The sequence below is a fragment of the Streptomyces sp. NPDC003300 genome (assembly GCF_040610915.1).
Lineage (GTDB): Bacteria > Actinomycetota > Actinomycetes > Streptomycetales > Streptomycetaceae > Actinacidiphila.
The window spans coordinates 56,548-112,047 of the sequence record NZ_JBEXNE010000012.1 but is presented as its reverse complement, the minus strand read 5'-3'; the positions used below and the strand labels follow the sequence as shown (position 1 = coordinate 112,047).

The 55,500-nt window shown below is 73.0% G+C and carries 53 protein-coding genes (2 of these 53 cut by a window edge); 22 read left to right on the top strand and 31 right to left on the bottom strand.

The window, feature by feature from the left end; translation table 11 throughout:
• Positions 1-546, top strand: the 3' portion of a protein-coding gene (locus ABZX65_RS19445; protein WP_355341010.1) for a cobalt-precorrin-6A reductase. Its footprint begins 282 nt before the window's first position; the window shows 546 of its 828 coding nt (coding positions 283-828); its start codon lies off the left edge, out of view; its stop codon occupies positions 544-546.
• Here ABZX65_RS19445 and ABZX65_RS19440 read toward each other — a convergent pair.
• Positions 455-874, bottom strand: a complete 420-nt coding sequence (locus ABZX65_RS19440) for a MerR family transcriptional regulator (RefSeq protein ID WP_355341007.1) — start codon at positions 872-874, stop codon at positions 455-457. The two genes, ABZX65_RS19445 and ABZX65_RS19440, sit on opposite strands and share 92 nt — an antisense overlap.
• A gap of 165 nt (positions 875-1,039) precedes the next feature.
• On the opposite strand from ABZX65_RS19440, the gene ABZX65_RS19435 reads away from it, so the two are divergent.
• Complete coding sequence (locus tag ABZX65_RS19435; RefSeq protein WP_355341004.1) at positions 1,040-2,113, top strand: alkene reductase; 1,074 nt, start codon at positions 1,040-1,042, stop codon at positions 2,111-2,113.
• Between the two features lie 12 nt (positions 2,114-2,125).
• On the opposite strand, the gene ABZX65_RS19430 is transcribed toward ABZX65_RS19435, so the two are convergent.
• A complete protein-coding gene (locus ABZX65_RS19430; protein ID WP_355341001.1) occupies positions 2,126-3,019 on the bottom strand; it encodes an NAD(P)H-binding protein in 894 nt (297 codons plus the stop codon).
• Between the two features lie 81 nt (positions 3,020-3,100).
• On the opposite strand from ABZX65_RS19430, the gene ABZX65_RS19425 reads away from it, so the two are divergent.
• Positions 3,101-3,754: a helix-turn-helix domain-containing protein gene (locus ABZX65_RS19425; protein ID WP_355340998.1), complete on the top strand. Its 654-nt coding sequence runs from the start codon at positions 3,101-3,103 to the stop codon at positions 3,752-3,754.
• 32 nt (positions 3,755-3,786) lie between these two features.
• On the opposite strand, the gene ABZX65_RS19420 is transcribed toward ABZX65_RS19425, so the two are convergent.
• Positions 3,787-4,197, bottom strand: a complete 411-nt coding sequence (locus tag ABZX65_RS19420) for a Fur family transcriptional regulator (protein WP_188281148.1) — start codon at positions 4,195-4,197, stop codon at positions 3,787-3,789.
• 391 nt (positions 4,198-4,588) lie between these two features.
• Between ABZX65_RS19420 and katG the strand changes: the two genes are divergently transcribed.
• A complete protein-coding gene (katG, locus tag ABZX65_RS19415; protein ID WP_355340995.1) occupies positions 4,589-6,817 on the top strand; it encodes a catalase/peroxidase HPI in 2,229 nt (742 codons plus the stop codon).
• 158 nt (positions 6,818-6,975) lie between these two features.
• Here the strand turns inward: katG and ABZX65_RS19410 are convergent, their stop codons facing one another.
• Positions 6,976-7,875, bottom strand: coding sequence for an aminoglycoside phosphotransferase family protein (locus ABZX65_RS19410; protein WP_355340992.1), 900 nt, complete (start codon positions 7,873-7,875; stop codon positions 6,976-6,978).
• A gap of 285 nt (positions 7,876-8,160) precedes the next feature.
• Between ABZX65_RS19410 and ABZX65_RS19405 the strand changes: the two genes are divergently transcribed.
• Both ABZX65_RS19405 and ABZX65_RS19400 read left to right on the top strand, forming a co-directional pair.
• Entirely contained in the window at positions 8,161-8,646 is a 486-nt protein-coding gene (locus ABZX65_RS19405; protein WP_188281150.1) for a cation:proton antiporter regulatory subunit, read from the top strand.
• 6 nt (positions 8,647-8,652) lie between these two features.
• Positions 8,653-9,900: a cation:proton antiporter gene (locus tag ABZX65_RS19400; RefSeq protein ID WP_355340988.1), complete on the top strand. Its 1,248-nt coding sequence runs from the start codon at positions 8,653-8,655 to the stop codon at positions 9,898-9,900.
• 27 nt (positions 9,901-9,927) lie between these two features.
• On the opposite strand, the gene ABZX65_RS19395 is transcribed toward ABZX65_RS19400, so the two are convergent.
• Positions 9,928-10,899: a winged helix-turn-helix domain-containing protein gene (locus tag ABZX65_RS19395; RefSeq protein ID WP_355340985.1), complete on the bottom strand. Its 972-nt coding sequence runs from the start codon at positions 10,897-10,899 to the stop codon at positions 9,928-9,930.
• A 61-nt stretch (positions 10,900-10,960) separates the two neighbouring features.
• Between ABZX65_RS19395 and ABZX65_RS19390 the strand changes: the two genes are divergently transcribed.
• The gene (locus tag ABZX65_RS19390; protein WP_355340982.1) at positions 10,961-12,172 is read left to right on the top strand and encodes an MFS transporter; all 1,212 of its coding nucleotides are present in this window, start codon (positions 10,961-10,963) and stop codon (positions 12,170-12,172) included.
• 82 nt (positions 12,173-12,254) lie between these two features.
• Positions 12,255-13,814, top strand: coding sequence for a mycofactocin system GMC family oxidoreductase MftG (gene mftG / locus ABZX65_RS19385; RefSeq protein ID WP_355340979.1), 1,560 nt, complete (start codon positions 12,255-12,257; stop codon positions 13,812-13,814).
• Positions 13,815-13,817: 3 nt separating this feature from the next.
• Here mftG and mftF read toward each other — a convergent pair whose 3' ends face one another.
• The 10 genes from mftF to mftA all read right to left on the bottom strand — a co-directional run bounded on the left by mftF (position 13,818) and on the right by mftA (position 23,112).
• Positions 13,818-15,347 (bottom strand): mycofactocin biosynthesis glycosyltransferase MftF, encoded by a 1,530-nt coding sequence (mftF, locus tag ABZX65_RS19380; RefSeq protein WP_355340976.1) that lies wholly within the window; start codon positions 15,345-15,347, stop codon positions 13,818-13,820.
• The gene (mftE, locus tag ABZX65_RS19375; RefSeq protein ID WP_355340973.1) at positions 15,344-16,135 is read right to left on the bottom strand and encodes a mycofactocin biosynthesis peptidyl-dipeptidase MftE; all 792 of its coding nucleotides are present in this window, start codon (positions 16,133-16,135) and stop codon (positions 15,344-15,346) included. The genes mftF and mftE overlap by 4 nt, the downstream gene beginning before the upstream one ends.
• A 1-nt stretch (position 16,136) precedes the next feature.
• Positions 16,137-17,381, bottom strand: coding sequence for a pre-mycofactocin synthase MftD (mftD, locus tag ABZX65_RS19370; RefSeq protein ID WP_355340970.1), 1,245 nt, complete (start codon positions 17,379-17,381; stop codon positions 16,137-16,139).
• A 138-nt stretch (positions 17,382-17,519) separates the two neighbouring features.
• The gene (locus tag ABZX65_RS19365) at positions 17,520-18,500 is read right to left on the bottom strand and encodes a VWA domain-containing protein (protein ID WP_355340967.1); all 981 of its coding nucleotides are present in this window, start codon (positions 18,498-18,500) and stop codon (positions 17,520-17,522) included.
• Positions 18,501-18,506: 6 nt separating this feature from the next.
• Positions 18,507-19,448, bottom strand: a complete 942-nt coding sequence (locus ABZX65_RS19360) for a MoxR family ATPase (protein WP_355340964.1) — start codon at positions 19,446-19,448, stop codon at positions 18,507-18,509.
• Positions 19,449-19,487: 39 nt separating this feature from the next.
• Positions 19,488-20,324, bottom strand: coding sequence for a mycofactocin-coupled SDR family oxidoreductase (locus ABZX65_RS19355; RefSeq protein WP_355340961.1), 837 nt, complete (start codon positions 20,322-20,324; stop codon positions 19,488-19,490).
• Between the two features lie 115 nt (positions 20,325-20,439).
• Positions 20,440-21,273 (bottom strand): mycofactocin-coupled SDR family oxidoreductase, encoded by an 834-nt coding sequence (locus ABZX65_RS19350; protein WP_355340958.1) that lies wholly within the window; start codon positions 21,271-21,273, stop codon positions 20,440-20,442.
• Positions 21,274-21,398: 125 nt separating this feature from the next.
• Positions 21,399-22,649, bottom strand: coding sequence for a mycofactocin radical SAM maturase (gene mftC, locus ABZX65_RS19345; protein WP_355340955.1), 1,251 nt, complete (start codon positions 22,647-22,649; stop codon positions 21,399-21,401).
• A 5-nt stretch (positions 22,650-22,654) separates the two neighbouring features.
• Positions 22,655-22,969 (bottom strand): mycofactocin biosynthesis chaperone MftB, encoded by a 315-nt coding sequence (gene mftB, locus ABZX65_RS19340; protein ID WP_355340952.1) that lies wholly within the window; start codon positions 22,967-22,969, stop codon positions 22,655-22,657.
• Positions 22,970-22,980: 11 nt separating this feature from the next.
• Entirely contained in the window at positions 22,981-23,112 is a 132-nt protein-coding gene (gene mftA / locus ABZX65_RS19335) for a mycofactocin precursor MftA (protein WP_188281158.1), read from the bottom strand.
• A gap of 160 nt (positions 23,113-23,272) precedes the next feature.
• On the opposite strand from mftA, the gene mftR reads away from it, so the two are divergent.
• Positions 23,273-23,851: a mycofactocin system transcriptional regulator gene (gene mftR / locus ABZX65_RS19330; protein ID WP_355340949.1), complete on the top strand. Its 579-nt coding sequence runs from the start codon at positions 23,273-23,275 to the stop codon at positions 23,849-23,851.
• Positions 23,852-24,033: 182 nt separating this feature from the next.
• On the opposite strand, the gene ABZX65_RS19325 is transcribed toward mftR, so the two are convergent.
• The 5 genes from ABZX65_RS19325 to ABZX65_RS19305 form a co-directional block, all read right to left on the bottom strand.
• Positions 24,034-26,547, bottom strand: coding sequence for an excinuclease ABC subunit UvrA (locus ABZX65_RS19325; protein WP_355340946.1), 2,514 nt, complete (start codon positions 26,545-26,547; stop codon positions 24,034-24,036).
• 74 nt (positions 26,548-26,621) lie between these two features.
• Complete coding sequence (locus ABZX65_RS19320) at positions 26,622-26,978, bottom strand: VOC family protein (RefSeq protein WP_355340944.1); 357 nt, start codon at positions 26,976-26,978, stop codon at positions 26,622-26,624.
• Positions 26,979-27,187: 209 nt separating this feature from the next.
• On the bottom strand, positions 27,188-27,979 hold the full coding sequence (locus ABZX65_RS19315) for a metalloregulator ArsR/SmtB family transcription factor (RefSeq protein ID WP_355341338.1): 792 nt from the start codon (positions 27,977-27,979) through the stop codon (positions 27,188-27,190).
• A 186-nt stretch (positions 27,980-28,165) separates the two neighbouring features.
• On the bottom strand, positions 28,166-28,930 hold the full coding sequence (locus ABZX65_RS19310) for an MgtC/SapB family protein (RefSeq protein ID WP_355340942.1): 765 nt from the start codon (positions 28,928-28,930) through the stop codon (positions 28,166-28,168).
• A 157-nt stretch (positions 28,931-29,087) separates the two neighbouring features.
• A complete protein-coding gene (locus tag ABZX65_RS19305) occupies positions 29,088-30,080 on the bottom strand; it encodes a zinc-binding dehydrogenase (protein ID WP_355340939.1) in 993 nt (330 codons plus the stop codon).
• A 132-nt stretch (positions 30,081-30,212) separates the two neighbouring features.
• Here ABZX65_RS19305 and ABZX65_RS19300 point away from each other — a divergent pair, with 132 nt between their 5' ends.
• A complete protein-coding gene (locus ABZX65_RS19300) occupies positions 30,213-30,884 on the top strand; it encodes a helix-turn-helix domain-containing protein (RefSeq protein WP_355340936.1) in 672 nt (223 codons plus the stop codon).
• 48 nt (positions 30,885-30,932) lie between these two features.
• On the opposite strand, the gene ABZX65_RS19295 is transcribed toward ABZX65_RS19300, so the two are convergent.
• From ABZX65_RS19295 to ABZX65_RS19285, 3 genes are all read right to left on the bottom strand, one after another.
• Positions 30,933-31,751 (bottom strand): ABC transporter ATP-binding protein, encoded by an 819-nt coding sequence (locus ABZX65_RS19295; protein ID WP_355341335.1) that lies wholly within the window; start codon positions 31,749-31,751, stop codon positions 30,933-30,935.
• Positions 31,752-31,911: 160 nt separating this feature from the next.
• A complete protein-coding gene (locus tag ABZX65_RS19290; RefSeq protein WP_355340933.1) occupies positions 31,912-32,949 on the bottom strand; it encodes an iron chelate uptake ABC transporter family permease subunit in 1,038 nt (345 codons plus the stop codon).
• A 146-nt stretch (positions 32,950-33,095) separates the two neighbouring features.
• Positions 33,096-34,208, bottom strand: coding sequence for an iron chelate uptake ABC transporter family permease subunit (locus tag ABZX65_RS19285; RefSeq protein ID WP_355340930.1), 1,113 nt, complete (start codon positions 34,206-34,208; stop codon positions 33,096-33,098).
• Between the two features lie 394 nt (positions 34,209-34,602).
• Between ABZX65_RS19285 and ABZX65_RS19280 the strand changes: the two genes are divergently transcribed.
• The gene (locus tag ABZX65_RS19280; protein ID WP_355340927.1) at positions 34,603-35,637 is read left to right on the top strand and encodes an ABC transporter substrate-binding protein; all 1,035 of its coding nucleotides are present in this window, start codon (positions 34,603-34,605) and stop codon (positions 35,635-35,637) included.
• Between the two features lie 22 nt (positions 35,638-35,659).
• On the opposite strand, the gene ABZX65_RS19275 is transcribed toward ABZX65_RS19280, so the two are convergent.
• On the bottom strand, positions 35,660-36,442 hold the full coding sequence (locus tag ABZX65_RS19275; protein WP_355340924.1) for a helix-turn-helix transcriptional regulator: 783 nt from the start codon (positions 36,440-36,442) through the stop codon (positions 35,660-35,662).
• Between the two features lie 150 nt (positions 36,443-36,592).
• Between ABZX65_RS19275 and ABZX65_RS19270 the strand changes: the two genes are divergently transcribed.
• The gene (locus ABZX65_RS19270; RefSeq protein ID WP_355340921.1) at positions 36,593-38,302 is read left to right on the top strand and encodes an ABC transporter ATP-binding protein; all 1,710 of its coding nucleotides are present in this window, start codon (positions 36,593-36,595) and stop codon (positions 38,300-38,302) included.
• A complete protein-coding gene (locus ABZX65_RS19265) occupies positions 38,299-40,212 on the top strand; it encodes an ABC transporter ATP-binding protein (RefSeq protein ID WP_355340918.1) in 1,914 nt (637 codons plus the stop codon). The genes ABZX65_RS19270 and ABZX65_RS19265 overlap by 4 nt, the downstream gene beginning before the upstream one ends.
• A gap of 79 nt (positions 40,213-40,291) precedes the next feature.
• Here the strand turns inward: ABZX65_RS19265 and ABZX65_RS19260 are convergent, their stop codons facing one another.
• Positions 40,292-40,960, bottom strand: a complete 669-nt coding sequence (locus ABZX65_RS19260) for a lytic transglycosylase domain-containing protein (protein ID WP_355340915.1) — start codon at positions 40,958-40,960, stop codon at positions 40,292-40,294.
• Between the two features lie 223 nt (positions 40,961-41,183).
• On the opposite strand from ABZX65_RS19260, the gene ABZX65_RS19255 reads away from it, so the two are divergent.
• Positions 41,184-41,759, top strand: coding sequence for a TerD family protein (locus ABZX65_RS19255; RefSeq protein WP_355340912.1), 576 nt, complete (start codon positions 41,184-41,186; stop codon positions 41,757-41,759).
• Positions 41,760-41,884: 125 nt separating this feature from the next.
• Entirely contained in the window at positions 41,885-42,127 is a 243-nt protein-coding gene (locus ABZX65_RS19250; protein WP_355340909.1) for a hypothetical protein, read from the top strand.
• Here ABZX65_RS19250 and mgtA read toward each other — a convergent pair.
• From mgtA to ABZX65_RS19235, 3 genes are all read right to left on the bottom strand, one after another.
• The gene (gene mgtA / locus ABZX65_RS19245) at positions 42,100-44,823 is read right to left on the bottom strand and encodes a magnesium-translocating P-type ATPase (RefSeq protein ID WP_355341332.1); all 2,724 of its coding nucleotides are present in this window, start codon (positions 44,821-44,823) and stop codon (positions 42,100-42,102) included. The genes ABZX65_RS19250 and mgtA overlap by 28 nt on opposite strands.
• A gap of 49 nt (positions 44,824-44,872) precedes the next feature.
• The gene (locus ABZX65_RS19240) at positions 44,873-45,235 is read right to left on the bottom strand and encodes a metalloregulator ArsR/SmtB family transcription factor (protein ID WP_355340906.1); all 363 of its coding nucleotides are present in this window, start codon (positions 45,233-45,235) and stop codon (positions 44,873-44,875) included.
• A gap of 174 nt (positions 45,236-45,409) precedes the next feature.
• The gene (locus tag ABZX65_RS19235) at positions 45,410-45,970 is read right to left on the bottom strand and encodes a cysteine hydrolase (RefSeq protein WP_355340903.1); all 561 of its coding nucleotides are present in this window, start codon (positions 45,968-45,970) and stop codon (positions 45,410-45,412) included.
• 75 nt (positions 45,971-46,045) lie between these two features.
• Between ABZX65_RS19235 and ABZX65_RS19230 the strand changes: the two genes are divergently transcribed.
• Together ABZX65_RS19230 and ABZX65_RS19225 are read left to right on the top strand one after the other, a co-directional pair.
• Entirely contained in the window at positions 46,046-46,492 is a 447-nt protein-coding gene (locus ABZX65_RS19230) for a MarR family transcriptional regulator (RefSeq protein ID WP_355340900.1), read from the top strand.
• Complete coding sequence (locus ABZX65_RS19225) at positions 46,492-48,189, top strand: MFS transporter (RefSeq protein ID WP_355340897.1); 1,698 nt, start codon at positions 46,492-46,494, stop codon at positions 48,187-48,189. Before ABZX65_RS19230 ends, ABZX65_RS19225 begins: the two co-directional genes overlap by 1 nt.
• A gap of 12 nt (positions 48,190-48,201) precedes the next feature.
• On the opposite strand, the gene ABZX65_RS19220 is transcribed toward ABZX65_RS19225, so the two are convergent.
• Positions 48,202-49,251 carry an FUSC family protein gene (locus tag ABZX65_RS19220; RefSeq protein ID WP_355340894.1) on the bottom strand — a complete coding sequence of 350 codons (1,050 nt, stop codon included), beginning with the start codon at positions 49,249-49,251 and terminating at the stop codon, positions 48,202-48,204.
• A gap of 428 nt (positions 49,252-49,679) precedes the next feature.
• Here ABZX65_RS19220 and ABZX65_RS19215 point away from each other — a divergent pair, with 428 nt between their 5' ends.
• Entirely contained in the window at positions 49,680-50,558 is an 879-nt protein-coding gene (locus ABZX65_RS19215) for a cyclase family protein (protein ID WP_355340891.1), read from the top strand.
• Between the two features lie 38 nt (positions 50,559-50,596).
• Here ABZX65_RS19215 and ABZX65_RS19210 read toward each other — a convergent pair whose 3' ends face one another.
• Positions 50,597-50,971, bottom strand: coding sequence for a hypothetical protein (locus tag ABZX65_RS19210; protein WP_355341329.1), 375 nt, complete (start codon positions 50,969-50,971; stop codon positions 50,597-50,599).
• 47 nt (positions 50,972-51,018) lie between these two features.
• A complete protein-coding gene (locus tag ABZX65_RS19205) occupies positions 51,019-51,750 on the bottom strand; it encodes a helix-turn-helix domain-containing protein (RefSeq protein WP_355340888.1) in 732 nt (243 codons plus the stop codon).
• Between the two features lie 52 nt (positions 51,751-51,802).
• Between ABZX65_RS19205 and ABZX65_RS19200 the strand changes: the two genes are divergently transcribed.
• From ABZX65_RS19200 to ABZX65_RS19185, 4 genes are all read left to right on the top strand, one after another.
• On the top strand, positions 51,803-52,489 hold the full coding sequence (locus ABZX65_RS19200; protein ID WP_355340885.1) for a DUF2249 domain-containing protein: 687 nt from the start codon (positions 51,803-51,805) through the stop codon (positions 52,487-52,489).
• Positions 52,490-52,762: 273 nt separating this feature from the next.
• The gene (locus tag ABZX65_RS19195) at positions 52,763-53,746 is read left to right on the top strand and encodes an ROK family protein (protein ID WP_355340882.1); all 984 of its coding nucleotides are present in this window, start codon (positions 52,763-52,765) and stop codon (positions 53,744-53,746) included.
• A gap of 236 nt (positions 53,747-53,982) precedes the next feature.
• Positions 53,983-55,023: a LacI family DNA-binding transcriptional regulator gene (locus ABZX65_RS19190; protein ID WP_355340879.1), complete on the top strand. Its 1,041-nt coding sequence runs from the start codon at positions 53,983-53,985 to the stop codon at positions 55,021-55,023.
• 351 nt (positions 55,024-55,374) lie between these two features.
• Positions 55,375-55,500 carry the start of a glycosyl hydrolase gene (locus ABZX65_RS19185; protein ID WP_355340876.1) on the top strand. It continues 2,229 nt past the right edge of the window, so 126 of the gene's 2,355 nt are visible here — the first part of the coding sequence; its start codon is at positions 55,375-55,377; the stop codon falls past the right edge of the window.

The window sequence follows — 55,500 nt, the reverse complement described above, 5'->3', positions numbered from 1 at the left end:
GCCCGCGCCGTACGCCTGCCGCTGCTCGTGCTGCGCCGGCCGGGCTGGGCGGCCGGTCCCGGCGACCGCTGGCACTGGGCCGACTCCGTCGCGGACGCGGCGGCCCTGCTGCCGGGCCTCGGGAGCCGTCCCTTCCTGACCACGGGGCGCGGCGACCTCGCGGCCTTCGCCGCGGCGTCCGCCACATTCCTGCTGGCACGCTCGGTCGACCCACCGGACCCGCCGCTTCCCCCGTACGTCCATGTCCTGCTGGCCCGCGGCCCGTTCACGGTGGAGTCCGAACGGGCGCTGCTGCGCGAGCACCGGATCGACGTCCTGGTCACCAAGGACAGCGGCGGCTCCGCGACCGCCCCCAAACTCACGGCGGCCCGTGAGGCGGGCATCCCCGTCCTGATCGTCCGCCGCCCGCCCCCGCCGGAGTCCGTCCCCGTCGTCGCGACCCCCGCGGAGGCCGTCAGCCTGCTGCGTGCCCCACGCAGGACCTGGCCTCCTCCGTGGGGGTGGCCGTCCCCGCGAGGACCTGGTCACGGTGGGTCCGCGCCGTGACCATCAGGGCGTCGAGGGTGTCGCGGGTGCGGACGAGGTCGTCGATATGGGCCGAGAGGCGGTCGCGCTCCAGGGCCATCCGGTCGAGGGCGGCGTCGGAGTTCTCCTCGCTGGGGGAGTCGACGCAGGGGAGCAGTTCGGCGATGGTGCGGCTGGACAGGCCCGCCGCGTAGAGGCGCTGGATGAAGGCGACGCGCTCGACCTCCTCGTCCGTGTAGTGCCGCTGCCCGCTGCCGCTGCGCACGCTGGTGAGCAGCCCCTGCTCCTCGTAGTAGCGCACGGACCGCACGCTGACCCCGGCCCGCGCCGCGAGTTCCCCGATCCGCACGATGTCCTCCCGGCTGTTCCCACCGCCCGGGCGGTGGCTCCCGGGCGGGCTATGGTCTGCGTCACAGAGCTTGCCTCTGACGTCAATGTCAGGTTTTAGCGTAGCAGTCGCGTCCGGGAGACCGGGCGATACGGAAGTGACGCGCTACGCATGAAGGAGCCCGACGTGACGAACCTCTTCACCAGCTACCGGCTCGGCGGTCTGACCCTGCCCAACCGGCTGGTCATGGCCCCGATGACCCGGGTCAGGGCCGCGGCGGGCGGGCTGGCGACACCGTCGATGGCGGCCTATTACGCCCAGCGGGCGACCGCCGGGCTGATCGTCAGCGAGGGTGTGCAGCCGAGCGCGATCGGGCAGTCCAACCCGGGCACGCCGGGGCTGCACACCGACGAGCAGACCGCCGCGTGGCGCCCGGTGACCGACGCCGTGCACGCCAGCGGCGGCCGGATCTTCGCCCAGCTCATGCACGGCGGCCGGGTCTCGCACCCCGACACCATCGGGACGCTGCCGGTCGGGCCCTCGGCCGTCGCCGCCGTGGGAGAGGTGTTCACCCCGACCGGCCCGCAGCCCGCCCCGACGCCCCGCGCCCTGGAGACCGCCGAGATCCCCGAGCACGCGCGGTCGTACGGCGACGCCGCCCGCCGCGCGGTCGACGCCGGGTTCGACGGGGTGGAACTGCACGGCGCCAACGGCTATCTGATCTCGCAATTCCTCTCGTCCAACGCCAACCTGCGCACCGACGGGTACGGCGGCTCGGTCGTGAACCGGATCCGCTTCGCCGTCGAGGCGGTCGCCGCCACCGTCGAGGCCGTCGGCGCGGACCGCACCGGCATCCGGCTCTCGCCGGGCGCCACCTTCTGGGGCGTCCGGGAGGACGACGTACCGGAGCTGTACGCGGCGCTGCTCACCGAACTGGCGGCGCTCTCACCGGCGTACGTCCACCTGGAGGCGACCGCCGACGAGGAGGTGCTGACCGCTCTGCGCCGGGCGTGGCCCGGCACCCTCATCATGAACCCCGTGCTGCCGATGGGCCCCAAGCAGACGGGCCGGGATGACGCCGACCACTGGCTCGCGCTGGGCGCCGACCTGATCAGCTTCGGCCGCGGCTTCATCGCCAACCCCGACCTGGTCGAGCGGCTGCGCGTCGGCCTGCCGCTGGCCCCTGTCGACGAGGCAACGTACTACCAGGGCGGCGACGCGGGCTATCTCACGTACTCCTCCCACCAGTACGCGGCCTGAGACCCTCGTCGGTCAGGCGGCCTCGACCGCGGGCCTGAGGACGTCCTCGCACCACCGCCGGAGCGTGGTGGGGGTGTCGACGGCGTGCTGCGGGGTGCGGGTGATCCCGTTGTCGAGGCCGCCGTCCTTGGCGATCGCCATGTCCAGCATGCCCTGGGCGATGGCCTCGGACATGCCCGCGCCGAGGAACCGCTCCTTGAACGGCCCCGCCGGGACCTGCTGGTAGCGGACCGGGAAGCCGAGGACGTCGGCCATCACGGCGGCCGTGTCATTCTGCGACAGGTCCTCGGGACCGAGCAGCGGTACGTCCTCCCGGCCGCTCCACGAGGGGTCGAGCAGCAGGCGGGCGGCGACGGCGGCGATGTCGCGGGTGGCCACTGTGGGCATCGCGCGGTCGGGGGAGAGCGCGTTGAAGAACACGCCCTGCGCCTTGATCACTTGGGCCTGGCGGAGCAGATTGTCCATGAAGCTGGGCAGATTCAGGGACCGGAAGGCCGCGCCGGTCTCCGCGAGCCGGTCGTCCAGGGCCAGCGTGGCCGTCACATGCCCGGCCCGGTCCGCGTAGGCGGTGCCGCGGCCCAGGGAGCTGACGCTGACGACGTGCTTGACGCCGTAGGCGCGGATCGCCTCGACGGCGGGCCGGGCGAAGTCGGAGTACACCTCGTCTAGGGTGGCCGCGTGGGGGTTGGGCGGCGGCAGCCAGAACAGCGCGTCGGCGCCGTCGAAGGCGCGGGCCACGGCCTCGGGGTCGCCGTGCGAGCCCTGGACCACCTCCGCGCGCTCGCGGACGTCGGCGCTCAGCCGGGCGGGGTCGCGGACGACGACGCGGACCGGCTCGTCGGCGGCGAGGACGCGGTCGACCACCTGGTGTCCGATATTTCCGGTAGGTGCGGTGATGACGATCATGAGTTCACTCCAGCGGCATGGGAAAAGGTCGCTCGAACAAGTAAACTCTACCGTACCGTTTACTTTTGAGGGTGCAAGCCGATGACCGAAGAAGGCGGGCCGCGACAGCGCGGGGAGCAGCGACGGGGCGAGGAGTTGCGGCGCCACATCCTGTTCATGGCCAAGGACGTGTTTCTCGAGGCCGGGTACGAGCGCGCCTCGATGGACGCCGTCGCCGCCCGCGCCGGGACGTCCAAGCGGTCGCTGTACGCGCACTTCGAGAACAAGGAGAAGCTGTTCCTCGCCGTCCTCGGACTCGTCCGCGAGCTCTACCTCGGCAGGCTGCGGACGCCCGACGCGTACTCCGCGGACCCCGCGGAGGCCGTCACCCTGTTCTGCGGGCGGTTCCTCCAGCTCATGACGTGGGAGTCGCAGGTGCGCACCTGTCGGCTGAGCATCGCCGCCGCCGCGTGGCTGCCCGCCAGTTCGCGCGCGTACTTCGACGCCATGTTCGCCACCACCCACGAACGGCTGGCCGCGTATCTCGTCGAGCACTACGGCATGGGACCCGAGGACGGCGCCGCCCTCGCCGAGGACCTGCTCGGCCGCACCGTGCTGCCGCGCGTCTTCCGCACCCTGCTCAACGTCGAGGACGCGACCACGGGCATGCCGGAGGACGACGCGCTCGCCGCGAGCGTCGACCTGCCCGCCATCCGCCGGGTGGTCGCGACGGCGCTGCCCGCCGCCGAGGACTGACGGCTACCGGTGTTCGCGCCGAGACGCGGTCCTCACGCGCAGGACGGGCACACGCCCCGGTAGGTGACCTCGAACGCCGAGACGGTGAAACCGAAGCGCTCCTCGGGCGGCAGGTCCGCCAGCGGGTCGCCGGTCGGGTGGACGTCCCGGATCGTGCCGCAGCGCGAGCACACCAGGTGCTGGTGGGCGTGGTGCGCGTTCGGGTCGTACCGCTTGGCGCGGCCGTCGGTGGAGACCTCGATGACCTCGCCGAGCGCGACCATCTCGCCCAGGGTGTTGTAGACGGTGGCCCGCGAGATCTCCGGCAGCCGCCCGGCCGCGCGGGCGTGCACCTCGTCGGCCGTCAGGTGGACGTGGTCGCCGTCGAGAACCTCGGCGACGACGCGCCGCTGGGAGGTCATCCGCCAGCCGCGTCCGCGCAGGCGCTCCAGCAGGTCACTCATGTCGGTTCACCTATTCAGGTTCGGCGGGATGCCCGAAGTTTACTCATGGGCGTCCGGAGTCTGATGGGATATGAGCTTGGCCCGCTTCTTGACTTGGACACAGTCCATCGTAGGATCGGTTCCGGCGATAGCCAAGGGACAGGAAGCCCCCAGCAGGGCAGGAGACGGAGACGTGACGGGACCACCGCCGTGAAGTCGCGCGGCGTCGGCCTGAGGGTGGGGACCGCCCGCGTCACGGCCACCGCCCGCCCGACCGTGTCCGATGACCCTGGCTCGTCGTTCGACTTGTCGCCCGACGAACCGCGGTCGTCTCCCGGGGCCGAGCGCCCCGACTGTTCCATTTCCCCGCAGTTCCTGAGCACCGTGATCCGCCTGGTCCGGAAGGATTCCCATGTCTGAGAACCATGATGCAATCGTCACTGACGCGAAGGCGGAGGGCGGGGGTGGCTGCCCGGTCGCGCACGGACGCGCGCCGCACCCGACTCAGGGCGGCGGAAACCGCCAGTGGTGGCCCGAGCGGCTCAATTTGAAGATCCTTGCCAAGAACCCCGCCGTGGCCAACCCGCTCGGCGAGGACTTCGACTACGCCGAGGCGTTCAAGACCCTCGACCTCGTGGCGGTCAAGCAGGACATCGCGCAGGTGCTGACCAGCTCCCAGGACTGGTGGCCCGCCGACTTCGGCAACTACGGCCCCTTCATGATCCGTATGGCGTGGCACAGCGCGGGCACGTACCGCATCAGCGACGGCCGCGGCGGCGGCGGCGCGGGCCAGCAGCGCTTCGCCCCGCTCAACAGTTGGCCGGACAACGCCAACCTGGACAAGGCCCGCCGTCTGCTGTGGCCGGTCAAGAAGAAGTACGGCCAGAGCCTGTCCTGGGCCGACCTGATGATCCTCACCGGCAATGTCGCGCTGGAGCAGATGGGCTTCGAGACCTTCGGCTTCGGCGGCGGTCGCGCGGACGTCTGGGAGCCCGACGAGGACGTCTACTGGGGCCCCGAGACCACCTGGCTCGGCGACGAGCGCTACACGGGCGACCGCGAGCTGGAGAACCCGCTCGGCGCCGTCCAGATGGGCCTGATCTACGTCAACCCCGAGGGCCCCAACGGAACGCCCGACCCGCTGGCCGCGGCCCGCGACATCCGTGAGACCTTCCGCCGGATGGCGATGAACGACGAGGAGACCGTCGCGCTGATCGCGGGCGGCCACACCTTCGGCAAGACCCACGGCGCGGGACCGGCCGACAGTGTCGGCGACGACCCCGAGGCCGCCTCCGTCGAGCAGCAGGGCCTCGGCTGGAAGAACAGCTACGGCACCGGCAAGGGCGGCGACGCGATCACCAGCGGTCTCGAGGGCATCTGGACCAACACCCCGACCGCCTGGGACAACAGCTTCTTCGAGATCCTCTTCGGCTACGAGTGGGAGCTGTTCCAGAGCCCCGCGGGCGCCAACCAGTGGCGGCCGAAGGAGGGCGCGGGCGCCGGCACCGTACCGGACGCGCACGACGCGTCCAAGAGCCACGCCCCGACGATGCTCACCACCGACCTCGCGCTGCGGGTCGACCCGGCGTACGAGCAGATCTCGCGGCGCTTCTTCGAGAACCCCGCCGAGTTCGCGGACGCCTTCGCCCGCGCCTGGTACAAGCTGACCCACCGCGACATGGGCCCGGTCGTGCGCTACCTCGGTCCCGAGGTCCCCTCCGAGGTGCTGCTGTGGCAGGACCCGCTGCCCGCCGCCACCCACGAGCCGCTCGACGCCTCCGACATCGCCGCCCTCAAGAGCCAGATCCTCGGCTCCGGGCTGTCGGTGGCCCAGCTCGTCTCCACCGCGTGGGCCTCGGCCTCGTCCTTCCGCGGCAGCGACAAGCGCGGCGGCGCCAACGGCGCGCGCGTCCGTCTCCAGCCGCAGATCGGCTGGGAGGTCAACGAGCCCGACCAGTTGGCGACCGTGCTGCGCACCCTGGAAGGTGTCCAGGAGTCCTTCAACGCCGCCCAGAGCGGCGGTAAGGGGATCTCCTTCGCCGACCTGATCGTGCTGGCCGGTGGCGTCGGCGTCGAGCAGGCCGCCAAGGCGGCCGGGTTCGACATTCAGGTGCCGTTCACGCAGGGCCGCGTGGACGCGACCCAGGAGCAGACCGACGTCGAGTCGTTCAGCGCCCTGGAGCCGACCGCCGACGGATTCCGCAACTACCTCGGCAAGGCCAACCGGCTGCCCGCCGAGTACCTGCTGATCGACAAGGCGAACCTGCTGAACCTGAGCGCCCCCGAGCTGACCGTCCTCGTCGGCGGCCTGCGCGTCCTGGGCGCCAACTACCAGCAGTCCGCCCTCGGCGCCCTCACCGAGACCCCCGGCACGCTGACCAACGACTTCTACGTCAACCTGCTCGACCTGGGCACGACGTGGAGCGCGACGTCCGAGGACGCGAACACCTTCGAGGGCCGCGACGCCTCCGGCGCGGTCAAGTGGACCGGCACCCGCGCCGACCTGGTCTTCGGCTCGAACTCCGAGCTGCGCGCCCTGGCGGAGGTCTACGCGAGCGACGACGCGAAGGAGAAGTTCGTCAACGACTTCGTCGCGGCGTGGGCCAAGGTCATGGACCTCGACCGGTTCGACCTGGTCTGAGAACGGTGCCTCCGGGGCACCGCGTGAGGACGCCTGACCGCGTCTGACGCACATCCCGGCCACGACGTCCGGGGCGGTTCGCAGAAGCCGCCCCGGACGTCGCTGTGTGCGGGGCCCTTTCGGCCGCCGGGTGCCCAGGCGCCCAGCGGCCCGGGGGCTCAGTCCTGGGCGAGCACCGCGCGGATCACATGCCGGGCGTTACGCGCCATCGTCGGATTCGTCTCGCGGTAGTACGGCAGCGCGTTCACCGCCTGGGAGAGCGCCCGGCCCCGCCCGCGCCTCCACGTCGCGTCGTCGACGCCGAGCGCGCCGCGCAGGACCTCCCGCGCGTCGGGCGGCAGCAGATTCCACGCGGGGAACAGGTCACAGGCCGGATCGCCCACGCCCGCGCACCCGAAGTCGATCACCGCGGTCAGCCGGCCCCCCGACACCAGCAGATTGCCCGGCATCAGATCGGAGTGCACCCACACCGGCGGCCCGTCCCAGACGGGCGCGCGCAGGGCGTCCTCCCACATGGCGGTCAGGCCGTCGCAGTCGACGCCCTCCTGCGGAATCCCGCGCAGTCGCGCGATCGCCGACCGGGTCGACGCGTCGTGGTGGGCGAGCGGTTCGCCGCGATAGGCGGGCGGCGGGTCCGGCAGCGTGACATCCCGCATCGCCCGCACGAATCCGGCGATGTCCTCCGCCAGGCGTACGGGTTCGCTCAGCGCCCCCGCCTCGGGCGGCTCGCCGTCCAGCCACCGGTACACCGACCACGGCCACGGATACCCCCGCGCGGGCTCCCCGGCGCCGAGGACTTCGGGAACGGCCGCGGGCAGCAGGGGCGCGAGCCGCGGCAGCCACTCCTGCTCCAGCGCGACGTCCCCGGCCCCGCCCGCCACGAGCGGCAGACGGACCACCATGTCGTCGCCGAGCCGGTACATCGCGTTGACCGTGCCGCCGGACGGGAACCGCCGCACGTCGAGCCCCGCCCACCGGGGGAACTGTTCGGCCACCAGCCGCCGTACGAGGTCGGCGTCGATGGGGTGCAGGTCAGGGTGCATGGGCGGGGTGGTCATGGGGCGTCATACGACCGCGCGGCGGCGGCTCCCGTCAACCGCTTTTCCCCCCTCGACGGCCCGCCGCGCGGGCGCCCCGCCGGGGGCCGGCGAGGGGGGCCCGATCCCGCCCCCGCAATCCATTTGCCATTCCTTTACTATGGCTCGGTCGGTCCGCCCGCGACCCTGGTAGGAGCCGCGGTCGCCGCCGACCCGGCGAACGCGCCGCGCCGCCCGACCGCCCGACCAATACCGGTCGGCCGGACGCCGTTCACACGACACGTCCCGTCCCCCTTGGAGCACGCAATGCAGCACACCGTCCACGCGCGCAAGACCCCGCTCCCGGGGGTGGGCATCCGCTACGACGTGTCCACCGACGCCGGTCGGCACCTGTCGGTGGTCGTGCACCACGACGGGCGGCGCACCCTGGCGTTCCACGACCCGGAGGACGACGACGCCTGCAAGGACGCCGTGGTCCTGGAGCCGCACGAAGTGAGCGCGCTCGCCGAACTGCTCCCGCCCGACCCGGTCGCGCACCTGCGCCAGCACTTCGAGATCGACCTGGTCACCGAGCACATCACGGTGAGCAAACGGTCGCCGTACGCGGGCCGCACGCTCGGCGACACGCAGGCCCGTACCCGTACCGGCGCCTCGATCGTCGCCGTGCTCCGCCGGACGGCCGCCGTGCCGTCGCCCACTCCCGACTTCCGCTTCGCGGTCGGCGACATCCTTGTCGTCGTCGGCACCCGCGAAGGTGTGGACGCCGTCGCGGAACTGATCACAGGAGGATAAGAGCCTGTGCACGACACGACCGACATGCTCATCGAGCTCGGGGCGATCATTCTCGCCCTGGGCATCCTCGGCCGCCTCGCGGGACGTGTCGGCTTCTCGCCGATTCCCCTCTATCTGCTCGCGGGGCTGGCCTTCGGCAAAGGCGGGCTCATCCCGCTGCACGCCAGTGAGGACTTCGTGGCCACCGGCGCCGAGATCGGCGTCGTCCTGCTGCTTCTGCTGCTCGGCCTGGAGTACAGCGCTTCGGAACTCGTCACGAATCTGAAAACGCAGTACCCCTCGGGCGCGGTGGACTTCGCGCTCAACGCCGTACCCGGCGCGGTGGCCGCGCTGCTGCTGGGCTGGGGTCCGGTCGCGGCCGTCGCGCTGGCGGGCGTGACGTGGATCTCCTCGTCGGGTGTGATCGCCAAGGTCCTCGGGGACCTCGGCCGTCTCGGCAACCGTGAGACCCCGCTCATTCTGGGTGTGCTGGTCCTCGAAGACCTCTCGATGGCGGTCTATCTGCCGATTCTGAGCGCCCTGCTGGCGGGCGTGAGTCTCGCGGGCGGCACCCTCACACTGCTGATCTCGCTCGGCACGGTCGGGATCGTCCTGTACGTGGCGCTGCGCCACGGGCGGCTGATCAGCCGCGCGGTGTCGTCGGACAACGCGGAGATGCTGCTGCTGGTCGTGCTCGGCCTGACGCTGCTGGTGGCCGGTGTCGCCCAGCAACTCCAGGTCTCCGCCGCCGTCGGCGCGTTCCTGGTCGGCATCGCGCTCTCCGGTGAGGTCGCCGAGGGCGCGAGGAGTCTGCTGACTCCGCTGCGGGACCTGTTCGCGGCGGTCTTCTTCGTCTTCTTCGGCCTGAGCACCGTCCCGTCCGACATCCTGCCGGTCCTGGTCCCCGCGCTGATCCTGGCCGTCGTCACGACCCTCACCAAGGTCGCCACCGGCTGGTACGCGGCGCGCAGGGCCGGAATCCGGTCCGCCGGACGGTGGCGGGCGGGCGGCACGCTGGTCGCGCGCGGCGAGTTCTCCATCGTCATCGCGGGACTCGCGGTCGGTGTCGAGCCCCGGATCGGGCCGCTGGCCACCGCGTATGTGCTGATCCTGGTCGTCCTCGGCCCGCTCACCGCCCGCTGGACCGAGCCGATCGCCCGCAAACTCACCGAGGCCATCGGCCCGTACGCGCGCCGCCGCGCCGCGCTCCCGGCCGCCGCCGCGTCCCCCGGCCCGGCCGAGGAACAGATCGACACGACGGCCACGCGTTCCTGAGCGCCCCGCCCGCTCCGCGACGACGGCTCACTCGTGCCGCTGGGCGCGCACCAGCACCTCCCCGGCGTCCGTCCGGTAGTAGAGCACCGACCGCCCCGCGCGACGGCGCCGGATCAGACCGGCGTCGAAGAGCACCTTCAGATGGCGGCCGACGGAGCCGAGTCCCTGGCCGGTGAGCGCGACCAGTTGGGTGGTGCTCTTGGGGGAGTCCAGGAGGACGAGGACGGCCGCGCGCCCCGGCCCGAGCAGCGCGCGCAGGGCGTCCGGCGCCGAGGGCCGGTCCGGCTCGGCCAGTACGCCCGCGCACGGGTAGATCACGGCGTAGCGGTGCGGCTGGTCCCAGGAGACCCAGCTGCGGCGCGGGGTGACCGGCACGAACAGCAGCCGCGCCCCGGAGACCTCGCGCGGCGGATTGTCGTACGCGTTGATCTGAAGCCGTCCCTCGCCCAGCCAGCGCATCCCCGGCCGCATGTCGTCCAGCGCCGCCGTCCAGCCGCCCTGGCTCAACTGCCGGGTGCGCGCCACGATGTCGGCCTCGAGAACGCGGCGCCGCCGGGGCCAGTACGGCAGGACCGTCTCCGTCCACACCCACCGCATCACATCCGCGGCCCGCCGGGGCACTTCGGCCTCGGGCAGCCAGGCGGGCAGCGGTCCGCCCAGCGATATCGCCAGGTCGGCGCGGGCGACGTCGGCCGGGGTCGTACGGATACGGTCCAGCTCCGCCTCGATCGACGGCTCGCCCTCGGCCCGCGGCGGGGGGATGAGGAAGTCCGCGATCCAGGTCGGCCGGAATCCGGCCCCGACGATCAGCGCGGCGACCGGGTCCTCGGCCAGGCGGCGCCGGTACGCGGACCGGTGGGCGCGCAGCCACGCGCTCTCGCCGGGGTGCGCGGCCGTGCCGCCCGCCAGGTCGAGCAGGCTCGCGACGGTCTCGGCCAGCGGGGAGACGACGAAACGGCCTCCCGCGAGGGTGTCCGCGTTGACCAGCCACCAGCCCATCGTTTCGCCTCCCCGCGAAACTCTAACGCCGGGCCGGCCGGGCCGCGGAGACTCCCCGTCCATGCGCACCTACCGAGAACTCTTCCGCGCCCCGGAGTTCACGCCGCTGTTCGCGACCGGCTCGCTGTCGACGGCCGCGTCCACGGTGAGCGGTCTCGCGCTGGGCACGCTGATCTACACGGCGACCGGCTCGCCGCTGCTGTCCGCCCTGGCGATGTTCGGCCCGGCGCTGGCCCAGGTCGTCGGCGCGACCACACTGCTGTCGGCCGCCGACCGGCTGCCGCCGCGCGCCGCGACGGCCGGGCTCGCCCTGCTCTTCGGCCTGTGCACCGCCGCCCAGGCCGTGCCGGGACTGCCCGTGTGGGCGGCCTTCGCCGTACTCCTCGGCGAGGGGCTGATCGCCTCACTGGGCGGGGGAGTGCGCTACGGGCTGCTCAACGAGATCCTTGAGCGCGACGGCTATCTGCTCGGCAGGTCCGTGCTCAACATGTCGGTCGGCGCCACGCAGATCTGCGGCTTCGCCGTCGGCGGGGTCCTGGTCACCGTGCTGTCCCCGCGCGGCACCCTGCTGGCCGGCGCCGCGCTCTACCTGGCCGCCGCGGCCGTCGCCCGGCTCGGCCTGAGCGGTCGCCCGCCGCGTACCGCGGGACGCCCCTCGGTCGCCGACACCTGGCGCACCAACGGCCTGCTCTGGTCGTCCGTGCCCCGCCGCTACGTCTACCTCGCCCTGTGGGTGCCCAACGGGCTCATCGTCGGCTGCGAATCCCTCTACGTCCCCTACGCGCCCCGGCACGCCGGGCTCCTCTTCGCCAGCGCGGCCCTCGGGATGCTCGCGGGCGACACCGTCACCGGCCGCTTCCTGCCCCGCCGTTGGCACGAACGCCTCGGCGCGCCGCTGCGGCTGCTGCTCGCCGCCCCCTACCTCGCCTTCGCCCTCCACCCCGCCCTGCCGCTTGCCGTGACCGCCGTCGTCCTCGCCTCCGTCGGCTACTCCGCGAGCCTCCTCCTCCAGGAACGGCTCATGTCCCTCACCCCCGACGCCCTCAGCGGCCACGCCCTCGGCCTCCACTCCTCCGGCACGCTCACCCTCCAGGGCGTCGGCGCCACCCTGGCGGGCGCTGTCGCCCAGCGCACCTCACCCGCCACCGCCATGACCGTGATGGCGACCGCCTCCGTAGCCGTCACCCTCGCCCTGGCCCCCGGCCTGCGCCCGCTCCCCACCGCTGAAGGTCCGGCCCTCGGCGAGACCCCGGCGCGGAGCCCGTCCGCCTGACCGGGCCCGGCGGGAGCGCCGACCGGGAACGGGAGGGGGGCTCGCCTAGGGTGGCCGTGAACCGGTGGGAAAGGGGCGGGGCGTGGGTCCGACGAGCGGGGTGGCGCGGCCCGATGTCGTGGTGGTCGGGGGAGGCGGGAGCGGGGGGCCGTTGGCCGCGCGGCTGAGCGAGGACGCGGGGCGGACGGTGGCGCTGATCGAGGCGGGGCCCGCGCCGAGAACCTTCGCGCCGGAGTTGCTGGACGCGCGGCTCGTACCGGGGGCGTGGGCGCGGGGGGCGCCGCTGTGGCTGTATCCGGCGCGTCTGACACCCGAGCGTCCCCACACGATCGGCCGCGGCAGGATCCTGGGCGGCTCGACCACCGTCAACGGCGGGTATTTCGTACGGGCCCGGCGGGACGACTTCGACCGGTGGGCGGCGGCGGGCAACGACGCCTGGTCCTTCGACCGGATGCTGCCGTTCCTGCGCCGGATGGAGACCGACCTGGACTACGGCGCGTCCGCCGTCCACGGCGCGGACGGCCCGGTCCGGGTGCGGCGGACCGCGCTCGACCACCCCGCCGCCGCGGCGTTCGGCGCGGCGGCCCGCGAGTCGGGGTTCCCGGCCGAGCCGGACAAGAACGACCAGGGCGCGCCCGGCTTCGGCCCGGTGCCGTCGAACGCGGTCGACGGCGTACGCGCCAACACCGCCGTCGGCTACCTCCAGGACGCGCTCGCGCGCCCCAACCTCACCGTCCTCGGCGACCGCACCGTCCGCCGAGTCCTGGTGGAGCACGGCCGCGCGGTCGGCGTGGAGACCGAACGCGACGGCGTACGGGAGACCGTCACGGCGGGTGAAGTCGTGCTGTGCGCGGGCGCTTTCGGGTCACCGCACCTGCTGGCGCTGTCCGGCATCGGCCCGCGCGCGGACCTCGAACGCCTCGGCATCCCCGTGCTGCGGGACGCCCCCGGCGTCGGCGGGTCGTTCAGCGACCACCCGCAGATCGTCGTGGAGTGGACCCCGGTAGGCGACGTGCCCGCCGCCGACGGCGGTTGGCTCGGCGGCGCCCTCCACCTTGCGTCGAGCGGCGGCCCCGCGGCGGGCGACCTGGAAATCCTCCAGTCGCTCACGCCGATGGCGGCCCTGATCCGCGCCCGCACGTCGCTGCCCGGCGCGCCGCTGCCCTTCCTCGTCTCCGCGCTGGCCCCGCGACCGCGCGGACGCCTGCGGATCGTCTCCGCCGACCCCGCGGTGCCGCCGACCGTCGACTACGGCTATCTGCGGACGCCCGACGACCGGCGGCGGCTGCGCGAGGGCGTCAGGACGACCGCGGCACTGATCGCCGCACCCGCCTTCCGTACCGTCGTCGCGCCGGACTCGACGGCCGGGCCCGGCCACGAGACGCTGGCCGACGACGGCCTGCTCGACGCGTGGATCCGGGCCCGGATCGGCACCTCGGTGCACGCCTGCGCGAGCGCGCCCATGGGTCCGGCCGACGACCGGCACGCCGTGGTCGACCAGTACGGCAGGGTCCACGGGGTGCGGGGGCTGCGGGTCGCGGACACCTCGATCCTTCCGGCCGCTCCCCTGCGCGGTCCCGCGGCGACCGCCGTCCTGATCGGCGAGGTCGTCGCGGACGCGATCCGCCACGACCGCGCGTGAGCGTCAGCCCGAGGCACCCTTGCCGGACCCCAGGCGCGGGCGCAGCGCCGCTGTCGAGCGGCCCTTGAGCGCGGAGAGCCAGACGCCCGTGCCGTAGGCGAGGTCGTCCAGGCGGCGGGCGGCGGCGTAGCGCAGGGGGTCGAGGCCGACCTCGCCCGGACGGTATTCGAGGGCGACGTCGGCGACCGACGCGACGGCGACCGCGCGCCGGATCCGGGGGGAGACCGCGCAGCCGACGGCGGCCAGCGGCCACCAGTGGCGGGTGAGCAGGGCGCCGGTCTGGGACAGGGCGCTGACCGCGCCGTTGGCGGTGAGCCGGGTGGCCAGCCGTACCGGGTGGTCGGCGCCCTTGAGTTTGCGGGCGATCCGTACGGTCGTGATCCCGCAGACGGCGCCCGCCACCGGCAGCGACCAGCGGCGCTGGGCCAGCAGCGCGAGGGACAGCGCGCCCGCCCAAGGGGCGAGGACGGCGGGGGCGATGAGTTCGGGGTGGCGCTCGGCCAGCGGATGCGCTCCCGTGCCGTACGCGGCCTTGCGCAGCATCCAGTCCGTGAACCGCACGCGGTGCTCGTGCTCGGCGCGGACCGACGGCTCGTACCGTACGCGCCAGCCGTCCTCGATCAGCCGCCAGCACAGGTCGACGTCCTCGCCGACCCGCATGGCCGCGTCGAAGCCGTCCGCCATCGCGTCCACCCGCGCCACGCTGCACGCGGTGGAGGCCCAGGAGACGGGGGTCCCCGGGCGGACGGCCGCCGGGTCCCGGCCGAGGTCGAGCGAGGACCTGGCGGCCTCGTACCGGCCGATCCAGCCGGTGGCCGCGGCGGTCGGCAGCCCGGTGATGCGCGGCACGGCCATGCCGACCTTGGGGTCGGTGAAGTGCCGGAGCAGGACGGGGACGGTCTCCGGGGGCAGCACGATGTCGGAGTCCACGAAGACCACATAGGGGGTGCGGACCAGCCGCAGCCCCGCGTTGCGGGCCGCGGCCGGGCCCATGTTCCGCTCCAGCACGACCAGTTGGGCGCCGTGCTTGACGGCGGTGTCCTCGATGTCGTCGGCGTGCCGCGATCCGTCGTCCACGACGACGACGCGCTGGCCGGGGCCGATGCTGGTGAGCAGCCGGTCGAGTTGCGCGGCCCGCTCGTGGACGGGCACGACGAAGGTGTGGCGCGGGTCGGGATTCTGCGGCAGGTCGCGGGCGACCGGGTACGCCATGCCGTTGTCGAGCAGCCGGTCGGCGAGGACGCCGCTCGCCGCGTCCCGGACGCGCACCGTACGGTCGTCGGCCAGCAGCGGGCGGGCGCGGGGGGTCAGCCGGACGAGCCGGGTCGGGAAGCCGCCGAGCAGGGCACGGCCGCCGTCGATGACGCGGGTGTGGCGGTTGAGCGCGACCACGAAGCCGCCGGGCAGCCGCGCCGTCCCGCCGGGCGCGCCCGTACCGCTCCTGCCGTCCGGAGCGCCGGCGCCGCGCTTGCCGTCCGGCGCACCCGTACCGCCGTCGCCTTCGGGCGCGCTCCCCGCCGGTTCCGCGGTCATTCGGTCACCGTCCCGTCCGCCGGTTCGGCGTCGACCAGCCGGCCGCGGGTGTCCGCGGACCCTTCGGCGATCAGCCGGGTGGCCGTGGTGACCATGTACGTCATCGCCTTCTCTCCCTCTTCGGCGGACGCCCCCGCCGGGTCGCCGAGGACCCCGGACGGCGAGACCGCCAGCACACCGCCCGCGACCAGGTCGGGCATGAGGTCCGCGAGCGGCCGGGTGTCCCCGGCGACGGCCTGCGCGGTCCGCACGTCCCCGGGCGCCAGGTGGAGCATGACCGAGGTCTCCCACCGTCCGGCGTGCGGATCCGCGTCGGGCGCCACGCAGGGCACCCACGCGACGTGGTGGCCCTCGGCGCGCAGCAGGACGACCGCCTCGGCGAGCGTGGCGACATTGCCGCCGTGCCCGTTGACGAAGACGATCCGCCCGGCCCACATCGCCAGCGACCGCACGGACTCCACGAGGACCGCCTTCAGGGCCTCGCGGCCGATCGAGACGGTGCCCGCGAAGCCCGCGTGCTCGCCGCTCGAACCGTAGGCCATGGTCGGCGCGACCAGGGTGTGCCACTCGGGCGGGGCCCCGGCCGCCACCCGCTCGGCGACCGCCCGCGCGATGGCGGCGTCGGTGCCCAGCGGCAGATGCGGCCCGTGCTGCTCGGTCGAGCCCAGCGGCACCAGGACCAGCGGCGCGAACGGGACCGTCGGCCAGACGGCGTGCGCCAGGTCGGAAGGGGCCGCGGGTCCTGCCGTGCTCCCGGGGCCCGCGCGGTTCGCGGGTGTCGACGGCATGTCAGCGGATCGGGTCCTTGGAGCGCGGCGCGGTCTCCGCGGCGCCCGCGCGGTCCGCGCGGCCGACGAGCCCGCCGCCGAGTGTCCTGGTGAAGCCGTCGGGGATCACCAGGTCGTCGGGGGACAGCTCGTGCACCGAGGAGTGGCCCAGGCCCAGCACCGCGGAGTCCAGGCCGCCGCGCATGATGTCCAGGACGTTCTCCACCCCGGCCTGGCCGTTGGCCGCGAGCCCCCACAGGTAGGCGCGGCCGATCAGCACCGCGCGGGCGCCGAGCGCCAGCGCCTTGGCGACGTCGCCGCCGCGCCGGATGCCGCCGTCGAGCACGACCTCGATCTGGTCGCCCACCGCCTCGGCGATCGACGGCAGCATCCGTATCGTGCCCGGTGTCGTGTCCAGGTTGTTGCCGCCGTGGTTGGACACCGAGATCCCGCTGACCCCGGCGTCGACCGCGCGCTTGGCGTCGTCCACCCGCGTCACGCCCTTGAGCAGGAACGGGCCGCCCCACTCCTCGCGCAGCCACTTCACGTCGTCCCAGGTGGGCGGCGCCGTCTGCATCCACTCGTAGTAGGCGCCGAAGAAGGTGGGCGCCGCGCCGCCCGGCGGGCGGAGGTTGGGCGCGGTGAGGTCGGGGAGCCGACGGGATTTGAGGAACCGCATCAGCCAGGCCGGGTGCGGCGCCACGTTCGGCGCGAACTTCAGCATCGTCTTGAAGTCCAGCTTCTCCGGGATCGAAGGACTGCCCCAGTCGCGCCCGTTGGAGAAGGACCAGTCGAGCGTGGAGATCAGCGCCTTGGCCCCGGCGGCCCTGGCCCGGTCCATCCGCTGCACCATCGACTCGCGGGTGCCGGTCCAGTACATCTGGAAGAAGGTGTTCTCGTTCGCCTCGGCGACCTCCTCGACCGGCTTGCTGGCGAAGGAGCTGAGCCCCATGATCACGCCCCGGTTCGCGGCGGCCCGCGCGACGGCCACCTCGCCGTCCGGGTGCACGGCCTGCACACCGGTCGGCGAGATCACCACGGGCATCGACGTCGGGATCCCCAGCACCGTCGTCGACAGGTCGCGCTCGGCATGATGGCCCACCACCCGCGGCGCGAAGCCCAGTTCGGCGAACGCCTCGATGTTGTCGTCGATGGTCCGGCCGCGCTCCGAGCCCGCGACCAGGGCTCCGTAGACCGAACTCGGTAGTTGCTTCTTTGCCCGGCGCTGCGCCTCGGCGACGGTCTCGAACCAGGGATTCCTGCTCATTGCGTGTTCCTCTTCGTCTCGGAGCCGGTCCTTCGGGGCCGGTCCATGTCCGTGAGCGTCAGGTGCCGCCCGTGCGCCGCTGAGGCGCGGGTCAGCCGCTCCTCACGTGCCCCGGGCGAATGTGCCTCCACGCGCCGTTCATGTGCGGAAGACCTCCCTGAGAGCCGGTGCGATGTCGTGGTGGGTGCGGATGCGGTGGAAGGTGCCGTGCCCGGCCCTGGCCAGTTCCGCGCCCAATTCGACGTCCTTCTCACCGCTCGTGTCGAGCAGCACGTCCAGCCGCGGCAGCCGGGCCGCCGCCGGGCGCGGGTCCGGCCCCGCGTTGTGGACGCAGTCCGACAGCAGCAGCACCCGCGCGCCGCGCCGCGGCACCGACGCCAGCCGGGCGGCGGCGAGTTCCAGCGGGAAGGCCACATTGGTCAGGCCCCTGGCCGGGATGCGCAGCATCGCGTCCAGCAGCTCCATCGGCCTGACCGGGTCGCCCAGTTCGAGCAGCACCGCCGCGTCCGACCAGAAGGCGACGACGGCCAGCGCCTCGGACTCCAGCTCGGCCGCGAGCGCGCCCACGGTCGCCGCCGCGGTACGTACCCGCTCGCCCTTCATCGACCCCGACAGGTCCACCGCGAGCACGACGGAGCGGGGCGCGCGGACCCGCTCGAAGACGAAGACGTCCTCGTCGTCGGGGACCGGCCGCTCCGCCAGCCGCTCCAGCGTCGGATCCAGGTCGATGTCGCTGCCCCGCTGCCGGTACGGGAGGCTGGCCAGCCGCCCCGAAGCGGCCGGCCGTCCGCCGCGCGCCCGCTTCGGCTTCGGCAGGGACAGCCGCGCGGCGATCTCGCGGGCCCGCGCCCGCACCGCGGGGTCCACCGGCTCGGTGTCGTCCGAGCCGCTGAGCAGCGCCCCCCGCTCGTCGGTGAAGTCGGCCGCCGAGCGGGTCGGCCGCGGGCGCGCGGGACCGGCGCCGCGCGAGCGGGCGCGCAGCACCGTGCCTCCCGTGCCCGCCACCGCTTCGAACACCTTCGGCTCCTCGTCGAGTGTCTTGGGGATACGGCGCAGCGGTCGCCGCGACCGGTCCGTGGACGCCGGTTCGCGCCGCCGTACGGGCGAGTCGGCCTCCACCGCTCTTCATCCGGGCTCCGCCCGCGCCGGATCCAGCACGAAGCGGTCCTCCCAGATCTCCCGCAGGACGCGTTCCGCAGTGGTCTCCGCAGCGTCGTCCAGCCGGATCCGGCCGGACAGCGAGACCGTCATCGCGTCGTAGAAGCTCTCCGGGTAGCGGTCGTCGTCCGGTCCGCTCAGGCCGCGCATCGTCATCAGGCCGTCGGCGACCAGCGCGCAGTCGATCGCGCCCCGCACGCTGCTGCCCTGACGCAGATCCGGGTGCGCGCGGGTGGCCCGGGTCACCGCGACGGCGTCGGGCACGATCCGGTCCGCGAGCGGACCGGACAGCGCGGCGCGCAGCGTGACGATGTCCTCCTCCGCGGCGGCGTCCTGGTAGCCGACCACGATCCGGTTGAGCCGGTCGCTGACGCCCGCCGAGAGCCGGGTGGTGCCGATGTCGTCACTGGGGTTCATCGAGGCGATGACCCGGAACGACGGCTCGGCGGTGACCAGGCCGACCCTGGGCACCTCGACCGCGCGGTCGGCCATCGCCGACAGCAGGGTGTTGAGGGTGTCCTCGGGGGCGCGGTTGAACTCCTCGATGTAGAGGAACCCGCCGGTGCGCATCGCCTGGACCAGCGGCCCCGCCACGAAGTTGTCGGCGCTGTAGTCCTCCCGCAGCACCCGCGCGGGATTGTGGTGCCCGACCAGCTTGGCCGGGGTCAGATCGGCGTTGCCCTCCACGAACACCAGCGGGATGCCCCACTCCTCGGTGATCGCCTTGAGCATGGTGGTCTTGCTGGTGCCGGGCGGGCCCTCCAGGACGAGATCCCGCCCGGCGCCGACGGTCGCGAGCGCGAGTTCCAGCTCGCGCTCGCGGCCGACGATGCGCGAGGCGATCCGCTCCCCGGCCGCCGCGACGCCGGAGCCGGCCCCGGCGTCCCGTACCGTCCGCAGTGTGGTCATCGTTCGCGCTCCCTACGCTCGACGTGGCTGACAGACCCGCTATTTGGCCGTCTGGCCCGCGTCGATCGGCAGGGTGACGCCGGTGACGTACCGCGCCTCGTCCGAGGCCAGCCACAGCACCGCGTTGGAGATGTCGACCGGCTCGACCCACGGGATCGGCAGCGCGTTCATCGAACCGAAGCGCGGGCCGAGATTCTCCTTGGTCCGCTCGGCCACCGGCAGGTCGGACGCGAACAGCTCGTACGTCGCCGAATTCTGGATCATGGGGGTGTCGACCGACGTGGGGTGCACGCTGTTGACCCGGATGCTGTCCGGGGCCAACTCCAGCGCCAGCGTGCGCATCAGGCCGACGACACCGTGCTTGGCGGCGACGTAGTGCCCGATGTTCTCCATCGCCATCAGCCCGGCCGTCGAGCTGGTCAGCACGATCGAACCGCCGTTGCCACCCGCCTTGATGTGCGGGATCGCCGCCTTCGCGGTGTGCCACACACCGGTGAGATTGACCTCGATCATGTCCTGGAACACCTGCTCGTCCAGCTCCGACATGGTGCCGAAGCTGAAGATGCCCGCGTTCGCCGAGACGATGTCCAGCCGTCCGAGCTGCGCGACCCCGGTGTCCACGGCTGCCTTCAGCGCCTCGAAGTCACGGACGTCCGCCTGTGCGGCGACGATCCGCCGGTCCAGCTTCTCCACCTCGCGTACGGTCTCCGCGAGGTCGTCGGGCGTCGCCATCGGGTACGGCACCGAGTCGATCTGCGACACGACATCGACGGCGATGATGTCCGCGCCCTCCTGCGCCAGGCGTATCGCGTGGCTGCGGCCCTGACCACGGGCGGCCCCGGTGACGAGTGCGACCTTTCCCTCTACACGCCCCATTGCGTGCTCACCTCTTTCTCTTTCGATGACGCTGTCGTTCTGCGAACCCCCGTGAACCCCCGCTGATCCCCGTGAGCCGTGTCGCGTTCTGCCGCGAACCGCCCCGCTCGCGGCCCTACTTGAGGAAGTTGCCGCCGTCGACGGGCAGCGTGACCCCGGTGACGTACCGGCCCTCGTCCGAGGCCAGCCACAGCAGGGCGTTGGAGATGTCCACCGGCTCCACCCACGGGATGGGCAGCGCGATGACCGACCGCGAGACCTCGGCGAAGTCCTCCGCGGTCGGGTGCTCCAGGTCGGGACGGAACAGCTTGTAGGTCATCTCGTTCTGGATCATGGCCGTGTCGACCTGGGTCGGATGGATGCTGTTGACCCGGATGCTGTCCGGGGCCAACTCCAGCGCGAGCGTGCGCATCAGGCCGACGACGCCGTGCTTGGCGGCCACGTAGTGACCCGCGTGCGGATACGCGCGCAGGCCCGCCTCCGAGCTGGTCAGGATGATCGAGCCGCCGCGCCCGCCCGCCTTGAGGTGCGGGATCGCCGCCTTCGCGGTCTTCCACACGCCCGTCAGATTGATGTCGATGACATCGCGCCAGCGCTGGGCGTCCAGTACGTCGAGGGTGTCGGGTATGACGCCGATCCCGGCGTTCGCCGCGACGATGTCGAGCCGTCCGAGCTGCGCCACACCGTCGTCCACGGCGGCCTTCAGCGCCCCGAAGTCACGGACGTCCGCCTTCGTGGCCACGATCCGGCGGTCCAGCTTCTCCACCTGCCGTACGGTCTCGGCCAGGTCCTCGTCGGTGGCGCCCGGGTAACCGGCGCTCGGCACGTCCTCGCAGATGTCCACCGCGATGATGTCCGCGCCCTCCTGCGCCAGCCGCACCGCGTGGCTGCGGCCCTGACCGCGCGCGGCTCCGGTGATGAATGCGACCTTTCCTTCTACACGCCCCATTGCGTGCACCTTTCGTTACGGGTTGATTACTGTGAGTGATGTCCCCGAGGTGTGCGGAATCGATACGGTGGCCGGGCTCCGTGACCGGAGCCGGCGGCCGGGCCGGTGGGGCGGTCCCGGAGTGCTCAGACCGGACGGAAGCCGGCGAGCGGATCCTCCGCGCAGTCGCTGACGGGCGGCCGGTCCAGATCCTCACGACGGGTGAGGGTCAGCGGGACCGGTCCCCGGCGCGGTGCGGGGGAAGTACGGTGTGAGTGGTCGACGGACGACTTCGGGACGGGTGTGTGCTGCGTACGGTTCGCGAGCAGTTCCTCGCCGTAGCCCTGCACGCACTCCGGGTCCGGCCCGTCCAGCGGCAGGCCGGTGAAGAACTTGGCCGCCATGCACCCGCCCTTGCAGGTGTCGAAGAACTGGCAGGAGGCGCAGGCGCCGCCCGACTGGGGCTCGCGCAGGCCGCGGAACAGCTCGGACTCGCGCCATACCTCGGTGAAGCCGCCGGGTTGCCGGATGTTCCCGGCCAGGAACTCCTCGTGGATCGCGAACGGGCAGGCGTAGACGTCCCCGACCGGGTCGATCAGGCACACCACGCGTCCGGCGCCGCACAGATTCAGGCCGGGCAGCGCCTGCCCGTAGGCGGACAGGTGGAAGAAGGAGTCACCGGTCAGCACGCTGTCGCCGTGCGCCACCAGCCAGTCGTACAGCTCGCGCTGCTGGTCACGCGTCGGGTGCAGCTCGTCCCAGACGTCGGCGCCGCGCCCGGACGGGCGCAGCCGGGTCAGCCGGAGCTGGGCCCCGTACCGGTCGGCGATGGCCTTGAACTCGTCCATCTGGGGGATGTTGTGCCGGGTGCACACCACGGACAGCTTGAAGTTCTTCATCCCGGCGGCGGACAGATTCGCCATGGCGCGCAGCGCGGTGTCGTACGAACCGGGGCCGCGGACGGCGTCGTTGACCTCGGCGGTCGCGCCGTCGAGGGAGATCTGCACGTCGACGTAGGAGTTCTCGGCCAGCCGGGCCGCGACCTCCGGGGTGATCCGGACGCCGTTGGTGGAGAACTTCACGCCCACGTGGTGGGCGGTGGCGTAGTCGACCAACTCCCAGAAGTCGGGGCGGACCGTGGGCTCGCCGCCGCCGATGTTGACGTAGAAGACCTGCATGCGTTCCAGCTCGTCGATCACCGCCTCGGCCTCGGCCGTGGTGAGTTCGCGCGGATCGCGGCGGCCGGAGCTGGACAGGCAGTGCGTGCAGGACAGATTGCAGGCGTAGGTCAGTTCCCAGGTCAGGCAGATGGGCGCGTCGAGTCCGTACTCGAACAGGTCCACCAGCCGTTCGGCGCCGGGAGCGCGGGCGGGGGCATCCGTGGTCGTCGTGGTCATGGGGCTCACGGGGTCCTTTCCACCACCATCGACGACCTGGCGAGGGTCGCGAGGGCGCGGCCGTACCGCGGCACGTCGGCTTCGGTGACCCCGGCCGCCGAGCAGGCGGCCCGTGCCGTGGGGGAGTCCTTGAGGGACTGGACGACCGACAGCAGTCGCCGGTCCTTGAGGAACGAGAGTTTGCGCGTTCCGAAGTGGTACAGCAGGGCGCCGAACGGTTCCGGCCGGACCGAGACCTGCGGGTGCAGATCCCAGGGGCGGTCGAGATCCATGCCGGGCGCCGGGTCCGGGGTGTTCACCGGACGGTCCGTGCCGCTCATGGCGGGGCGGCTCAGTAGACGCCGCACATGCCGTCGATCGAGACCTCTTCGACCAGGTCGTCGGCCTCGATCACGGAATCCGCGGTGACATCCTCGTCGGCGGCACGCGGCTCGCCGGGCTCCTTGAGCTGAAGCTCTTCCATACCATGGCTCCTCAGTCGGGCGATGGTCGCAGGCGGGGTTGTTGTCGTCCGCCGTGCCTTCAATAATGTTCAGACTAATGGCACCCGGTGCCAAATGGAAGAAGGAAAATCCGTGAGGTCCCCAGCCGACGCTCCGAAACCGCCGTCGACCAGCACTCGCATGGGGCGTCAGCCCTCCACGACGGTGGACGAGCTGAGCCATGTGGCGCTGGAGCTGTTCGCCGAGCGCGGCTTCGCCGAGACGACGGTGGACGACATCGCCGCCGCCTGCGGCATCGGCCGCCGGACGTTCTTCCGCTACTTCCCGTCCAAGAACGACGTGCCCTGGGGCGACTTCGACGCCCTGGTGGAACGGATGCGCCGCTACCTCCAGCGCACCCCGCCGGACATGGCGCTGGCCGAGGCGCTGCGCGGCGCCATCGTGGAGTTCAACCGCTTCCCGGCCAGCGTCGTCCAGGACCACCGGCTGCGGATGTCCCTGCTGCTGAACGTGCCGACGCTGGTCGCGCACTCCACGCTGCGGTACGCCACCTGGCGGCAGGCCATCGCCGAGTACGCCGCCCGCAGGCTCGGGGTGGACGAGGACGACATGCGGCCGCAGGTGATCGCCTGGGCGGCGCTGGCCGCCTCGCTGTCGGCCTACGAGCAGTGGCTCAAGGACGAGGACGCGGATCTGCCGGCCCTGCTGGGCTCGGCCTTCGACATCCTCGGCGAGACCTTCTCCGGCGAAGGGCGCTGAGCCGCGCTGCGGGCAAGGGCGTTGTGCCGGGCTCGGGTCCAGGGTGTCGAGCCCGGCTCCCGGCGAAGGGCGCTGAGTCGGGCCTCGATCGCGGGTGTTGAGCATGCCCTCGGCCAACCGCGGTGCGCCTGGCCGCCGTTGGCGTGAGCGCACCGCAAGGTCGGGCGTCCGCGACCGGTACGTCAGGCGCCGACGTACGCCGCGAGGTGTTCCCCAGTGAGGGTCGAGGCGTCCGCGACCAGGTCGGCGGGGGTGCCCTCGAAGACGACCCGGCCGCCGTGGTGACCCGCGCCGGGGCCCAGGTCGATGATCCAGTCGGCGTGCGCCATCACCGCCTGATGGTGCTCGATGACGACGACGGACTTGCCGGAGTCGACCAACCGGTCCAGCAGGCCCAGCAGTTGCTCCACATCGGCGAGGTGCAGGCCGGTGGTCGGCTCGTCCAGCACATACACACCGCCCTTGTCCGACATGTGCGTGGCCAGCTTCAGCCGCTGCCGCTCGCCACCGGACAGCGTGGTGAGCGGCTGGCCGATGCCCAGATAGCCCAGGCCCACATCGGCCAGGCGCCGCAGGACGGCGTGCGCCGCGGGGGTGTGCGCCTCGCCGCCGCCGAAGAACTCCTCGGCCTCGGCCACCGACATCGCCAGCACCTCGCTGATGTCGCGCCCGCCGAAGCGGTAGTCGAGCACCGACGCCTCGAACCGCTTCCCCTCGCACTCCTCGCACGTGGTCGCGACCCCGGCCATCATCCCCAGGTCGGTGTAGACGACGCCCGCGCCGTTGCACGTCGGGCAGGCGCCCTCGGAGTTGGCGCTGAACAGCGCGGGCTTCACCCCGTTGGCCTTCGCGAACGCCTTGCGGATCGGGTCGAGCAGCCCGGTGTACGTGGCCGGGTTGGAGCGCCGCGAGCCGCGGATCGCGCCCTGGTCGATCGACACCACCGCCGTACCGTCGGCGCCCTTGGCCTGCGCGCCCTTGACCAGCGAGCCGTGGATGAGCGAGCTCTTGCCGGAGCCCGCGACACCGGTCACGACGACCAGCACGCCGAGGGGGACATCGACGTCGACACCGCGCAGATTGTTCGTGGTCGCGCCGCGGATCTCCAGCGCGCCGGCCGGTTCGCGGACCGTCTTCTTGAGCGAGGACCGGTCGTCGAAGTGCCGCCCGGTGAGGGTGCCGCTGGTCCGCAGCCCGTCGAGGCCGCCCTCGAAGCAGACCGCGCCGCCCGCCGTACCGGCGCCGGGCCCCAGGTCGACCACATGGTCGGCGATGGCGATCGTCTCCGGCTTGTGCTCCACGACGAGCACCGTGTTGCCCTTGTCCCGCAGCCGCAGCAGCAGGTCGTTCATCCGCTGGATGTCGTGCGGGTGCAGACCGGCGGTCGGCTCGTCGAAGACGTACGTGATGTCGGTGAGCGCCGACCCGAGGTGCCGGATCATCTTCACGCGCTGCGCCTCGCCGCCGGACAGCGTGCCCGCGGGCCGGTCGAGCGCGAGATAGCCGAGGCCGATCTCCACGAACGAGTCGAGGGTCCGGAGCAGCGCGGTCAGCAGCGGGGCGACCGAGGGCTCCTTCAGCTCGCGGACCCACTCGGCCAGGTCACTGATCTGCATCGCGCAGGCGTCGGCGATGCTGATCCGCTTGATCTTCGAGGACCTGGCGCCCTCGCTGAGCCGGGTGCCGTCGCACTCGGGGCAGGTGGCGAAGGCGACCGCCCGCTCCACGAACGCCCGGATGTGCGGCTGCATCGCCTCCTTGTCCTTGGAGAGCATCGACTTCTGGATCCGGGGGATCAGCCCCTCGTACGTCATGTTGATGCCCGCGATCTTCATACGGGTCGGCTCGCGGTGCAGGAAGTCGTGCAGCTCCCTCTTGGTGTACTTGCGGATCGGCTTGTCCGGGTCGACGAAGCCGGACTCCTTGTACAGCCGCATGTTCCAGCCGTCCGAGCCGTAGCCGGGGATGGTGATCGCGCCTTCGGAGAGCGACTTCGTGTCGTCGTAGAGCTGTGCGAGGTCGATGTCGGAGACCGTGCCCCGGCCCTCGCAGCGCGTGCACATGCCGCCGGTCCGGTGGAAGGTCGCCTTCACCGCCGTCTTCGAGCCGCGCTCCACGGTGATCGCGCCGCTCGCGCTGACCGAGGGGACGTTGAACGCGTACGCGCCGGGCGGGCCGATGTGGGGCTTGCCGAGGCGGCTGAAGAGGATCCGCAGCATCGCGTTCGCGTCGGTGGCGGTGCCGACCGTCGACCGCGGGTCGGCGCCCATCCGCTGCTGGTCGACGGTGATCACCGTCGTCAGCCCGTCCAGCACGTCGACGTCGGGGCGTGCCGTGGTCGGCATGAAGCCCTGCACGAAGGCGCTGTAGGTCTCATTGATCAGCCGCTGCGACTCGGCGGCGATCGTGCTGAACACCAGCGAGCTCTTGCCGGAACCGGAGACCCCCGTGAACACCGTCAGACGGCGCTTGGGGATCTCGATGCTGACGTCTTTCAGATTGTTCACCCGCGCGCCGTGCACACGGATCAGGTCGTGGCTGTCGGCCGGACGCACCGCGGACGCCCGGGCCGTCCCGGCGCTTTCCGCGGCCTCGTCCGCGCCGACGGGTGCGGCGGTCCTGGCCGGCTTGGCGGTTTTGGCGGTCTTGGTGGTTGCCGCGGCTGTCGGCCTGGCCGTCTTCTTCGCCGTGCTCATCGTTTCTCCATGACGTCAGGTCGACCGGCGGGCGTCGTCACCCGGCGCGTGGCCGGACTCGCGCGGGTCGGCGGTCATCGGTCCTGGAGGATACCGAGGACATTGCCGTCGGGGTCGGTGACGGTGGCCACCAGCCGGCCGCCGCCCACGTCCGACGCCGCGTCCTTCACGGTGGCGCCCGCGGCGGTCAGCTCGGCCAGCTTCGCCTCGATGTCCGACACCTCCCAGTACACCACCGGGGACGTCAGACCCTGCGGGCCGCCGCCCGGCACCAGCCCGATGTGCTGGTCCCCGGTCTCGAAGCCCACGTAGTACGACTCGTCGGTCTGCGGCTCGATGCCGAGCAGCGCCGCGTACACCGCCTTCGCCTTCGGCAGGTCGGACACGGGGTGCAGCACGGTCTTGATGCCCTGGGTGGTGGTGCCGGTCATGATCGCTCCTGTGGTCGCGGGCCGCATGGACCCGGTGTTTCCGTGCCGAGTTCCCCAGACGTTCGGGGGCTCGGCGTCCATGCGATTCACGCTACGGGCGGGCGCCGGGATTCGCTTCTCCATTCCTGACCGGTCCCGCGCCGCCCTCGCGACCGGCCCTTTCCCGCCGGGGCCTGGGGCCCGGCGGCGGGGCCCCGCGCCCGGTGTGCTCAGGCGCGGGCGGTGGGGGACATCTCCCAGGGCGCCTGCGGCAGCACCTCACCGGTTTCGAGCAGCGACTTGAGGTTGGCCAGCACGGCGGGCCAGCCCCGCGAGATGCCGTTGAACATGTCCGTATTGGCCAGCTTCTCGTGGGTCACGGTCAGCCGCACGATGTCCTGGTGCGGCTCGACGAGGAAGGTGACCTCCGACGGCTCGCGCGGCGGCTCCTTGCCGACGGAGTCCTCGAAGGTGAGGACCAGGCGCGTGGGCGGCTCCGCCTCCCGCACCTGGCCGACGGCGTCCACGGCGCCCGAGCCGTCGGCGCGGCGGTGCTCCCAGGCCGAGCCCGGCCGCCAGTCCGAGACGTTGGCGTGTCCCCAGTACCGCGCGGTCAGATCGGCGTCGGTGAGTGCACGCCACACCTGCTCGGGCGTCGCCCGGATGTAGGTGACGTAGACATAGGTCGGTACGGATACGGATTCGTCGGTCATGGCGTACTCCTCTGCCAGGTTCTTGATGGCGCTCAGGGCCCGCAGCCGGGGCTTGTCGAACCCCGAGATCCAGCGTTCCTCGATGTCGTGGATGGGCGCCGGATTCAGGTAATGCAGCCGCTCCCGCCCACGGCGCACCACGGTCACGAGATTGGCCTGCCCGAGCAGGTCGAGATGCTGCGTCACCGACTGGCGGGCCATGCCGAGACGCTCGCACAGCTCACGCAGCGTCTGACCGTTCTGTTCCCGCAGCCGGTCCAGCAGGAGTCGCCTGGTCGGGTCGGCCAGTGCTTTGAAGACCGGGTCCATCTCGCTCGGTTCTGGGCTCACCTCTCTATTATGCAGGTATCTGCCTGCCTATTGTCAACGACGCAGGTCAGTGGCGCGGGCCAGTGACGTGGGCCCATGGCTCAGCTCGGGGACTCGGCGCGGCGGCACCGTCCACGCGGTGCCGGGCACCACGCTGTCGGGGCAGGGACGAGGGCGCGTCCCCGGTCAGTCGTCGGATTCGTCGGCGACCGACGAGACGCTCAGCAGCTCCTCGAACTCGGACAGGCCCGCGACCAGGTGTTCGGGGCTGCCGGTGCCCTCGACGTCGACCGCGACCAGGGCGGTGCCGCCCTCGGTGGGGTGCCAGTTCTCGTCGTCGGGGTGCTGGGCGGCGCGGTCGACGCGGACCTGGACGACGCGGAAGCCCTGGGTGGCGGTGTATTCGAGGACGCGGGTGAGGACGCCGGTGCCGATCCGGTACGCGAGGTGGATGCGGGTGCGCTCGGGGGTGGCGAGGACCGGGACCCGGCGGGTGAGCCATGGGTAGCCCTGGACGACCAGGAAGTGCGCGAGGGTGACTCCTATGGCCAGCAGCGGGAGACCGCCGCCGCAGGCCATGCCGACCGCGCAGGTGAGCCAGACCGTCGCCGCGGTGGTGAGGCCGCGGACGGCGTCGCGCCGTACGAAGATCAGGCCGCCGCCGATGAAGCCGATGCCCGAGACGATCTGGGCGGCCACCCGCGACGGGTCGAAGGAGACGGCCTGCATGCCCAGCACGGCGTTGAACCCGTGCTGGGACACCTCCATGAACAGCGCGCTGCCGACACCGACGAGGGTGTGGGTGCGCAGTCCCGCGCTCTTCTGCTGCGTGGCGCGCTCGGCGCCGATCAGGGTGGACAGCAGCAGGGCGAGGCCCAACTCGGCGAACTGCCTGGCCCCTTGGCCCGCACCGGGATCGAAAAGCGGCAGAGCGAACGAAATATGCTGCATGAGGAGATCCTGCCACTGGCCACGGCGGCGGCGCGGAACCGGCTCTCCCACGCCCGGTTGGGCGGATCAGCGCATCAACCGATGAGCGCGTAGCGGGACGGGCGGCCTGTGGAGCCCGCGCCGCGAGCGACTGCCCACCTCCGGACGGCGGTTCGGGTTACGGCGTCAGGACGATCCGGCCGAACACCTCGCCCGCGTCCATCTTCCGGTGCGCCAGCGCGGCCTGCTCCAGCGGCAGCACCTCGTGCACCGCGAGAGGCAGCTCACCGCGGCTCGCGGCGGCGAACTGCGCGGTACGCACGGCGGTCAGATCCGCCGCGGCCACGGTGTCGGTGCTGAAGGTGGCGAACGACAGGGACTTCTGGAAGGCCGCGATCATCGTCATGCCGAAGTCGGCGGGCGGCGGGCCGCCGACCACGCCCACGGCCACCATGCGGCCGTTCGGCCGGAGCCGGCCGAAGAAGGACGGCAGGTCCGCGCCCGCGACGATGTCGATGATGACGTCGTATCCCCCGGGAGCGTCGTCGGAAGTGTCGTCGGCACCGGAACCGCTGCCCATGGTGTCGCCCGAGCGGTCCAGCACACGCGTCGCGCCGAGTGCGCGCAGCCGCTCGCCCCGCTCGGCCGACGATGTCGTGACCGCCACCGCGGCGGCGCCCGCGCGGGACGCCAGATGGACCGTCATGATCCCGATGCTGCCCGCCGCGCCGCGCACCAGCACCGACTCGCCGGGGGCGAAGCGGGCGTGGGCCAGCGCGAAATGGGCCACCGCGCCCGAGTTGCCGAGCGTCACCGCGTCCACCGCCGACAGCCCGTCGGGCAGCGCGAGGACCGCCTCGACCGGGACGGCCGCCTGCTCGGCGTAACCGCCGCTGAGCCCGGTGAACGCCCACACGCGCCGCCCGATCCACGACGTGTCGACGCCGTCGCCGACCGCGGTCACCGTACCGGCCGCCTCGCTGCCGAGGATGTGCCCCTCCTTGAAGCCGTACGAGGCCAGCGTCCCCCTGCGGATCACGGCGTCCACGCCGCCGACACCGCTCGCCTCGACGCCGATGAGCACCTGCCCGGCGGCGGGCGCCGGGGCGGGGAGGTCGACGACCGCCATGCCCTCGGGGCCGCCGAACGTCTCGATCGCGACTGCCTTCACCGTCTGCTCCCTGCGCTGGTCCACGGCCGGTCCCGGCCCTCGTGGTCCGCGCCCGTCCGGAACCCGGCGGCCCGCGGACCTGGTGCTTCGGACGGTAACGGACGCCGCCGTCCGTTTGGCTAAAGTGAGAGCGTGACCGACGAATTGCCTCACACCCTGCGCTCCGACGCCCTCGACAACCGCGAGCGCATCCTCGAAGCGGCTCGCGAGGTGTTCGCGACCGAGGGGCTGAACGTGCCGATGCGGGAGATCGCCCGGCGCGCCGGAGTCGGCCCCGCCACCCTCTACCGCCGCTTCCCGACCAAGGAGACGCTGGTCACCGAGGCGTTCACCGGTCAGTTGCGGGCCTGCCACGACATCGTGGACGAAGGGCTCGCCGACCCGGATCCCTGGCGCGGCCTCTGCCTGGTGATCGAGAGGATCTGCGAGCTGCACGCCCGCGACCGCGGCTTCACCGCGGCCTTCATGTCGACGTTCCCGCACGCCGTCGACTTCGACGCGGGCCGCGAGTACGCGCTGAAGGCGGTCGCGGAACTGGCCGCCCGCGCCAAGTCCACCGGCCGCCTGCGCCCCGACTTCGTGCTGGACGACCTGATCCTCGTCCTCATGGCCAACAGCGGCATCCACGCGCCGTCACCCGCGGCCCGCGTCGCGGCCTCCCGGCGCTTCGCCGCCTTCGCGATCCAGGCGTTCCGGGCGTCCCCGCAGCACGCGCCGCTCCCGCCCGCGGCACGGCTGTCACCCGTACCGCCGGTCATCCCCGTGGCGCCCGCCCGTACGCCGACCACCGCGCCCCGCCGCTAGGGCCTGTCCCGCCAGAAGCTCCGGCCCGCGTACGTCAGCCGGTCGAGGTCAGTCGGTCGCGGTCGGCCGGTGTACGCGGTGGCGGCCGATCGGGAGGATCAGCGGGGTCCGCGAGACCTCGTCGGTGACGATGCGGCACTCCATGCCGAAGATGTCGCGGACGGTGTCCTCGGTGACGACCTCCGAGGGCGGGCCCTCGGCGGCGATCCGGCCGTCCTTCATCGCGATGAGGTGATCGCCGTACCGGCAGGCGAGGTTGAGGTCGTGGAGGACCGTGACGACGGTGGCGCCGCGCTGCCGGTTGAGGTCGGTGACCAGGTCGAGGACCTCGACCTGGTGGGGGAGGTCGAGATACGTGGTCGGCTCGTCGAGGAGCAGGACGCCCGTGCGCTGGGCGAGGGCGACGGCGATCCACACGCGCTGCCGCTGGCCGCCGGACAGTTCGTCCACCGAGCGCTCGGCCAGGTCGAGGGTGTCGGTGGCGGTCAGGGCCTCGGCGACGGCCTCGTCGTCGGTGGCCGTCCAGCGCCGGAACCAGCCCTGGTGCGGATAGCGTCCGCGCCCGACCAGGTCGATGACGCGGATGCCGTCCGGCGCGACCGGGGTCTGCGGAAGGATGCCGAGCCGGGCGGCGACCTGACGGGTGGGCAGGCGGTGGATGTCCTGTCCGTCGAGCAGGACCTCGCCCGAGGTCGGAGCGAGCAGCCGGGCGAGGCCGCGCAGCAGGGTGGACTTGCCGCAGGCGTTGGGGCCGACGATCATCGTCACCCGCCCGGCGGGGATGTCGGCGGTGATGCCGGTGACCACGGGCCGCTGGTCGTAGCCGAGTCGCAGGTCACGGGCGGCGAGCGTGCTGGGCGCGTCCACCGCGCCCTTTCCGTACGTCTCGGCCCGCGTGTCGGCCTCCCGCTTCCCGTACGTGTCGCCCCCGCTGCCGTACGCCTCCGCCGCGCCGGATACGCCGTCCGTCGCGGCGGCCGGCCGCGCGGGCGCGCCCTGCTCTGTCGTGTCCGTCATCGCGGTGTCCTCATCCTCCCTGCCCGACCCGGTTGGCCCGGGCCAGCAGCCACAGCAGACCCGGGGCGCCGAGCACCCCGGTGATCACACCGACCGGGAATTCGGTCGGGCCCAGCAGGTGCTGCCCGGCGAAGTCGCAGCCGAGCATGATGACCGCGCCGGTCAGCGCGGACAGTGTCAGCGCGGGACCCCGGCCGTGCACCAGACGGCGGGCGACGGGACCGGAGAGAAAGGCGACGAAGGCGACCGGCCCGGTCGCCGCCGTGGCGACCGCGGCCAGACAGACCGCGAGGCCGATCAGCACCAGGCGGCTGCGCTCGACGCGTACCCCGAGGCCGGTCGCGCTGTCGTCGCCGAGCCCGAGCACCGGCAGCGAACGCACCGCCAGACAGACCGCGGGCAGCAGCGGCAGCAGGCACAGCAACAGGGCGCGGGCGAGCGGCCAGTCCGCGCCGTTGAGGCTGCCGGTGAGCCAGAGCAGTGCCTGCTGCGCGGTGTAGATGTCGGCCCTGGTCAGCAGGAAGGACACGATGCTGGAGAGCCCCGCGGCCACGCCGATGCCGACCAGTACGAGCCGGTAGCCGGTCACCCCGCGCCGCCAGGCCAGCAGGTAGATCGCCAGCGCGGTGGCCAGCGCGCCCGCCACGGCGAGTCCCGACACCGTCGCGCCGCCGAGTCCGAACACGACGATCGCCACCACGGCCGCCGCGCTCGCCCCGGAGGTGATCCCGATGACGTCGGGGCTGGCCAGCGGGTTGCGGATCAGCGTCTGGAACACCGCGCCCGACAGGCCGAACGCGGCGCCCGCCGCGACCGCGGTGACGGCCCGCGGCAGCCGCACCTTCAACACGATGAAGTCGGTGGCCGCGTCGCCCCGCCCGGCCAGCGAGCGCAGCACGTCGGACAGCGGGACGGAGTAGCTGCCGACGCACAGCGAGGCGCACAGCAGAGCGACGGCGCACAGCACGAGGACGAGTGCGACGGCGCTGGTACGCGCCCTCGGCCGGTGCCGCGCGGCCCGTATCGCGCGCAGGGTGTCGGCAGGCACCGTCGTCCGGATCGCACGGTCCGAAGCGGCGGTGTCCCAAACGGCGCTGTCCGCAACGGCGCGGCCGTTTGGCGGTTCGGGGGTCGGCGCTTCGGGGGTCCGCGGTCCGGGCGGCACGGACGTCTGCGGGTCGGAGGTCGGTCTCACTAGAGCCCCGCCTGCCTTCCGCGCCGGACCAGCACGATGAGCACCGGCGCACCGAGCACCGCGGTGACGATGCCGACCTGGATCTCGCCGGGCCTGGCCACGATACGGCCGAGGACGTCGGAGACCAGCAGCAGAGCCGGGGCGATGAACAGCGAGTACGGCAGGATCCAGCGGTGGTCGGGGCCGGTGAAGGAGCGGACGACGTGCGGAACGGTCAGCCCGACGAAGCCGATGGGACCGGCGAGCGCGGTCGCGGCGCCGCACAGCAGCACCACGGACACCGCGCAGAAGATCCGGGCGGCGGCGATGTTCGCGCCGAGCCCGCGGGCTGTGTCGTCGCCGAGGCTCAGGGTGTTGAGTAGCCGTCCCGATCCCAGCGCGCACACCGCGCCGACCAGGAGGAACGGTCCTGCCTGGTAGGCCACCGGGAGATCGCGCCCGGCCAGCGAGCCGACCTCCCAGAACCGGAACCGGTCGAACGTCGCGGTGTCGGTGAGCAGGACGGCGGTGGTGAGGGAGGTCAGCCCCGCGCTGACGGCGGCGCCCGACAGCGCCAGTTTGACCGGTGTCGCGCCCTCCCGGCCGAGCGAGCCGACCGAGTAGACCAGCAGGGCCGCCGCCGCGGCGCCCACGAAGCCGAACCACACGTAGCCGGTGAAGGAGGTGATCCCGAAGACGCTGATCGCGGTGACGACGGCGAGCGAGGCCCCGGCGTTGACGCCCAGCAGGCCGGGATCGGCCAGCGGGTTGCGGGTCAGACCCTGCATCACCGTCCCCGCCAGGCCCAGCGCCGCACCGGCCATCAGACCGACGACCGTACGCGGCAGCCGCAGCGAGGTGACGATGGTCTGGTCGTCGTTGCCGGAGTCGTGGTGGAAGACGGTGTCCAGGACCGTGCCCAGGGGGACGGACTTGGCGCCGATCGCCAGGCTCGCGCCGACCGCGAGGGCGAGCACGACCGCGGCGACGATCAGCCCGGCGCCGAGCGCGGCCGTACGATCACGGCGGGGTGAACCGTGCGCGCTCGCGGGGGAGCCGGTCGCGGCCGGGACGGGAGGAGTCCCGTCGGCCGGTACCGGGGCGGGCCCGCTGCGGGCTCGCAAGACGTTCATGGGCCAACTCCTCGGCGGACTCACCCGGGCGGAAAGTAAGGGCAGGCTAACTTAAGCCGTGCGGTCGTTCTGCCGCCCCTTGGGGGGAATCGAGCCGCCCGGCGGCGGCGGACAGGCCGTAGGAAGACATCTTGTGTCGCCGAACGGACACTCCTGAGCGGCCCTGTCCGATCGGGTCGACGCTCCGTGCGGCCGTTCCGTCATCGCACCGGAGTGCGGAATTCCGTGCCGCGCGGGGGAGTTGGCGAGATCGCGCCCGTACGGCGGCGGGAGCGGCCGGAGGCTGCGGGTGACCTTCTGCCGACACCGACTGGCCGAGGCCAGAATCCACCCCGGAAAGCCGCGCTTAGGGTAACCAAAGTTAGGTAAACCTAAGTTCTGCTCGGAGGTCCTCATGTCGTCCCTGCCGCCCGGCCCTTCCTCGTCGCGCCTCGCGCGTCCGACCCGCCGCACCCTGCTCGGCGCGGGCGCGGCGGGCGCCGCGCTCCTCGGCCTCGCCGCCTGCGGATCCGGCGGATCCGGCTCCTCGGACAGCGCTTCGGCGGGAACCAAGGGCGGCGGCAAGAGCGGCGGAAAGGCGACCCGTACCGTCGACTCCGCCAAGGGCCCGCTGGAGATCCCGGACAAGCCCCAGCGCGTCGTCGCGATCAACGACTTCCCGATGTCCGCGATCTTCGACCTCGGCCTGACGCCCGCGGGCCTGTTCAACGCGGGGGAGGAGTACGTTCCGCAGCGCGACCTGGAGCGCTGGAGAAAGATCCCCAAGGTCTCCAACGGCGTCGGCGGCGCCATCGAGGTGGAGAAGGTCGCAGCCCTGCGCCCCGACCTGATCATCGGCATCGACGTCCAGGCCAACCTGCCGTACAGCCAGCTCAGCGAGCTCGCGCCGACCGTCCTGCTGCCCTTCTCCAAGTCCAAGGCACCCTGGCGTGACATGTCCGACCAGACGGCGGCGGTCCTCGGCGTACCGACCGCTCTCGACAAGCTCAAGGGCCGCTACACCCAGCGCGTCGCCGAGATCAAGCAGAAGCACGCGGACGTCCTCGGCCGCGTCCACTGGGATCTGCTCCAGGGCGGATTCGACGAGGGCCAGTGGTGGCTGTACGGCGTGGGGTCGCCGATCGGCGGCATCCTCAAGGAGGCGGGCGCGCAGTTCGCCACCGCCACCCAGCGGCTGGCCGAACAGCAGCCCGTCTCCTACGAGTTGATCACCGCCAAGCTCTCCGACGCGGACGCGATCTTCTACTACACGACCAACGACGGGAAGCCCGCCAACCTCGGGCCCAAGCTCTTCGCCCAGAAGTCCTTCAAGCAGCTCGCCGCCGCCAAGGCCCACCACCTCTACGGCAGCGACTACTTCCTGCCCGGCGGCTACGAGGACGCGCTCGGCGTGCTCGACGACTTCGAGAAGGCGCTGACCTCGCTGTGACGGCGCTGCCGCGGGACCGGTCTCAGCGGGGCGAAGCGGAGAAGTACGCGCCCGGTGTGCGGCCGGTCTCCTGGCGGAAGGCCGCGATGAACGAACTGGGCGTGGAGTACCCGACCTGGAGCGCCACCGCCGCCAGCGGCCGGTTGCCCGCCATGTGCTCCAGCCCGGCGCGCAGCCGTGCCCTGGTGCGCCAGCGGCCGAACGACATCCCGGTCTCGGAGCTGAACAGCCGCGCGAGCGTACGGGCGCTGGCCCCGACCTCGCGCCCCCAGTCCTCCAGCGGCCGGTGGTCGGCGGGCAGCGCCAGCAGCGCCTCGGCCACCTTGCGGGCCCGGCCGTCCACCGGCATCGGGAGGTCGATCGTCGTCACCCCCACCGGCCGCAGCAGGTCGAACATCACCGCCTCCGCCCGCGCCCTCGGCTCCGGCTCCAGATCCGGGTCCGCCAGGTGCGTGATCAGCTCGCGCAGCAGCGGCCCCACCGCCACCACCGTCGGCTGCGACCACGCCAGCGGGCAGCTCTCTGGATGCACGTACACACTGCGCATCCGGGCGGTGCGGCTCGCGCTCGTCGTGTGCGGCACCCACGCCGGTATCCACAGAGCCAAGGTCGGCGGCAGCACCCACGAGTGCGCGCCGATGTCCACGGCCAGGACACCGGTCGGCGCCCACACGAGCTGGTGCACGTCGTGCTCGTGCTCGCCGAAGCGCTGGCCGCGCGCCATGTCGAAGTTCACGACGCGCAGCGCCTCGGCGCGGGCGGGCGGCGTCGAACCCTCGGCAACGGCATGGCTGTTGAGCGACATAAGTCAGCAGCGTAGCTCATTTACGACAGCCCGGACCGACCCGTAACCTCGCGGTGGCCGCCGCACGTACCACCGTCCGGCGGCCGTACGCACAACGCACCACCCACCGGCCAAGGTCCCCTCGGGCCTGGAAAGAGCGCACACCTCCCCATGCCCCAGACACCGCCCACCGCCGTCCTCACCCCCGCCGCCGACCCCGGCCCGCTGCGCGCCGCGGCGCTCCACGTACGCGGCAGCCTCACCGCCGCGGTGCTGCTGCGCAGCGGACATCTGGCCGGTGAGGCGCTGGTGCCGGTGGTGGTCGGCGTCGTGATCGACCGGGCGGTGGACGGCGGCTCCGGCCGGGAGCTGGCGGCCTGGCTCGCCGTGCTCGCCGCCGACTTCCTCGCGCTGTCGCTGTGCTTCCGCTTCGGCTCCCGCGCCACCGTCGCCGCCGCCGAACGCTCCGCGCACGCCGTCCGCGTACGGCTCACCGACCGGATGCTCGCGCCGGACGGGACGGCCGTACGGGACCGGATGCCCGGCGACCTGATGTCGGTCGCCGTCTCGGACGCGCAGAACGTCGGCAGATTCACCACGTCCGTCGTCCAGGCGATCGCGTGCGTGTTCGCGCTCGTCCTCGGCGCGGCCCTGCTGCTGCGCATGTCCGTCACGCTCGGCCTGCTGGTGCTGCTCGGCACGCCCGCCGTCCTCGTCGCGGTGCATCTGCTCGGCCGCCCCCTGGAGCGCCGCGGCGCGGCGGAACAGGCCGCCGCCGCCCGCGCGTCGGGCACCGCGGTCGACTTCGTCGCGGGACTGCGGGTCCTCAAGGGCCTGCGCGCGGAGGGCCCCGCGTACGCCCGCTACGTCGAGGCCAACCGGACCAGCCTGCGCGCCACGATCTCCGCCGCCCGCTTCGAGGCGCTGATGGACGCCGCCGCCGTGCTGCTCGGCGGAGTCCTGGTCACCGCGGTCGCCCTGGTCGGCGGGCGGCTCGCCCTCCAGGGCCGGATCAGCCTCGGCGACCTCATCGCCTGCACCGGCCTGTGCCAGTTCCTGCTCGGGCCGACCCAGGGCCTCATCGCCGTCGGCCCCGACCTCGCCCGCGCCCGCGCCTCCGCAGGACGCGTCACGGCGGTGCTCGACACGGCGGGCGCGCCCGGCGCTCCCGCCGCGGCCAAGGACGCCCCGGTGGCCGATTCCCCGGCGAACCCGCGTGGCGCGCTCGAACTGCGCGCCCTCACCTACGGGCGGCTGCGCGGGGTCGAACTGAGCGTCGCGGCCGGGGAGCACGTGGGGCTGGTCGTGCCGGACCCGGCCGCCGTCGCCGACCTGATGGCGTGCCTGCGCGGACAGGCGGAGCCCGAGAGCGGCGCCGTCCTGCTGGACGGCACGGCGGCCACCGACCTCACCGGGGCCGCGATACGCGAACGCGTCCTCGTCGCACCGCACCACCCGTTCCTCTTCGACGGCACGATCCTCGACAACCTCGGCTCCGGGCCCGAGGGAACCCTTCCCCGGCCCGCCCCCGACGGCCTGCTGCCCGCCGCGGGGGACACCCGCGTCGGCGAGCGCGGCGCCTTCCTCTCCGGCGGCCAGCGCCAACGCGTCGCCCTCGCAAGGGCGTTGGCCGCCGACCCGCCGATCCTCGTGCTCGACGACCCGACCACCGCGATCGACTCGGTCACCGAGGCCAGGATCGCCCGCACGGTCACCGACGAGCGGGCGGGCCGTACGACACTGATCGTGACCACGTCCCCCGCGCTGCTCGCGGCCTGCGCGCGTACCGTCCTGATCATCGAAGGCGCGGTGGTGGCCAGCGCGCGGCACGCCGACCTCACGGCGGCCGAACCGGCCTACCGGGCGGCGGTGTTCGCATGAGCGCGCAGACCGAGCGGACCGGGGAAGCGACCACCGTCGCCGACCTGCTGCCCGTCGCGACCCCGGCGAGAACCGGCCGCGCGGTGCTCGAACTCGTCCGCCCGCAAAGGGCGTTCGCCCTCCTGACCGCCGCGGTCTTCGTCGCCGAGGCACTGGTCGGCCTGGTCGGGCCGCTGGCGCTCGGCCGGATCGTGGACGTGGTGCAGCAGCGGCGCGGCGAGGGACCGGTCTACGTGGCCGCGGGTGTGCTGCTGGCCGCGGTGCTGGCCCAGGCCCTACTGACCGCGATGGGCCTGCGGCTGACCGCGCGGGTCGGCGAGACCGCCCTGGCCCGGCTGCGCGAACGCGTCATCGAGAGCGCCTTCGCCCTGCCCGCGCAGCGCGTCGAACAGGTCGGCGCGGGTGACCTCGCCGCGCGGATCGGCGACGACGCCTCCCTGGTGGCGGGCGCCCTGCGCGGCGTGCTGCCCAGCGTGGCGGGCGCCGCGCTGACCATCGGCTTCACCGTCATCGGACTGACCGCCCTCGACTGGCGGTTCGCCCTGGCGGGGCTGTGCGCCATGCCGATCCAGACAGCCACCATGCGCTGGTACTTGCGCCACTCGGGTCCCCTCTACGCGGCCCAGCGCGTCGCGGGCGGCGAGCGGACCCGGCAGATCCTCGAATCGGTGTCGGGCGTCGAGACCGTACGGGCCTTCCGGCTCACCGAACGGCACACCAAGCGCGTCGCGGACCGCTCGGCCGCCGCGATGGGCTACGCCCTGCGCGCGGTCACCCTGCGCTCGCGCTTCTACGGCCGCCTCAACGCGGCCGAGTTCACCGGCCTCGGGCTGATCCTGTGCACCGGCTACTGGCTGGTGCACGCCGGCCACGCGGGCGTCGGCGAGGCCACCGCCGCCGCGCTGCTGTTCGTCCGGCTCTTCGACCCCGTCAATGTGCTGCTGGGGCTCGCGGCGACCGCGCAGGAGGCGGCGGCGGGACTCGCCCGGCTGGTCGGAGCGGCCGACCTCGCACCGGAGCCCGCCGCCGAGCCGGGCGTGACGGCCGTACCCGCGCCGCGGGAGCCCGCCGCCGAGCCGGGCGGGACGCCCGTACCCGCGCCGCGGGAGCCCGCCGCCGACCCCGCACAGGGCCCGGCGTATCTCCTCGACGCGCGGGACATCCACCACGCCTACCTGCCGGGACGGCCCGTGCTGCACGGCGTCTCGCTGCGGCTGGCCCCCGGCGAGCAGGTGACGCTGGTCGGCACGACCGGCGCGGGCAAGAGCACCCTGGCGAGGATCGTCGCGGGCGTCCATCCGCCGACGTCGGGTCACGTGTCGGTCCAGGCCACCGGGCGGGCGGGGCGGCCCGCCGTGCTGCTGCTCGACCAGGACACCCACGTCTTCGCCGGTACGGTCGCCGACAATCTGCTGCTGGCCCGGCCGGACGCGGACGAGGCGGCGCTGACAGCGGCTCTCGACGTGGCGGGCGCCCTGGCGTGGGTCCGCGCGCTGCCCCAGGAGACGGCGACGCGGGTCGGGTCGGGCAGCATGGCGCTCACCGCCGTGCAGTCCCAGCAACTGGCGCTGGCCCGGCTGGCGTTGGCCGATCCGCCGATCGCCGTGCTGGACGAGTCGGCGGCCGAGGCGGGCAGCGAGGGCGCCCGCACGCTGGAGGCCGCCGCGCGCGAAGTGCTCGCCGGACGCACGGCGTTGGTGGTGGCGCACCGGCTCACGCAGGCCGCCACCGCGGACCGGGTCGTGGTGATGGACGACGGCCGCATCGTCGAGGAGGGCCCGCACGACGAACTGGTCGCCGCGGGCGGCCGGTACGCCGAGCTGTGGTCGGCCTGGTCGTCGCGGGCGACCGCGCCCGCCACGCCTCCGGTGTCCTGGGCCGCGACACCCGGAGTCCAGCACCAGCCATGAGGCACAAAGCATGAGGTATCAGCCATGAGGTATCAGCCATCAGGCATGAGGCATCGGGCACTCGGCGTCCGCCGCGCGGTCAGCCGGAACCGCGCACGTCCCGTCCCGCGGCGGCCCAGTTCGAGGTCAACTGGTCGAGATAGGACTGGGCTTGTGACCCGGGGGTGACGCCTCGGGCGAAGGCCAGCATGTTGCCCGCGCCGGTGTTGTAGCCGAGCGCGATCAGCTGATTCACCGTCAGGGAGGTGGAGCGGTGGGCGGGGAGCTGGGCGGCCAGGTCGTGCAGATACCAGGCCGCCGACTCGATGGCCAAGCCGGTGTCGTCGGGCAACTCGTCCCAGTCGCGGCCGGCGAAGTCGCGGCCCCGTCTGGTCTCGTCGAAGGTGGCCTTGTGCATGTTCGCGATGCCGAAGGCGGCGTCCGGCTTGAGCTTCTGCCAGGCCCGTTGGAAGGCCGGGTCGTGCGGCTTGTAGTCCTCGTTGTAGAGGATCGCCATCAGCACCTGCGGGTCGATCCCGGCGCGGGCCGCGTACCGCTTGACCTGCGGCGCGTACCGCCCGAGACCGTCGCTCGCGGAGACCGAGGGTTCGGCGGACGCGCTCGGCGCGCTGCTGCTCGGCCGGGCGGAGCCGCCGGCCGTCGGCCGGTCGGCGGCGTCGGGGCTGTGCCCACGGCCGCCCGCGGCCCATCCGGCGACCACCAGGGTCGCCAGGACGACCCAGGGCCACCGCTTCCGGGGCTTGTCCACCGCCACTGTCCCGCCGCCTTCCGTCACCGCACGGTGCCACCGTACGGACTCCCCCCGCGACACGCGCGTCCGCCGCGTCGCGAGGAAGTACTGACCTCCGCCGCAGGTCCGGGCCTGGACCTGTGAGCACTTCAAAGATTGCGCAATCAAGGAACCGCGTCGCGCGGATCCTCGTTCTTCTCAGTAGAGGACGCGAAAACAAGCGGGAAGGTGGAGAGAGCTCGTGGGTGTGACTCTGTCCAAGGGCGGCAATGTCTCTCTGAGCAAGGAAGCCCCCGGACTGACGGCCGTCACGGTCGGCCTGGGGTGGGACGTACGGACCACGACGGGTTCCGACTACGACCTGGACGCGTCCGCGCTGCTGTGCGACGCGGCCGGGAAGGTGCTGAGCGACCGGCACTTCGTGTTCTTCAACAATCTGGAGAGCCCGGACGGCTCCGTCACGCACAGCGGCGACAATCTGACCGGCGGCGGTGACGGGGACGACGAGCAGATCAGGGTGAGCCTCGCGACGGTCCCGCTCCAGGTCGACAAGGTGGTCTTTCCCGTGTCGATCTACGAGGCCGAGAAGCGCGGCCAGAGCTTCGGCCAGGTCCGCAACGCGTTCATCCGTATCGTCAATCAGGCCGACGGGCGCGAGCTCGCCCGCTACGACCTGACCGAGGACGCCTCCACCGAGACGGCGATGGTCTTCGGCGAGCTGTACCGCAACGGCGCGGAGTGGAAATTCCGCGCCATCGGCCAGGGGTACGCCTCCGGTCTCGCGGGCATCGCCACCGACTTCGGCGTCAACGTCTGAGGTCCACCGAGCCGGGGCCGCCCCTTCCACCCCCCCTGGGGGCGGTCCCACCCCCCGTCGCCTGAATCCCGCCACGTCCGCACCCGCAACAGTTCCCCAATTGCGTAATCGATAAAGTGTCGCGCATGGAGAGAGCAGGGAACGGCGCCGACGGCTGGGAAGCCGCGGTCCTTGACGGCGGTCCGGCGGACGGCGTGCGGATACGGGTGGCCGGACGGCCGCGAGTGGTGCAGGTGAGCTGTCCGTGCCCCCTCGACGACGAAGCGGGCACGACGGGCGTACGGGTGGACGCGCTGCACATCTATCGACGCACGTCCCGCGCCGGGGACACCCCTTTGCGCTACGGCTTCGACGCCGCCAGTCCCTGACGGGCGGCGGTCCGCGCCTCGTACCGCGTCTTCGCCATCACCAGCGCCGTCCCGTACGACATGAGGACCGCGGCGAGCAGCGCGTAATAGAAGAGCGGGAGCGCGGTGAAGCCGAGGGCGGGGGCGAGGGGGGAGAGGGGGACGAGGATGCCGATGGCCGCCAGCGCGCTGGTGGTCACCCGGATCGGGCCGGGCGCGCGGCCCTCCGCGGCGGTGCGGCCGGTGCGCAGCAGCAGCATCACCAGGGCCTGCGTGAGCAGATTCTCGGTGAACCAGCCCGACTGGAAAGCCTCTTGGCTGGCGCTGGTGCCGAATCCCCTGATGGACAGGGCGAGGATGCCGAAGGTCGCCACGTCGGCGATGGCGTTGAGGATGCCGAAACCGGTGACGAAGCGCAGGATGGCGCGGGGTTCGAGGGCCGAGGGCCGCGCCATGTCGGCGGCCGGCGGCCGGTCGTAGGCGAAGGCGAGCTGCGCGCCGTCGAAGCAGAGATTCTGCACGAGGACCTGCATCGGCAGCATCGGCAGGAAGGGCAGCAGCAACCCGGCGGTGAGCATCGCGATGACGTTGCCCAGATTCGAGGACAGCGCGATCCGCAGATAGGTGGCGATGTTGCCGCTGCTGCGGCGCCCGGCGACGATCGCGTGGCAGATCGCGGTGAGGTCCTTCGCCGCGAGCACCACGTCGGCCGCCTCGCGCGCCACGGCGGTGGCGTCACGCGGGCTGATCCCCACGTCGGCGGCGTGCAGCGCGGGCAGGTCGTTGACACCGTCGCCGAGGAAACCGGTGACGTGGCCGCCCGCGCGCAGCGCCCGCACCACGCGGGCCTTGTGCGCGGGGGTGCAGCGGGCGAAGACCGTGGTGGTCTCGGCGAGTTCGGCCAGAGCGTGGTCGTCCAGGCCGTCGATCGTGTCGCCGGTGACCACCCGGCCGGGGTCGAGTCCGATCTCGTCGCAGGCCCGCGCGGCGGTGCCCGGATGGTCGCCGGTGAGCACCTTCACGGTGACACCGCGCCCGCTGAGCGCCGTCAGGGCGTCGGCCGCGGTGTCCGCCGCCGCGTCCCGCAGCCCGACGACGCCCAGGAACGTCAGCCCGTACTCGTCCGACGCCGTGACGGACGAGGCGCCGGACTTCGCGGGCCGCTCCGCCGCGGCCACGGCGAGCACCCGCAGACCTCCCTCGGCCCGCTGCGCGCACATGGACAGCAGCCGCGCTCGGGCCTCGTCGTCCAGGTCGGTGTCCCGGCCGTCCACGCGCTGCCGCACGCACCGGGCGATCACCGCCTCCGCCGCGCCCTTCACGACCAGCGCGTGCGTGCCGGGACTGCCCGGTGTCCGCAGCACCACCGTGGCCAGGCGGCGTACGGGATCGAAGGGGAGCGCCGCCACCGCGTCGTGGTCGAGGTCGTCGCCGCGCTCCTCCGCCGCGTCCAGCAGCGCCTCGTCGAGCGCGTCGGGCGAGGGCAGCTCGGCGAGTTGGAGGGTCCACAGACTGTTGACGGCCGCCCAGTGCAGGACGTCGGGACTGTCGTGCCCCTCGCCGTCGACATGGCAGGCGACGACGGGCCGGTCCTGGGTCAGGGTGCCCGTCTTGTCCGTGCACAGGACGTCCATCGCGCCCAGGTCGTGCAGCGCGGGCAGCCGCTTGACGATCACGTCGCTGCCACGGGCGAGCAGGGACGCCCCCCTGGCCAGCGTCGTGGTCACCACGACCGGCAGCATCTCCGGCGTCAGGCCGACCGCCACCGCGACCGCGAACGGCAGCGTCTCCAGACCGCGCCCGCGCAGACCCGCGTCGGCCATGAGCACCAGCGGCGGCGTCAGCAGCATGAACCGGATGAGCGACCAGGAGATGCCGTGCACGGAACGGTCGAAGGCGCTCTCCCGCCGCCGCGTCGACATACCGCGAAAGCCCCGCGCGAACCGGGTGTGCTCGCCGGTCGCCGTCACGACCCCCGTCGCGCTGCCCGAGGCGACGCTGCTGCCCTGGAGGCACAGGTGCGGCGCCTCCTGCGCGGACGACGAACCGTGCCGGTGCCGGCGGTCGCCGGACACCCCGTCCCCCGGCTCCTCGTCGGAGGCGGGCGACGCGTCACCGGTCGGGGCGGGACTCTCCACCGGATACTTGGCGACGGGCGCGGACTCCCCGGTCAGCGCGGCCTGGTGCACGGTGAGCCCGGTGGCGCGCAGCAGCCGCAGATCGGCCGGGACCAGATCCCCCGGGCCGAGCAGGACGACATCCCCGGGCACCAGTTGGTCGACGGGGATCTCGCGCGTCTCCGGCGCGCTGTTCGCGTCCGCTCGACGGCGTACGGTCGCGGTCGCGGCGACCAGTTCCCGCAGCGCCGACGCCGACTGGTCGGCGCGGTACTCGCCGCTGGAGCGCAGCACACAGCTGACCGTGACCAGCGCCATGATCACGCACGCGGTGTTCCAGGCGGCGACGGCGGCCGACACCAGGGCGAGGCAGAACAGCACGGTGGTGAAGGGATCGCGCAGGCTGCGCAGGAAGCGGCGCGGCCAGGAGACGGAGCGCAGCGCGGGAAGGACGTTCTCGCCGTACCGGGCGAGCCGGTCGTCGGCCTGCGACTCCAGCAGCCCGCGCGGACCGCTGCCGACCACGCGCAGGAACTCCAGCGTGGGCAGATCCGCCGTGTCGGGGGCGGTGAGGTGACCGGGCGGCGCGCCCTGCTCCAGGCCGTCGACCGGCTCGGGCGCCGCCCAGGCGGTGGGACGTGGTCCGCTGTCAGGCGCCCAGGTCACGGACGCGCCCAGGCGTTGTCGTGTACCCACCGCGTTCCGCGAGCTGCCGCAGCATCCACCGCACCATGGTCTCCACGTCCGGGTCGTCCACCAGGTACACCACGTGCCGTCCCTCACGGCGCGACCGCACCAGGCCGGCGAGCTTGAGCTTCGTCAGGTGCTGGCTGACCGCGGGCAGCGCGCCGCCGACGCGGTCGGCGAGCGCGGTCACATCGCTCTCGCCCTGCATCAGCGTCCACACCAGGTGCAGCCGCGCGGGCGAGGCCAGCAGGCCGAAGGCCGCGGCGGCCTGTGTCAGCACCTCAGCGGGCAACTCCTCGAAGTCGCCCCCGCCCCTCGCCACCACCGCTCTCCCTCCGGACCGCGCCTGCGCGCCGACCGCGCGAGCGCTCAGTCTAGAGCGTGTCCGTGAACGCCGGACCTCTCCCGTGACCTGCGCTGCACGGGCGCCGGACACCGACCCTCCGGCGCGGCCGGGCACCGGCGCGTGAGGCCGCGGGGTAGGGCAACAGCCGTCGGCTCAGAGGGACGTGACCCACTCGTCGGTGGTCATGACCTGGGCCTGCTTGGGGAAGACCTTCTCGATGAGGATGCGGTGGACGTCGGGTTCGTTGTCGGCGCAGGCGTCGGACAGGACGGTCAGGCGGTAGTCGAGGTCGGCCGCCTGGCGGATGGTGGACAGGACGACGCCGCTGGTGGACAGGCCGGTGAGGACGAGCGAGTCCGCACCGGCGCCGCGCAGCAGGACCTCCAGGTCGCTGCCGGTGAAGGCGCTGACCCGGCGCTTGACGGCCACCGGCTCGTCGGCGCGCGGGGCGAGCGCGTCGACCACCTGGGTGGCCGGGTTGTCCTGGGTGAAGGCGTCCCCTGCCTGGCTGAGGGCGCTGAAGGAGAGGTTCGAGGCGGCGGTCTCCGGATAGCCGGGCCGGAAGGCGACCCGTACGAAGATCACCGGAATCTCGGCGGCGCGGGCGGCCTCGACCGCGCGGGCCGCCGCGGCCACGACGGAGTCGTCGGCGATGCGCTGCACGATGCCGTTCTGGAAGTCCATGACCAGCAGGGCGGTACGGGATGCGGACATGAGGGGCGGGTCCTCTCGACGGAAAGTAGACAGTCTTAACTGAACAGTGAGAATTAAACAGTGTAGGCTGACGATATGCAAAGTGAAGCGAAGCCGGTCGCTCCCGGCATGCTCCAGGCGTCCCTGGACGTCCGCGTGGTGGTGGGCAGACTGCGCCGCCGCATCCTCCAGGTGACGGACGGGGAGGATCTGACCCCGTCGCAGTCGTCCGTGCTGATGCGCGTCAGCCGGGGCGACGCCGTCACCGCCGCCGCGCTGGCCGACGCCGAGCACGTACGGCAGCAGTCCATGGCCGCGACGCTGTCCTCACTCGAGCGGCTGGGACTGATCCACCGCACCCCCGACCCCGCCGACGGCCGCCGCCAGATCGTCGAGCTGACCCCCGCGGGCCGCGAGCGCGCGGAGGGCGCTCGGCAGGCGGGCGTGGAGTGGCTGGCGCGCGCCTTGGAGGAGCAGTACGACGACGCGGAGCGGCACACGATCAGTGAGGCGATGCGCCTGTTGGGCAGGCTGACGAACTGATGGCCGCGATACCGCAGGGACAGTCCGGGCAGTCCGGGCCGTCCGGGCCGTCTGAGCAGCCCGAGGCGTCCGCCGTGCCCGCCGTACGAACGGAGCAGGCCGCCGTACGGCCGGAACGGACCGCCGCGTCGGGTGCGCCAGCCGCCGTACAACCCGCCGCGCGGTCCGCCGGACCGGCCGCTCCAGGCCGGCCCGAGCGGCCCCAGCGGCCCGAGCGGTCGGAACCCTCCTCCGCACCGGCCGAGGTCGCCTTCGACCGGCGGCTGCTCGCGCCGATGATGATCGGCTCGATCCTCAACCCCGTCAACTCCTCCATCATCGCCGTCGCCCTGGCGCCGATCGGCGCCGCCCTAGGCGCCGACGCCGCCCGGACGGCCTGGCTCATCTCCGCGCTCTACCTGGCCACCTCCATCGGGCAACCGCTCGTCGGACGGCTGGTCGACACGTACGGCCCCAAGCGGCTGTTCCTCGCCGGGACCGCGCTGACGGGCGTCGCCGGGGTGATCGGCACCCTCGCCCCGAACCTCACCGTCCTCGTCGCCGCCCGCGTCGTCCTCGGCTTCGGCACCTGCGCCGGTTATCCGGCCGCCATGTACCTGATCCGCAGCGAGGCCGAACGCACCGGGATGAAGAGCCCCGCGGGCGTGCTCACCACGCTCGCCGTGACCGGCCAGACCGTCGCCGTCATCGGCCCGACCCTCGGCGGCCTGCTCATCGGCCTCGGCGGCTGGCGGAGCACCTTCGCCATCAACATCCCGCTCGCGATCGCCTGTCTCGTCCTCGGTTGGATCCACCTGCCGGGCAGGACCGCGATCGCGCCGTCGGGCGCCGCCGACGGCGCCCCGCTCCCCGACAGTGGGCCGCTCCCAGTCGGCGCCCCGCTCCCCGACGGCGGGCCGCGTCCGCGCAATCGCCTCGACTGGGCGGGCGTCCTGCTCTTCGCCGCCACCCTCGTGTCGCTGCTGCTGTTCCTCATGGACGCCCGCACCGACCGGGCCTGGCTCATCGCGCTCACCCTGCTCGCGGGCACCGGCTTCGCCCTGCGCGAGCGGCGCGCCGCCGACCCGTTCATCGACGTCGGCGTCTTCGCGGGCAACATCCCGCTGCTGGCGACCTACGCCCGCACCTTCGTCGCGTACACCGTCTCGTACTCCTTCATCTACGGTTTCACGCAGTGGCTGGAGGACGGCAGGGGGCTGAGCGCCTCCGCGGCCGGGCTGCTCCTGCTGCCCACCTTCGCGGTCGGCATCGTCGTGTCCACCCTCACCGGGCGCAAGGCCGTCGTGCGCGGCAAGCTGGTCGTCGGCGCCGTGGCCCAACTCGTCGCCTGCGCCATGCTGTTGGCCGTGGGCGACCACGCCGCGGTGTGGCTGCTGGTCGCGGTCGCCGTCGTCCTCGGACTGCCGCAGGGCCTGGTCAGCCTCGCCAACCAGAACGCGCTCTACTTCCAGGCCGACCCCGCGCGCATGGGCGCGTCGTCCGGGCTGCTGCGGACGTTCATGTATCTGGGCGCCATGGTCGCCTCCTCCGCGACCGGCGCCTTCTTCGGCCGCCGCGCGACCACCTCGGGACTGCACGGCCTCGCCCTGTTCATGCTCGCCGCCGCGGCCGTCTTCCTCGTCCTCACCCTCGTCGACCGCTCGCTCGGCCGGATCGCCGCGCCGCAGGAGACGAAGCAGGCCGCGCCCGCGCGGTGAGGGGCACGGTGGTCAGCCGCGTCCCGTCGCCCCCAGCAGGCGTGACACCGCCGGCAGCCGCAGAATCCTCGGCAGGAGCAGGCCGAAGAGATACGCGAGGGCCACGCCCGCGACCGTGGCCCACAGACGCTCGTCGGCCCGGGCACGGGCCTGGTCGGGCTCCGCGTGCAGCAGCAGGAGCAGCACGAGGACCGTCGAGTACGCGGGGGTCAGATACCAGCGGCTGCCCTGGGTCGCCGCGGCGAGCGCGAGCGTGGCCGCGGCGGTCACCGCGTACGCCCAGTCCGGCGCGTCGTTACGGAGCAGCAGGAGTGCGACCGCGCCACCGGCCAGCACCGACAGCACCCGGCCGAAGGACCGCAGCCGTTGCATCTGGGGCCGCGGACGCATGACCATCAGCGCGGCCACCACCGGCCAGCCCGGATGCGTCGGTGCCAGCGCCAGACCGCAGCCCGCCGCGGCGGCCCCGGCCGCGCCGAGCCGCAGACCGTACATCCTGGCCTGTTCGGGGGAGGGCGCCGGGCCCGGCGGCCTGGGGGGCGGCGCGGTCGACGGCCACAGCAGCGACACCAGCCAGGCGTACGCGGAGCCCGCGACGATCAGCCCGGTGATGCCGAGCGCCTGGGACACGTCGTCATAGCTCAGCCCTGCGCCCACCATGGGCAGGCTGAGCACGAGCAGCACCATCCCTGCCGGGCGCCGTGCGGCGACGACGGCGGACGCGTACGCCAGCAGGAACACGCCGGGCACCGCGACCCACCGCACCTGCACCAGCAGCGACCCCAGCACCATCGGCAGGCCGGTGCACAGGCCGACCACGACGGTCATGAACCGGGCCCGCCGCCGGGCGGGCATGCGCATGACGGCGGCGGGGAGCACGCCCACCGCCAGCGCCATGCCCGCGCCCGGATTGTGCAGCGCCACCGCGGCGCCCGGCAGCGCGTACAGCAGACCGCGCGCGAAGCCGGGCCACGCCCAGGCGACCCGCGGCGGCGACCCGGCGGCCGCTGTCGCGGTGTCCTCCCCGCTCACGGCCGGTGTCGCGGTGTCCTCCCCGGTCACGACCGGTGTACGTCCGCCGCTACGGAGCGGGCGGGCGACGGGTGCAGGGACCGCATGTGCGCAAACCTCCGGTACGGAGCCCCCGCCCGGCGCGGCGCCCTGAACCTCCCACCCTTCGCCGTAACGCCGGGCCGCGCACGTCACGGCACGCATCGGGGTGACGGTATGTCACGGGACCCGCCGCCCGTTCCCGCCGTCGGGCGGGTACGCGGGCCGTGCGGAGGCGGGTGGCGTCCGGGCTGGAACGGCTGCGTCGAGCGTCACGATCCCCGCCGCTGCCACCCCGTCCGTCCGATCCCGGATGTGGCAGGTGTGAAAAGGGTGTCGACCGTATGCTGTTGGCCGCTGGTGGTGCGCCGGCAGGGGCGAACAAGGGCAGTTCGGCGCATCGCGCGGCTCCCGCACATCGCAAGAGGGGAAGCGCTCACGTGACCGATCCGACCGAGCAGGAACTTCCGGACAACTGGGGCCGCTGGGGTTCCGACGACGAACTCGGCACGCTCAATCTAATCACCGACGCCGTACGCGCACAGGCCGCCGCCGAGGTGCGGACCGGCCGGTGGGTGTCGCTGGCGCAGCCGATCACGCCGACCCCCATCGTCAGCAGCCCGTTCGCGCCGACGACGGTGGACGTCTCCCCGGTCCAGCAGATGATGTCCTACACCGGCGTTCCCGTGGCGGCCGATCTGACGCTGACGCAGAACCACCACGCGGGCTCGACCCACATCGACGCGCTGGCGCACTGGTCGACCGACGGTCAGGTCTACCCCGGACGCCCGAGGGACCAGGTCGTGACCGCCGCGGGCGTGACCTTCGCTTCGACGGGGGCCTTCGCCGCGGGCATCGTCACACGCGGGGTGCTGCTCGACCTGGCCGTGGACGGCCCGCTCGCGCCCGGTCGCGCGGTGACCTCCCACGACCTGGAGGAGGCCGAGAAGCGGCAGAACGTCGAGGTGCGCTCGGGCGACGCCCTCGCGATCCGGCTCGGCTGGCCCGCCACGCCCGTCCCCGGCACACCGACACCGGGCATCAGCCTCGACGCGGTGCGCTGGATGCACCACCGCCAGGTCGCCGTCTACACCGGTGACCGGGGCGACGCCTTCCCACCGCTCGATCCGAACGCGCCGTCGCCGCTGCACGGCGTGGCACTCGGCCGGATGGCCATGCCCCTGATCGACGCCTCACAGCTCGACGATCTCGCCGCGCTGTGCGCGGAGTTGGGGCGCTACAGCTTCCTGCTCTCCGTCGCGCCGCCGCGTATCCACGGCATGACCGGCGTCCCGGTCAACCCGATCGCCCTCTTCTGATCGGCCGGTTCCGCACCGTGGGGACCGGCTCGCGGGCGTCAACCGGCCAGCAGCAGGGCGCCTGCCGTGATCAGGGCCGCGACCTTGGCGGCTTCCAGGCCGATGTAGGCGTAGTGGGCGTGGGAGCGCGGCGGGTCCTGCCCGGCCAGGACCGCGTTCGAACGGCGGGTCAGGCGGGGCCGTACCACGGCCAGTTGGAGGACGAGCAGAGCCACGGCGGCGGTCAGCGCGACCGTCGCGCGGGCGGAAAGGGGTCCGCTGGCCGCGACGGTCAGCAGGGTCACCGCGAAGACCCCTTCGACGGAGTTGAGCGCGCGGAACACCAGGCGGCCGATGCCGAGACCGATACGGACGGTGACGTCCGGGGCGCGGAACTTCAGCGGCGCCTCCAGGAAGGAGATGGCGAGGACCATCCCGAGCCAGGTGAACACCAGGGCCACCGAGGCCGCCGCCGAAGCGCTCAACGCCCCTTCCCTTCCACGGGGCGTGCCGCCCGGCCGAGGTGGACCACGCACAGGTCGGGTTCCACGAACGGCTCCAGCCGCTCGGCGGTCAGCGGCGCCTCCATCGCGGCCAACGCGCCCTGGATCAGGCCCAGATGGATCGGGCAGACGATCTTCGACCGCTCCTGCGCCAGGTCGAGGAAGGGGCAGTGCCGCAAGCCGATCCGGTCGACGGCGCCGCGCGGCGGGCGCTCCGGGGCGAAGCCGAGGTCGTCGAGCAGGCGGATGAGACCTTCGACCGCGCGCGCCTCGGTGACCGTCGTGCGCGCCTCGGTGACCGTGCCCGACGGGGCCGTTGCGTCCGGTGCCTCGGTCAACTCCCCGCCCCAGGCGCGCCCGGCCGCGACCGCCGCCTGCGTGGGACGGGGCCTGTGCGACAGCTCCTCGACGAGGATCGACGCGAGCAGCCGGTAATTGCGCGGTCCCGTCCGGTCCATGCCAGGGGCGGCGCGGAACAGCAGCGGCGGCCTTCCGGGCCCGGTGCGCGCGGCCGCGACCTGCTCCGCCTGCCCGTGCCCCACCAATGTGTCGAGGTGGAACCGGGCCGTGTTCGGGTGCACTTCGAGGCGGCGGGCGATGTCGGCGATGCTCAGCGGCGCCGCCGATCGCCGGAGCAGGTCGAGGACGTCCCGCCGACGGCCGGCGAGCGCGTCGGTCACGGCGTCCGTGGGATCGGAGGGAGGCGTCATGCGCTAGAGTTTACACAATCGCCACTTGTAGAAATAGAGGGAGGCGCGGCCCGTGCCAGGACCCGAGCTCGACGTACGTCCGCTGCCCAAGCCCGGCAGGCACCCCGCCGTCTTCGCCGCGTACGACGCCCTCGCAGTAGGGGATTCGCTGGTCCTGGTCAACGACCACGACCCCCGCCACCTGCGCGAGGAGTTCGACACGGAGCACCCGGGCGGCCACGACTGGCAGTACGAGGACAAGGCGCCGGGGGAGTGGCGGATCCGCATCCGCAAACTCGCGTCGACCTCGCTGCCCCGCGTCCTGACCGGCGCGCGGCGACCGGACTCCCCGGTGGTCTCGGACTCCCCGGTGGTCTCGGCGGCCCCGGCCTTCCCGGATGCCGCGGACGGTCCGGGCGCCCCGGCCGTCGCATCGCCGGGCGTGCCCGACGCCTCCGGCGCGGTGTGGAAACTGCGCATGCGTGACCGCGACTTGGACTCCAACATCATCCAACTCCCGCCGCACGCGGGCATCGCACCGCACCTCGGCCCCGACCTCGACGTGCTCGTCCACATTCTCGACGGCGACGGCCGCCTCACCACCGAACTCGACCAAGTCCCCCTCGTCCCCGGCGATTTGGTGTGGCTCCCGCGCCGCTCGCTGCGCGCGTTCACCGCGGGTCCGCACGGGCTGCGCTACCTGACCGTCCATCAGCGCCGCCAGGCCCTCGTGCTCGCGCCGCCGAGCTCTCGCGTCTGAGGGACCGCGTGTGAGCGGCCGCATGGCGCGCGACGGCGGTGATTCCCGCTGCCGACGAGGTCTGCCCGGACCGGGCGGTGCGGAGGACACCGGGCGCGGACCGGACCGCGACAGGAGGGCAGCGGGCACGGCATGGCGTGTCGTCGTCCATAAAACGCTGTAGTAGCATGCTGGTCCGAGATCGACTCCTTTGCGCTGACGCACGCCTAAATGGGGCCAGTTCCCACGGCCGGCCCGTCTCCCGTCTCTCTGCCGTGAACGGAGATCCACCCCATGGCCACTGATGCCGCGCAGCCGTCCTTGCTCCTGCCCGAGGTCGGAGGGCGGCTGCTGGCCGCCCTGGACATCGGCGGGACGAAGATCGCCGGAGCGCTGGTGGACGCCGAGGGCCGCGTACGCCACCGGGCCCGGCGTCCGACGCCCGCGGGCGCCGACTCGGCGGTTCTCGGCGCCGTCCTCGAGGTGCTGGCCGAGCTGACCGAGCATCAGGACTGGCGCGCGGTCACGGCGTTGGGCATCGGCAGCGCGGGTCCCGTCGACATCGCGGCGGGCACGGTGAGCCCGGTGAACATCCCCGCCTGGCGCGGCTTCCCGATCGTCGAGCGCGTACGGGCGCACCCCGCCGTGGCGGGAAAGCCGGTGGTGCTGTGCGGCGACGCCGTGGCGATGACGGCGGCGGAGCACTGGATCGGCGCCGCGCGCGGGTACCGGAACGCGCTGTGCATGGTGGTCTCGACCGGCGTCGGCGCCGGACTCATCCTTGACAACGCTGTCCGCAGCGGGCCGACCGGCAACGCCGGGCATCTGGGGCACATCACCGTCGACCTGCTCGGCGAGGCGTGCGTCTGCGGATCGCGGGGCTGCGTCGAGCAGTTGGCGAGCGGCACGTCCATCACGCGCCGCGCGCTGGAGCAGGGCTGGCGGCCCGATGAGGGTCCGGCCGACGCGGCGGCGGTGGCCGTCGGCGCCCGGCAGGGCCACCCGGTCGCGCTGGCGGCCTTCGACTCCGCCGCGCGGGCCCTGGCCGCGGGCATCGCGGCGGTCGCCACCCTGGTGGAGATCGAGGCCGCCGTCATCGGCGGGGGCGTCGCCGAGGCCGCCGACGTGCTGTTCCCGCCGCTGCGCCGCCACTTGGAGTCGTACGCCGCGCTGCCGTTCGCGGCCGGGGTACTCGTGGAGCGGGCCGCGCTGCGGGGGGACGCCGGACTGGTCGGTGCGGCGGCCATCGCGGGAGCGGCCACGGCCGGAGCGCGCTGAGCCACGGGCCCGCGTCGCGGCGTACGGCCGGGGCGTGGGCCTGTCGACCGCCCGGGGCGGCTTGGGCCGCTGACCGTCGCCGACCGGCGCGTATGCAACGTTTGAGTGTACGCTGAGCCGACGAGGCGGCTCGCACGGTCCACCCCTCGGCCGGGACTCCCCGCGACCCGCGACTTCCGGCCCCGGTGCGGCGCGTCTCGGCACGGCCCGACCACGAGACGAAGGCGGACATCCGGGTGAGCCAGACGGCAGCAGCGGGCGGCGGGCGCAAGGCCACGATCAAGGACGTCGCCCGGCGTGCGGGAGTCTCGCCGTCCGCTGTGACCATCGCCGTGCACAACAAGCCGGGCGTGTCGTCCAGTACGAAGGAACGCATCCTCCAGGCCGCCCGTGACCTGGGCTGGAGCCCGAACCAGGCGGCGCAGTCGCTGTCCGGCCGGGCGCTGCACACCGTGGGACTCGCCATCGCCAGACCCGCGCGGATGCTCGGCCTCGAACCGTTCTACATGGAGTTCATCTCCGGTATCGAGAGCGTGCTCGGCCGCCACTCCTGCTCGCTCCTGCTGCGGCTGGTCGAGGCCGACGACGAGATCGAGGTCCACCGCGAGTGGTGGCAGGGCAACCGGGTCAACGGCAGCATCCTGGTCGACCTGCGGGTGGACGACCCGCGCATCCCGGCGCTGTCCGCGATCGGCCTGCCCGCGGTGGCCGTCGGACACCCCTCGCTCGCCGGTCCATTCACCTCCGTGTGGACCGACGACGCCGCCGCGACCGTCGAGGCGGTCCGCTATCTGGCGGCGCTCGGGCACCGCAGGGTGGCCCGGGTGAGCGGACCCGCCGAGCTGGGGCACAGCGCCATCAGGACCCGCGCGTTCACCGAGACGGCGGCCGAGTTGGGCCTGTCGGCGCGGACCGTCGTCGCCGACTTCTCCGCCGACCAGGGCAGCCGCGCCTGCCGTACGCTCCTGCTCTCCGCCGAGCGCCCCACGGCGATCGTCTTCGACAACGACATCATGGCCGTCACCGCGCTGGGCGTGGCCGCCGAATTCGGCCTGTCCGTACCGCAGGACCTGTCCCTGCTCGCCTGGGACGACTCGCAGTTGTGCCAGCTCACCCGGCCCATGCTCTCGGCGATGCGGCACGACATCTTCTCCTTCGGCGCCGACGTCACCGAGACGCTCTTCGATGTGATGACGCATCAGAAGCCCGCGTCGCACGCGGCCCAGATCCCCGGCCTCGTCCCGAGGGGTTCGACGGCGCCGCCGCCCAGGCCGTAACACCGCGCTGTCGTCGGGCTGTTGAGGTCGGATCGCCGGTGACGGCGCGCCGCCCCACCGCTGTCGGCGCCGTGTCCCTCGTCCGTGCGAGTACGTCTTCCCGCGCTGTGGCCCGCCCGCGCTCTCTCGCGTGCCCGGCCGCGCCCCGTAATCCCTCTCTGGTTACTGATGAGTCACTGGCACGTTTTAGAAAACCTGTGCCGGACTCATTGACATGGCCTAGACCAGAGTTCTAGCTTCCAGGCGTTGGTCTTTCCGCCGTTTTCCCGTGGCCGCGATGACGCGACATCTCGCTGCCACGGACGCGCGGCATGCAACGTTCCACCCCCATGGGATACATGAGAGGGTCCGATGAGAGCGAAGATCTTCACCCGCAGGCGGGCCGCCTTGCTCGCCGCGCTGCCGCTGGTGGCCGGGGCGTGGCTGGCGACCTCGCCGCCGCAGGCGTCGGCGACCGGTGCCTCGACGCCCGACGCG

What these genes read in the sequence shown, in the direction of transcription:
- ABZX65_RS19430 (WP_355341001.1), bottom strand. Translation starts at nt 3,019, where the DNA reads ATGATCGTCATCACCGCACCTACCGGAAATATCGGACACCAGGTGGTC.
- ABZX65_RS19425 (WP_355340998.1), top strand. Translation starts at nt 3,101, where the DNA reads ATGACCGAAGAAGGCGGGCCGCGACAGCGCGGGGAGCAGCGACGGGGC.
- ABZX65_RS19420 (WP_188281148.1), bottom strand. Translation starts at nt 4,197, where the DNA reads ATGAGTGACCTGCTGGAGCGCCTGCGCGGACGCGGCTGGCGGATGACC.
- katG (WP_355340995.1), top strand. Translation starts at nt 4,589, where the DNA reads ATGTCTGAGAACCATGATGCAATCGTCACTGACGCGAAGGCGGAGGGC.
- ABZX65_RS19410 (WP_355340992.1), bottom strand. Translation starts at nt 7,875, where the DNA reads ATGACCACCCCGCCCATGCACCCTGACCTGCACCCCATCGACGCCGAC.
- ABZX65_RS19405 (WP_188281150.1), top strand. Translation starts at nt 8,161, where the DNA reads ATGCAGCACACCGTCCACGCGCGCAAGACCCCGCTCCCGGGGGTGGGC.
- ABZX65_RS19395 (WP_355340985.1), bottom strand. Translation starts at nt 10,899, where the DNA reads ATGGGCTGGTGGCTGGTCAACGCGGACACCCTCGCGGGAGGCCGTTTC.
- ABZX65_RS19390 (WP_355340982.1), top strand. Translation starts at nt 10,961, where the DNA reads ATGCGCACCTACCGAGAACTCTTCCGCGCCCCGGAGTTCACGCCGCTG.
- mftF (WP_355340976.1), bottom strand. Translation starts at nt 15,347, where the DNA reads ATGACCGCGGAACCGGCGGGGAGCGCGCCCGAAGGCGACGGCGGTACG.
- mftE (WP_355340973.1), bottom strand. Translation starts at nt 16,135, where the DNA reads ATGCCGTCGACACCCGCGAACCGCGCGGGCCCCGGGAGCACGGCAGGA.
- mftD (WP_355340970.1), bottom strand. Translation starts at nt 17,381, where the DNA reads ATGAGCAGGAATCCCTGGTTCGAGACCGTCGCCGAGGCGCAGCGCCGG.
- ABZX65_RS19360 (WP_355340964.1), bottom strand. Translation starts at nt 19,448, where the DNA reads ATGACCACACTGCGGACGGTACGGGACGCCGGGGCCGGCTCCGGCGTC.
- ABZX65_RS19355 (WP_355340961.1), bottom strand. Translation starts at nt 20,324, where the DNA reads ATGGGGCGTGTAGAGGGAAAGGTCGCACTCGTCACCGGGGCCGCCCGT.
- ABZX65_RS19350 (WP_355340958.1), bottom strand. Translation starts at nt 21,273, where the DNA reads ATGGGGCGTGTAGAAGGAAAGGTCGCATTCATCACCGGAGCCGCGCGC.
- mftC (WP_355340955.1), bottom strand. Translation starts at nt 22,649, where the DNA reads ATGACCACGACGACCACGGATGCCCCCGCCCGCGCTCCCGGCGCCGAA.
- mftB (WP_355340952.1), bottom strand. Translation starts at nt 22,969, where the DNA reads ATGAGCGGCACGGACCGTCCGGTGAACACCCCGGACCCGGCGCCCGGC.
- mftA (WP_188281158.1), bottom strand. Translation starts at nt 23,112, where the DNA reads ATGGAAGAGCTTCAGCTCAAGGAGCCCGGCGAGCCGCGTGCCGCCGAC.
- mftR (WP_355340949.1), top strand. Translation starts at nt 23,273, where the DNA reads ATGGGGCGTCAGCCCTCCACGACGGTGGACGAGCTGAGCCATGTGGCG.
- ABZX65_RS19325 (WP_355340946.1), bottom strand. Translation starts at nt 26,547, where the DNA reads ATGAGCACGGCGAAGAAGACGGCCAGGCCGACAGCCGCGGCAACCACC.
- ABZX65_RS19320 (WP_355340944.1), bottom strand. Translation starts at nt 26,978, where the DNA reads ATGACCGGCACCACCACCCAGGGCATCAAGACCGTGCTGCACCCCGTG.
- ABZX65_RS19315 (WP_355341338.1), bottom strand. Translation starts at nt 27,979, where the DNA reads ATGGACCCGGTCTTCAAAGCACTGGCCGACCCGACCAGGCGACTCCTG.
- ABZX65_RS19310 (WP_355340942.1), bottom strand. Translation starts at nt 28,930, where the DNA reads ATGCAGCATATTTCGTTCGCTCTGCCGCTTTTCGATCCCGGTGCGGGC.
- ABZX65_RS19285 (WP_355340930.1), bottom strand. Translation starts at nt 34,208, where the DNA reads ATGAACGTCTTGCGAGCCCGCAGCGGGCCCGCCCCGGTACCGGCCGAC.
- ABZX65_RS19280 (WP_355340927.1), top strand. Translation starts at nt 34,603, where the DNA reads ATGTCGTCCCTGCCGCCCGGCCCTTCCTCGTCGCGCCTCGCGCGTCCG.
- ABZX65_RS19275 (WP_355340924.1), bottom strand. Translation starts at nt 36,442, where the DNA reads ATGTCGCTCAACAGCCATGCCGTTGCCGAGGGTTCGACGCCGCCCGCC.
- ABZX65_RS19270 (WP_355340921.1), top strand. Translation starts at nt 36,593, where the DNA reads ATGCCCCAGACACCGCCCACCGCCGTCCTCACCCCCGCCGCCGACCCC.
- ABZX65_RS19265 (WP_355340918.1), top strand. Translation starts at nt 38,299, where the DNA reads ATGAGCGCGCAGACCGAGCGGACCGGGGAAGCGACCACCGTCGCCGAC.
- ABZX65_RS19250 (WP_355340909.1), top strand. Translation starts at nt 41,885, where the DNA reads ATGGAGAGAGCAGGGAACGGCGCCGACGGCTGGGAAGCCGCGGTCCTT.
- ABZX65_RS19235 (WP_355340903.1), bottom strand. Translation starts at nt 45,970, where the DNA reads ATGTCCGCATCCCGTACCGCCCTGCTGGTCATGGACTTCCAGAACGGC.
- ABZX65_RS19230 (WP_355340900.1), top strand. Translation starts at nt 46,046, where the DNA reads ATGCAAAGTGAAGCGAAGCCGGTCGCTCCCGGCATGCTCCAGGCGTCC.
- ABZX65_RS19225 (WP_355340897.1), top strand. Translation starts at nt 46,492, where the DNA reads ATGGCCGCGATACCGCAGGGACAGTCCGGGCAGTCCGGGCCGTCCGGG.
- ABZX65_RS19210 (WP_355341329.1), bottom strand. Translation starts at nt 50,971, where the DNA reads ATGGTCCTCGCCATCTCCTTCCTGGAGGCGCCGCTGAAGTTCCGCGCC.
- ABZX65_RS19205 (WP_355340888.1), bottom strand. Translation starts at nt 51,750, where the DNA reads ATGACGCCTCCCTCCGATCCCACGGACGCCGTGACCGACGCGCTCGCC.
- ABZX65_RS19195 (WP_355340882.1), top strand. Translation starts at nt 52,763, where the DNA reads ATGGCCACTGATGCCGCGCAGCCGTCCTTGCTCCTGCCCGAGGTCGGA.